Source organism: Fibrisoma montanum (assembly GCF_003583365.1).
Lineage (GTDB): Bacteria > Bacteroidota > Bacteroidia > Cytophagales > Spirosomataceae > Fibrisoma > Fibrisoma montanum.
The window spans coordinates 115,343-173,013 of the sequence record NZ_QXED01000003.1 but is presented as its reverse complement, the minus strand read 5'-3'; the positions used below and the strand labels follow the sequence as shown (position 1 = coordinate 173,013).

Genomic DNA, 57,671 nt, shown 5'->3' with positions numbered 1-57,671 from the left:
CAGGTTGCTGTGTTCGTATTCGTCGAGTTTCTGGGCCATGGAGTTGAACGACCGGGCCAGTTCGCCGAACTCATCGCTGGATTGAAAATGAAGCCGTTCTTCAAAGTTCCGGCTGGCCACCTGCCTGATCCCCCGGGTCAGTTCCCGCAGCGGATTGGCGATGTAGCCCGGGAAGCTGACGATGAACGAAAGTACCACCAGACAGCATAACGTCCCGACGAACGCCAGCCAGACCAGCGCGTCGCGGGCGGTTTGTTCAGCGGTTGTATTCTTGCGCACCATCGCCTGCCGGTTGACATCGTCGAGCTGCAGGAGGTTTGTTCTTAACCGATTTAGGGTCAGCGAATCGCGGGCACCGGCCTTGATCCGGTCGAAATCCCGCCGAAGCGCATCGGTAAGCCCCTGCTCCCCTACTTCGGTTACGTTGCGCTCCTGTTTGCGCAGGTTTTCCTCAAAGACCGCTGCGGCATTGGGATCGCCATTCAGGTTGATCAGCGCCTTCTGCATGTCGCTGGTATATTCCAGCGATATGTAGTTATCCTTCAGAATAACACGGGCGTCGTCGGACAACTGATTGAGGTAATACACGCCAAGGCCCCCCATGACGACAATGATGACGAACATGAAGGTCAGTCCCAGGGATATTTTGGCTTTTATCGTCATAATTGAGGGAGAAGGAGGAAAGGGAGGAAGGAGGAAAGGAATATACGCATGAAGCAGTGGCTCTTCTCTTCCTTTCCTCCCTCCTCCCTTTCCTCCTTTCAAGATAATATAATCAAGTCCGTATCCGATTGCGATAGTTTGTTAAGCATTTCGTTAAACAGGTTTGTCCGCATGATGATCCGGATCAGGTTAATGTGCGGTTTGCCGATGCAGATCGTCGTAATCTTGCGCTCGTCGGCGGTTTCGACAATACAGCGGGGAATGTTCGTCCCTTTGACCTGAATCACCTCCGCGCCCAGTTCCGTCGCTAGTTTGAGGTTGTTGATCAGGTGCCGCTGTACGTCCAGCTTGATCCGGTCGGGCCCTTCGGCGGGTGTCTGCACGTACAGCACGAACCACCGCGACTGATAGAACGACGCTAGCCGGGCCGTTTTGCGGATGATCATCCGGGCGGTCTGGTGGTTACTGCTGATGCACGCTAAGAACCGTTCGGTCCGGCCCTGAACACCGGGCGGCAGCGTCGTTTCGATTTTCCGTTCGACCTGCCCAGCCACTTCCTTCAGGGCCAGTTCGCGAAGCTGGAGAATTTTCTCCGGCTGGAAAAAATTCCGCAGCGCCGTTTCTACCTTCGCTTTATCATAAATCTTGCCTTCTTTTAGCCGGGCAATCAGTTCATCGGCCGGCAGGTCGATGTTGACGACCTCATCGGCCATGTGCAGCACCTTGTCCGGCACCCGTTCCGTTACGTCGATGCCCGTGATGGCGTGGACTTCGTCGTAGAGGCTTTCGATATGCTGGATGTTGACCGCACTGATGACGTTAATGCCCGCGTCCAGTATTTCGATGACATCCTGCCAGCGCTTTTCGTTCTTGGAACCGGGGATGTTGGTATGGGCCAGTTCATCCACAATGACGAGTTCTGGGTGCGTATTTAAAATGGCCTGCACGTCCATCTCTTCGAGTTCGCGCCCCCGGTAGAACAGCTTGCGCCGGGCAATGATCGGCAGTCCATCCACCAGCGCAAGCGTTTCAGCCCGGTTGTGTGTTTCAATAAAGCCAATACGCACATCAATCCCACTTCGGAGCAGGGCGTGTGCTTCCTGCAGCATCCGGTACGACTTCCCAACGCCCGCGCTCATGCCGATGTACACTTTGAATTTTCCCCGGCGTGATTGTTGAATCAGCCGGAGAAACTGTTCAGCGGACTGGTCGCGGTCGTTGGTGGTCATTTCTGCTTAGTGATGGGTCACTTCTGGCTCCTTGGTATCGGGTTGTGTGAATAAATCAGCCGCTAAAAACGAACCGTCAGGCTCGTCGTCAGTGCGGTATTGGTCCGGCCGAAACCGTTATCCGTCTGAAAGATAGGGTCCTTGCTGCTGAACGTCCGGCCTTCAATCCGAAACAGGGCCTGGGGCGTAATAACGTAATCGACGTTTACCGAATACCCCCAGGTCTGGAAGCCGTTGGCACGGTCCGGCGTACCGGTAGCAATGATGACGCCGTTCCGGTCGTCATAATACTCAACCCGTCCGGCCAGCCGTACCTTGTCACTGGGGCTGTAACGCAGCATCGCAACGGGCGTGTACCAGACGTACTGGCCAGGGCCAACCCGGCGACCTTCCACCACCGGCTTACGATCCGCGCCTACGTCGAAGCCGAGTATCAGGCCCAGCTTACCCGGCTGGAAAATAGCGTACAGATTGTGGTACATCCGGCCTTGCCTGAGCGAATCAGGACGATCGGAGCCGAAGAATGTGCTCCAGTTCAACGTCACCTTATCCGACGGCCGGTACTGCACCTGAGTACTGACGGCTGGACCGGAATACCCATCCAGCCGCTTCACGCGCTGCCAGCCGTTTACGACCGACCCCAGCAGCGTCCATTTGCCGTTGGCAGTATTGTAGGTCAGCCTGGCCCCCGCCAGGTAGTACGGCGAGTTCTCGGCTACGAGGCTACGCGTCAGCGTCCAGTTGTCGATACCAATGGCACTTTCAAATCCGAGGTGCGACGAGAAAATACCGGCATCCAGCCACAAATCCCGGCTGGCGCTCAGTTTCACGCCGGCATTCGCTTCAAAGATGTTTTTGATCAGTTCCTGTTCAGCCGCGTAGTTGTACTGCGGGTACGTACCGACCTGAATAGCCAGGTTACCCCGTACCCGGTCGCTGGTGTAAGCCGCTTTTACAAAGGCTAGGTTTACGTTCACTTCGCGGTTGCGCCGGAAGTTATACAGAAAACCCGGCCGCTCCTGCAAGGTTTTGGGGGCCGTAAAATCATGCGAATAATACGCTTCTACGTAGCCGGAGAACGTCAGGCTGCTGGTCGAGGCAGCGATAGCCTGCGGTTGGGCTGCCGCAGCTGCGGAGTCGACCAGCGGCCGGATAGTCGTTTGGGCAAACGGTGATGAAGCGGCAAAGAAAACCGACAAAGCGGTACACGAGACTAAAAACGTTTTCATTTCACAGGCCGCCGAAGCGGTGGTTTTGTTGGATAGTCCGGTTACAGCCGGCCTACAATTACTTCAGCGCATCCAGCGCTACGTTTACCTGCAACACATTCACTTTCGAGGGACCGAACAGGCCCAGCAGCGGACCCTCAGTGTGCTCATCCACCAGTTGGTTCAGCCGGTCGGCGCTGATGCCTCGTATTTTTGCAATGCGGGCGATCTGAATTTTAGCCCCGGCCGGTGATAAATCCGGGTCCAGGCCGCTACCCGAAGCGGTTACCAGTTCAGACGGAATGTCTTCTTTCCGAACACCGGGATTATGAGCCAGGAACGTATCGATACGCGCCTGAACCGTTTTCAGGTAATTCGCATTACTTGGCCCTTTGTTTGACCCGCCCGAACCCGCTGCATTATAATCAACCGCCGACGGGCGACTGTTGAAATACCGGTCCTCGGTGAAAGCCTGCCCAACGCGCTTGTAGCCAACCACCCGGCCGTTGACCGTAATGGTTTCGCCCTTACCCCCGCCGGGGGCGAAGGTAGCGATACCCGCCACTACGAGCGGATAAATAACAGAGAGTAACACCAGCAGGACTACCGTGAGTCGAATAGCTGGTCCGATGTGTGTTTTCATACTTTTGAAAGAGTGAGTGAATGAGCGAAAGATTATTAGGACGTGTTGATGTGCTATTATCTAAATGAAAACAGCGCTTCGTATTGACTTTCCGATTTCGCTCATTCATTAAATAAATACCCCTATTACCAGATCAAGCAGTTTGATGCCGATGAACGGTGCAATCAGGCCACCCAGGCCGTAGATAAACAGGTTCCGGCGTAGCAAGGCAGAGGCTCCGATTGGCTTGTACTCTACGCCACGCAGGGCCAGCGGGATGAGCATCGGGATGATGATCGCGTTGAAGATCACCGCCGACAGGATCGCCGACTCGGGACTGTTCAGCCGCATGATATTCAGGCTTTGCAGGGCCGGAATGGAGCTGATGAACAGGGCCGGGACGATGGCGAAGTACTTCGCTACGTCGTTGGCGATGCTGAAGGTCGTCAGCGTTCCGCGCGTAATCAGCAGTTGCTTGCCAATTTCGACCACCTCAATCAGTTTGGTCGGGTCATTGTCGAGGTCCACCATGTTGCCGGCTTCCTTGGCGGCCTGCGTACCGGAGTTCATCGCCACACCCACGTCGGCCTGCGCCAGGGCGGGCGCGTCGTTCGTACCGTCGCCCATCATCGCCACCAGTTTGCCGCCGGTCTGCTCGTGCCGGATGTAGTTCATCTTGTCCTCCGGCTTAGCTTCGGCGATGAAGTCGTCAACCCCGGCTTTCTCGGCAATAAACTTGGCCGTCAGGGGATTGTCGCCGGTCACCATCACCGTTTTCACGCCCATCCGGCGCAGCCGCTGAAACCGCTCCTGAATGCCGGGTTTGATAATATCCTGCAGCTCAACAACGCCTTTCACAACGTCGTTTTCGGCCACAACCAGCGGAGTCCCCCCGTTGGCGGCAATCTCCTTCGCTTTCTTGTCCGTCTCGGCCGGAAATACATTGCCCGCCCGCTCCACCATAACCCGGATGGAGTCCACGGCCCCTTTACGGATGCGAATCACATCGGTGTTCTGGCCGGCAGTGGCCCGGCCGTTACCGTTTAGACGGGCCGGCAGGTCGATACCACTCGACCGTGTTTCGGCGGTGAACTTTATCAACGTGGCTCCCTCGATGGACAGCGACCGCGTAACGTCCGTACCGAAGTCTCCACTGCGGGCTAACTCTACGATTGACTTACCTTCCGGCGTTTCGTCGGCCAGCGAACTCAGCGCACTGGCCCGCACCATATCGGTCTGGTTAATGCCCGGAGCCGGGTAGAAGTGGGTCGCCTTCCGGTTTCCGATCGTGATGGTACCCGTTTTGTCGAGCAGTAGCGTATCGATGTCGCCCGCCGTTTCGACGGCCCGGCCCGACTTGGCGATGACATTGGCCCGGAGCGCCCGGTCCATACCCGCGATACCGATGGCCGACAGCAGTCCACCGATGGTGGTTGGAATCAGGCAGACAAACAGCGAAATCAGTGCCGCGATGGTGATGGGGGTATTGGCGTACTCGGCGAACGGCTGCAGCGTAACGCAGACGATGACGAAAATCAGCGTAAAGCCCGCCAGCAGAATTGTCAGCGCAATTTCGTTCGGCGTTTTCTGGCGGCTCGCTCCTTCAACCAGCGCGATCATCTTGTCCAGAAACGACTCCCCCGGCTGGGTCGTGACCAGCACTTTGATGCGGTCCGACAGCACCTTCGTACCACCCGTCACCGACGAGCGGTCGCCACCGGCTTCCCGGATGACCGGCGCGGATTCGCCCGTGATGGCCGATTCGTCGATGGTAGCTAATCCTTCGATGATTTCACCGTCCGAAGGGATGATGTCACCGGTTTCGCACAAAAACACATCGCCTTTCTGCAGCTGCGAGGAGGGAATTATCTCCACTTCGTCGAGCTTCATCCGCCCCAGGGTCCGGATTACCTTGGCCGGGGTTTCCTCTCGCGTTTTGCGGAGTGATTCGGCCTGGGCTTTTCCCCGCGCTTCGGCAATGGCCTCGGCGAAGTTGGCGAACAGAATAGTTATGAACAGAATCAGGGTAATGATGATGTTATACCCCAGTGACCCCTGCGACGTATCACCCGACAGGGCAATATAGATCGTTACCAGGAGCATGATCACCGTACCAATTTCGACGGTGAACATGACCGGGTTCCTGATCAGGACCGCCGGGTTAAGTTTCACAAATGACTCCCGGATAGCCGTTCCAACGAGCTCGCGCTGGAACAGCGAAGGAGAAGATTGCTTTGCCATTTTTGTTATATTTGAAAAAAACGAATTCAGTTATGACGGTTGAGCAGTATTCCATCGAAAGTATTTTCCACGAGATGGGCTACAAGTCGAGTACCGATTACGCCATCAAAAAGATGCAGGAAGAGTTATTACGCGAGTTGAAGGTCCATAACACACGCATTGAACTTTTCGAAGAGAAGTATGGCATGACCTATGTTGAATTTGAGAGACAATTCAATCAAGTGACTCAATTCAACCAGTTCGAGCGCGAAAACGATATTATGGACTGGCGCGTGGAAATGATTGAACTTAGAGGGATTGAAAAGCGCCTGGCTCAGTTGGTCAAATGAAGCACGATCTTTCAGCATTTGGTCATCTGATTCTTAGTCACACACCATTTGATCCAATTGTAAACCCCAATACGATTCAGGTACGTGGCACAATAATTCTAGTTGATCAGTCCGTACTCTACGTGCGTGAGAACTACGTCATCCGTTCGGGTTGGATAGACTATTCGTACCACTGGCAAGCCGCCGACAACCAGATCATTCATCGCTGGGACAACGCGCATTCAGTGCCGTTGCCTACCACTCCTTACCATCAGCATCAGGGTTCCGAAGAAAACGTAGTTGCTTCCGAACCCATGACCCTCGACAAAGTGCTCACCTTCATTGCTTCGCAGCTTACCGTAAGCTGAAGTACTCCGCCAGCGGCCCCAGGGCCAGCGCCGGGAAGAACGACAGGGCTGCGATGATGAAGATAACGGCGAACGTCACCAGGCCAAACGTACCCGTATCGGTAGGCAACGTACCCGACGACTCCGGCACGTACTTCTTCTGCGCCAGCAGGCCCGCAATCGCCACCGGTCCGACAATCGGCAGGTAACGTCCCAGAATCAGCACCAGACCACAGGTAAAATTCCAGAAGAAATTGTTGTCACCCAGTCCTTCAAAACCAGAACCGTTGTTGGCCGCCGACGAGGTGTATTCGTACAACATCTCCGAGAACCCGTGAAACGTATCGTTGTTGAGCCAGTTGCCGGGCTTCACCGCCCAGTCCGCATCCGGCATGTTTACCAGCGTGTAGGACGATATGGCCGTGGATACCAGAATCAGGAACGGGTGCAGAATAGCGATCAGCGACGCGATTTTCATCTCCCGCGCTTCAACCTTGCGGCCCAGGAATTCCGGCGTCCGGCCTACCATCAGCCCCGAGATAAACACGGCGACGATCAGGAACACGAAGAAGTTCAGGAAGCCCACACCCACCCCGCCGTAGAAAGCGTTGATCATCATGTCGAGCATCTGCATAGCGCCCGAAATCGGCGTCATGGAATCATGCATGGCGTTGACCGACCCGTTAGAGGTAGCCGTTGTCGTAATGCCCCAGTACGCTGAAGCGGCCGCGCCCAGCCTGATTTCCTTGCCTTCCATACTGCCCAGCGGCTGCGCCACGCCAAGATTCGCAATGGCCGGGTTGCCGCTTATCTCGGCGAAGAGCGACGGGAAAAAGAGGAGCATGAAGCCAACCGTCATGACGCCGTAGATGACCAGCGCCAGCCGACGGCGGTTGATGTAATGCCCCAGCGCAAACACCAGTGCAATCGGAATCAGGATAATCGAAATGTCTTCGACCATATTGGTCAGGTAGTTCGGGTTTTCCAGGGGGTGCGCCGAGTTCACGCCGAACCAGCCCCCGCCGTTGGTACCCAGCTGCTTGATGGCGATCATCCCAGCGGCCGGCCCGCGCGAAACCCCAACCGTATCGACCTGAAGCGTCACGATGGTATCCTTTCCGTCGTAGCTGGCGGGTGTGCCGTTGAAGGCGAGGATAAGCGCTACTACCAGCGACAGCGGCAACAGAATCCGCGTAATCGACTTGACGAAATACACGTAGAAATTGCCCAGCTTATCGGCCACCTCCGTGCGCAGTGCATTGAACACGAGCACCATAGCCGCCATACCGGTAGCCGCCGTCACAAACTGCAGAAACATAATTACCGCCGTCTGGGTCAGGTACGTCAGACCCGACTCGCCGGAATAGTGCTGCAGGTTGCAGTTAACCAGGAAGCTAATCGCCGTATTGAACGCCAGATCCGGCGTTTGCGACGGATTACCATCGGGGTTCAGCGGCAGGCTGCCCTGGAACAACAGCATGAAGAACGCGTAGATGAACCAAAGCAGGTTGATCGTGACCAGGGCCACGAGGTTTTCCTTCCAGTTCATCTGCCGGTTGGGATCAACCCCGCCCAGGCGATAAATCAGACGCTCCAGCGGGGCTATAAAGTCAAGGGCCGATCCGGCGTTCCGGCTGGGGTTGCCCTGATATACTTTGGCAATGTACTTGCCGAGCGGAATCGCCAGCAGCACCGTAAGGGCGTACATGGCGATCACGCCCATTCCATCCGTAAACATAGTGGTAGGTAGGTTAAAACTTTTCGGGTCTGACCAGCACGTAGAACATGTAGCCAAACACCAGAAGCGAGACAATAAAAAGCAGCGTCAGCATGGCGATCAGATGTTCTCAAACCATTCGATTGATTTGTAAAAGAGGACGAAGCACAGCAGCGCCGAAGTAATTAAGATCAGGATAGTCTCCATTCGGTTGATTTCATGAATTGGTTTCTATCCTGATGGTACGAATCAGATGCCAAACCGGCTGATGACGTACGTCGACTCTGTAGAAAACTGATAGTCAACCAATTGTATCAGGCATCTAATCATACAAACGGATCAGGACCATTGCTTTTTTCTCAAAATGATAGCCGCTCATTCTCATTTTGAGAAAGACGGCCATTCAATCCCGGACAGCCAGGTCTGGAAGCTCATCACAGTCGATGCGTTTATGATGAACGCGTACGTCCTGCTTAAACGCCTGACTATTTCCAACGAGAAAGCATACGGACTGGATTATCAGAATGTGAAAACTGAACACGTACCGCTCGTGGTGCGACCCGCTGATGACATACCGCTGGTGCGGATTAGGCAACCGCTCCCTTCACCAATGACCAATAGATCCGCAACGTGATTCTAACCGGACGGGGCTATTTTTTCAGGCCGTATTCGTCCAGCTTGCGGTAGAGGGTAGCCAGCGAAATGCCCAGCAATCGGGCAGCTTCGGCCTTCTGGTTGCCAGTCATGGCTACGATACGTCCGATGTGCTGGCGTTCCAGGGCCGCCAGGGTCAGATCATCGCCAGGGTTCGATTCATCGCCCTCCCGAATGTCGAGCGGCAGGTGGTCGGGCAGCAGATCCGGCCCGTCGGCCAGGATAACGGCCCGCTCAATGATGTTTTTCAGTTCGCGGATATTGCCTTTCCAGCCGTGGTTCTGCAGCATCCGTACAAACTCGGGACTCATGCGTACGTCGCGTTTGCCGATCTTGGCCGCATCCCGTCGGGTAAAAAAGCCGGCCAGCTCCGGGATGTCGTCGCGCCGGTCGCGCAGGGGCGGTAACTGGATCACAAACACCGACAGCCGGTAGTACAGATCCAGCCGAAACCGACCGGCACCCGCTTCTTCTTCCAGGTTCCGGTTCGTGGCCGCTACCACGCGTACGTCGGTCTTTGTCGGTTTCGTATCGCCTACGCGCAGGAACTCGTGCGTTTCGAGCACCCGGAGTAATTTAGCCTGTAAATCGAGCGGCATTTCCCCGATTTCATCCAGAAAAATGGTGCCTTTGTTCGCTTCGGCAAACAGGCCTTTCTGATCGCGGGTAGCCCCCGTGAAGGCCCCCGCCCGGTGCCCGAACAGCTCGCTTTCCAGAATCTCCTTGCTCAGCGCCCCGCAGTTGATGGCCACGAACGGCCCCGCCGACCGGGGACTGGCGTAGTGGATGGCCTGCGCGAATACTTCCTTGCCGGTACCGGTTTCGCCGGTCAGCAGCACGGTCGTGTCCGTTACGGCCACTTTCCGGGCCAGGTCGATGGCCTGTCGGATGGCCGCCGACCGCCCGATGATGCTGTCGAAGCCGTAGCGCTTGCTCACCTGCTGTTCCAGCTGCCGGATGCGGAACTGCAGCTCGGCTTTCTCGACGGCCCGGCTCACCAGCGGAATAATCCGGTCGTTGTCGTCGCCTTTGGTAATGTAGTCGAAGGCCCCGTTTTTAATGGCCGTCACCCCATCGGCAATGGTGCCATAAGCCGTCAGGACGATAACCTCCGTAGCGGGGTATGTCTGTTTGATCAGGGCCGTTAACTCGATCCCATTTTTGTCGGGCAGCTTCACATCGCTGATTACCAGCTGCACCTCCTCGCGTTCGAGCACGCTGAGACCGGAGCGGGCATTGGCCGCTTCCAGTACGGTGTATCCTTCGAGGCTCAGCAGCCGGGCCAGCAGTTGGCGGAGTCGGTCTTCGTCGTCGATCAGAAGTAAGGTAGCGGCCACAGTCGTTTGCTATAAACAACCAAAATTAACCCAAAAACGGCAGTCGGCCCCCTTTTTTCGGAACCAGCCGGTTTGGTAAACCAACCGGGGGGTGTTTTGTGTTTAGGGTAAAATGGTAGCAGGGCCGGTTTTGACGTAGCGCTGGCGGTGCTGCCCCGACGAATCGAGTAAACTGGCCAGCCCATGCGAAACCAACTGAAAGCCCTCTGGATCACGCAGCACCAATACGATGCCGCTTTCGAAAACCTGAAGCGATTCACCACCCTGCTGGACGTTGCCCAGGTTGCCGTTCAGCCCCTGCTTCAGCCGCTGAATACCCTGGCCTCGGAATTGCCGGCGGCTAAACCGCTCAAACTCCGGTTTGGTCGGGAACATACCCATGCGCCCTGGCGGCTCGAAACCCCGGTCGTGATCGTTGATGAGTGGCTGGCACGGGAGATGCAGTAACCGACGTACCGCCTGTCGATACGTAGCCGGGGGCTACTGCCAGTTGTACACCCGGATAAAATACGGCCGGTACAGATCCGCGCTGCCGGGCACGGCGAAGTTATCCCCGAAATTATGGGCGTTCACACAGTACGAAATCATGAGTTCGCCTGTCTTCGACAGTTCCGGGTGAACCAGCGCATTGTAGGTAAACACCTTGCCGGTACCATGTTCTTCCGGTATCGTATACAGCAGACGTTTGTTAGTCCAGGGCCCGACCGGACTGGTTGACTCTGACAGGTACAGCCGCCGGCCAAAGATAATTTCCTGCGTGAACAGGTAGTATTTGCTGCCCGACCGGAATACGCTGAACTGGTCCGACGCATCCTTATAAACTGCGTATCGGTTCGGGCTGCTCCCCCATTTAGACCCGTTCCAGTACGTCCAGGCCGCCGTCAGATCGCCTTTGGGAGCCCGGGCCACCACGACGCTGGTTGTCAACGTCCCGTGTACGACGCCGTAGAGGTACGTGTATCCGTCGGCGGCTTCACATAAAGCACCCCCGTAGCCCCATTCGCCCTGGTATTTATTCGGAATGAGTTTTTCTATAGCACCGGTCGTGGGTGAACAGATGGCCAGATCGATCGACGCATTCTTGAAATCCCACGATCCCGAGCCCGTTTTACGAATGTGGCTCAAGACGACCTGAAGTTTTCCGCCGTAGACGGTCGCATCGAGGGGCCAGTACCAGTCCCTGCCGTTTTTTTCGAGCGAATGCACGAAATATGTTTTTGCGCCGGTATCCGTAGTGGCTCCCTGGTTCAGCGTCCGGAATCCGTCGAACGTCTCGCCCTGCTGCACCAGTACGGCGTTCCGGACAAAGACGTTCTGCGCGGCAATGCGTGACCGATCCGGCTGCACCCGGCCAATGAAACTATCGCCAAATGTCCAGAACACCCGCCCGTCGGGCAGCGGCACTGAATAGACCCCATCGCCCCCGTTCCAGGCTGCGTTGCGGGTAAAGAACTGGTTATACTGCGCATCGACCTGAACGGTCAGAGCTGCCTGCCGAAGCGGGGCGGCTGACTTTCTATCAGAAGTGGTGGGTAATGAATCGACGGGCTGACAGGCAACGAAACAGGGCAATAAGGCGACAACGAGCGCAGAAAGGCTTTTAAGCACGGTACGTATGGTTTGGGAAGGTGAGTACTAGGCGTAGAAGATCGCTCCGGCCGAATTTTACCGATCACCAACGTATTTCGCCTGATTTCACGTTAAACACCGTGTCGTTTCTTGAATTGAAGCGGGTTTTCGCCCGTTACCCGCCGGAAAATCCGGTTGAAGTATGACAAACTCTCGAAGCCACAGGCGAAACAGGCCTCCGAAACGGTATGATCGGTCAGCAGTAGTTTCTGCGCCTGATTGATGCGGTACTGGTTCAGAAACTGGGTGAACGTCAGCCGGGTCATGCGCTTGAAATACCGGCAAAAAGCCGCTTCGGTCAGGCTGGCGAGTTCGGCCACTTCAGGAATGTCAATTTTTCGGGTGTACTGCTCCGCTACGAACTGATGTACCCGTTTGAGCCGTTGCTGCTCTTTCAGGTTGTAGGCACCGGCCACGGGTTTGCCGTACAGCGGAGTGCATTCGTCGCTGGTGGCTAACTGCTGGAAGATACTCAGCAGGGTCATGATACGCTCAAACGGCGGCAAATCCGCCAGTTGGTGCAACTTCGCTCCTACCTCGGCCTTCGTTCGGCCATGAAACGACACGCCGGACCGTGCCCGTTCGAACAACTCCGTAATAGCCGCAAATTCGGGGGCCTGCCAGAACACTTCGCCCAGAAAGTTTTCCTTCAACTGCACCACCACCTTCCGGTGATCAGTCCTGACGCCGTAATCGAAGTTTAAATGTGGAATATTCGGGCCGATAAACACCAGATCGCTGCCGTCGTAGCGCGAGATGTGATCGCCTACGTGCCGGGTTCCGCTGGCGCCTTCGATGTAAACGATCTCGTATTCGGGATGGTAATGCCACAAGAATACGTCGCTCAGGTGGGGCGTCAGCAGCAGGTGAAAGGAACTGCCAGCATCGGGGGCAATCTGTTCTAAAGCAACCTTCATGGGCCTTGTTTTTGCTATAAACTGACGCGGTTAGGAACCATTGGCTTGTACAAGAGCAAAATAGTACAAAAACTGGCTAGTTCTGTAATAACACCGGCGGTTTTCTGCTAACTACCTTTGTTTCAACAAAATCACCAGTAAATACTAAACCGTCATGGAGGCAACAAAAACGATGGCCCCGGTCATGATTCCGGACAATGCCCACAAAGACATTCCCGGCAATCCGTCAACGGCGACCAGCAGCAAAATCAAACTCAATGATCGATCATCTCAGTCCGCCGAAGCGGGAAAACCCCTGCGCGTGCTGTCGGAAGAGGACTGGCAGTTCTGGCAGCACAACGGATACATCGTTATCAAACAGGCCGTGCCCAAAGAAAATGCCGACCGACTGGCCAACCTCCTGTGGGAGTTCGAAGAAAAAGACCCCAACGATCCCAGCACCTGGTACGCTCCCCCCCGGGCCGAGATGAAAATGAAGGAGCTGACCAACAGCGGCATGGTTGAGCTATATAACCACCAGTACGAATGGGACAACCGGCAGTACCCACGGGTGTACGATGCCTTTGTCGACATCTGGGGCACCGAAAAACTCTGGGTGACGATTGACCGCGCCAACCTGAATTTCCCCGTTCGGCCGGGACACGACTTCAAAGGGTTCATCCACTGGGACTACGACCCCGAAACCAAGCCGCAGAACGTACAGGGCGTACTGGCCCTGGCCGACCAGACCGACGAAAACATGGGCGGGTTCCAGTGCATTCCCGAACTGTTCCGAACCTACGACACCTGGAAACTAACCCAGCCCGCCGACCGCGACCATTTCAAGCCCGACATCACGGGTTTTGAGTTAGTTAAAGTAAAAATGGAAGCCGGGGATCTGCTGATTTTCAACAGCACCCAGCCCCACGGCATCCGCCCCAACCTGTCGAAAGACAAAGTCCGGATGGCCCAGTACATTTCGATGATGCCCGCTGAGGAAGACAACGAAGCCCTGCGGCAGTGGCGTATTACGTCATGGCGCGAGCGGCAGGCCCCCGAAGGCTACGCGTTTCCCGGCGACCCGCGCAACTGGGAAAAGACCCGCTACGAACGGGCTCAGTTGACCGAACTGGGCGAAAAGCTGCTGGGACTGCGGAACTGGTAGATCGCCAAAGCCAATAAGGCGTAGCTGAATGCATGGATCTACATGATCTGGCTACGCTTTATTGGACCAGGCTCTGATAACGTTCCGTACAATCAGTAGCTCATTGCTGTTTTCTTCACCGGACCCGTAGCTCAAGCCACGCCGTATCGTCCTCACCGGTTGCCAGGCCATTACCAGGCGTCGAATCCGGATCCAGCGGATCAGCAGCACTCACCTGCGCCTGATTCAGCAATCGCCCGCCAGCCGTCACCCGTGCCAGAAACGTAAGGTATGCCGTTCCGCCAACTGGAATGGCAGTTAGCTGCCCCGTCAAAATAGTACCAGCCTGTGTCCAGCCCGTTCCTGAAACAAAAACCATCTGGTTGGGCAGGGCGTGCTGAACCGTTATCCCTGTTGTTGGAAGCCCACCCCGGTTTGTCACGACAACGGTAATCGAAACCATATCATTGAGGTTTGGCGTTAACGTACTCGCTACCAACTGGATATTCACGTCGGCTTTGGTCGGGTCGGCAGCCGGCTGATTCGACACCGGTACGGGTAACGGCTGCTGGTTTGGATTTGGCGATTCATAGACCGATAACCCCGTCTCTGCGGTACGTAAGGTCAGCAACGCGGTATCATCCTGACCATCGGCGGTTCCGCTACCACCCTGCGAATCAAGGTCTGGCGTTCCGCTACTACGAATCTGGACGGCATTTCGGAATGTACCCGGTTGCTGGGCGATCAGCTGATACACTAGATTAGCGTGCTCACCAGCACCAATCGAAGCCAGCGTCGCGGTAAGCACGCCCCCATCGTTTGAGAGATCCCCCCCGGTGTAGGCCAGGTACGACGGCAGTCGATTTTCTAATTGAACATTCCGGGCTTCCGACGGCCCATCGTTCCGGACGGTTAACGTAACGGATACGGGCCTGTTTACCGCCACTATTCTGTCCGATGATTGAATGCTCAGACTCAGATCAGCCTTTGCCACGGCATCGAAAGGCCGAAACGTTAGTTTCCAGATGCACTGCCGTCCTTCTTCGATCACGTACATGATGTTCCCCACCCACTCCGCATCCGTCGGTGAAATGAACCCATCAGCTACTTTAGTTGTCTGGACCGTAAAATTATCAACAGCCGGATCGTACTGTAGTCGGACATGCAACAGATCTTCGCCGGGCTCTTCGGCAAACAGATAGCCGCCCCTGACACCCCCGCCCGCTGAGTAGCTCAGTACGAACGCATCGCCGGTAAAGTCAGCCAACGCATTGTCCGTATCGAAAAGCAATCCCAACGGCGAGCGGTGTGATGTGAACGTAGCAACTGAATTCACCTGCTGGACCTGTCCGGTTGCAGGATCACGAACCAGGTTGGCATCGGGTCCCAGGTTTCGGATGGGCTGCGTGATTACCAGGTTACCGGGCTTAGGCGGAAACGTCGGATCGTTGTAAAATTTCTGCTGTTGATCAGGCGACAGCGTTGCCGGCAGCAGTTTGTCCTGCCCCGGATTATAGCCAGAAAATTGCTGTGGAGTCTGATTGCCGCCCATTTCCCACGGAAACCCGTAGTGTCGCCCCGGCCGCAGCCAGTTCATCTCTTCAGGATCGTCGCGGTCACCCGAGTTTTCGACGCCGAACAGACGGCCCTGCCGGTCCAGCGCCAGATCAAACGTATTTCGAACGCCCCGGCAGAATACATAACCCGACTGATCGAGGGCTGTCTGGTCGTTGGGCAGCAGGATTGTAGCCGGCGGGTGTAGCGGCAGCTTAAAAATTGTGGCGGTTAAAGGTACTTCACGGGTATTGGGATACAGGCCGCCCGTGTCTTCCACTTCACCGTGATCCGTACGTGACCCACTGTTAACATACACAGAATCTGCGCCCGGAGTTACACATACCCCGTTAAACGCGTGGTCGTAAAGCGTAGCAGACGACGGGTAGGGAACCGTTTGTACAATCCGCTCCCACCGCCACGTACCATCCGCCTGCGGAATTCCTTTAACAACCAGCCCGTAGCCCCGTTGCCCTGTCTCTTTAAAGTTACCCACCAGCACCAGGACACCGTTTGCGAAGACCATGCCCTGCAGGTAGTTGATGCCGTGGTCGGCCGCCGAAGCGATGGGTACTTCATAGGGTTGGCCGTTTGCCGGTTGTTCAATACGATATACATCGCCCGGAAACGAATGGTAATACAGCTTCCGGGTTTGCGCGTCGTAGGCCACCCGAACACCCCTGACCTGAGTCGACATCAGCTTTTCTACGGTGATGTTCGGATGCAACGACCGGGGCAGCTGCGCCTGAACCCGCATAGTATGTACCAGAAAGGAAGAAAGGAGGAAGATGTGTAGCCAACGGTAGACCATATGAATGTATACTAGACGTACTGCCCATACGCACAGGGAGACGGCGTCTCACGGTCGGCATGAGAATCGGCTGACTTGTCGCCTATGCGTGCAGGAAGCTTAGCGAAGGAGTGTATTGCAAAAAATATGCTGAATATGAAATGAAAGCGTATTTTTTGTGGGGAGCATCATTGAGGAGGCTGGGGCGACAACTGAATACATCACCCCCGATTTATTTACAACAAAGCCCGACCTCTCGGCCGGGCTTTGGTTTATTTTATAAACAGCCACTTGGCAAAAAGCGCTCGTTGCTGCTCGGTTGGGCTGGCGACCGGTTCGAGTCGGTAGCTCACCAGCGGGTTTTGCGTCAGCGTGACCGGCATCCGGCGAACGATGCCATTCCGGTTAACTAACAGGTTCAGTGTTTCACCCACGCGCCGACCGGCCAGCAGCCTGAGCAGATCATCACCCACCCGAACGCTGTCGACGGCGACAATTTCATCGCCAACGTTCAGGCCATCGGTATAAGCCGCCGAACCGCGACGGACGCCCGCCACTACGACTTTTCCGTTGGATACGGAAGTAGCAACCCCGAGGTACCCGTCCTGCGTTCGGGCTGCTACGTTGGTCAGCCGCAGCCCCACCGGCTCAAAATACGCGTTGTAGTTGATTGGCTCGGCACTGTTTACCCCGATGTTGAAAAAATCGTCGAGTTTGCGGCCGGCGATTTGCTCGGCGGCCTGCCGAAACTCTTCATCCGTAAAGCCGCGCTGCCGCTTCTTGTAATATTCGTTGTACAAATACCGCATCAGATCGTCCATGGTGCGGGCGCCGTTGCTGCCGGCCAGGATGGCCAGATTCAGCAGCGATCCCAGTACGCTGCCTTTGCTGTAGTACGATACGGTACTGTTGTTTGAGTTTTCGTTCGGGCGGTAGTATTTGATCCACGCGTCGAAGCTCGACTCCGCCACCGACTGCACTCGGTTACCCGGCTGATTTTCGATACCGGTGATGTCGTTGGCCACGATGGCCATGTATTGCTCCGGCGTATGGAAACCCGCCCGGCGCAGGATGTAATCTTCGTAGAACGACGTACAGCCCTCCGACAGCCAGAGCATGCGGGTGTAATTCTCATTCTCATAGTCGAACGGTCCGAGCGCGATGGGCCGGATGCGCTTTACGTTCCAGAGGTGAAAATACTCGTGCGCCACCAGCGTCAGAAAACCTTTGTAGCCGGCTTCCGTCGCATAGGCGTTGCGGGAGGTTTGCAGCGTGGTCGAGTTCAGGTGTTCCAGCCCACCGCCGGCCGCCGGAATGTGGTGTACGATAAACGTATAGTTTTCGCAGGGGTGTTCACCCACGACCGATGCCGCCGTTTCGCACACCCGTTTGTAGTCGGCCGCGAGCCGCTGCTCGTTGTAATCGACCTCACCAAACTGCGCTACGGTATGCGGAATATTGGACGCCGTGAACGTAAACGTGCGGTGGTTTCCGATTTCCATCGGTGAGTCTACTAGTAGGTCGTAGTTCGGCGCTTCAAAAGTGTAGGCGGATGCGCCCCCGTTTTCGTCGCCCACGGATTTGAGGGCCGTCGTTACGGTCTTCCAGTCCTTGTACGGCTGCACAATCACCCGCAGGGGCTGGTTTTTCAGCGCGTCCGTAAACATGAAGATGCTGGCCCCGTTCAGGTATCCGTGGTTCGCATCGATGAAGCTGGTCCGTACGGTCAGTTCGTTGGCGTATACCCGGTAGCGGATCGTCAGGTTATCCTCATTGGAAAATACCCGCCAGGCGTTCTTCCGGATCTTCTCGGACCGCACCGGCCGGTTGCCCGCGAGGGCCATAAACCCTTCCACGTTTTTGGCGTATTCCCGGATCAGGTACGACCCCGGCGTCCAGACCGGCATTTTAATATCCACATAGCCATTCTTACGGGCGTTGGTCGCGGCTGCGCTGTTGGTAAGCCGCATTTCGACCTCGAAATAGTGGGTCTGCGGCTCAGGCATCGACAACACATACGTAATGGCAGGTGCGGGCGCCGGGGCCGTCGGATTCACGGCGGTCGTATCAGCGGCCCGCGTCAGCGGACCGTACCCTAGGAGCAACCAGGCTGTCAATAAAAACAGGAGCCGGGATTTTTTTTTCATACGGAAAAGATAATACTTTCGTTTTTTGACCAGGACTTCGTCGTTTTTCAGAAAAGAAACAGCGAAACTACGACGCAATTCAAGTATTCACAACCGTTGATCCAATTTATGCCCCTACCCGACCCCCAACCGATTCAGCAACGACCACCCATGAGCCCCCCGGCCGGTCTGCTTTGCCTGCTGATCTTTGGGCTTTTCCTTCCGCTGTCGGTTTCGGCCCAGCGAACCCTGAGTTACTCAGAACCTGATTATCATTACCGCAACGGCCTCGAACTGTTCGAAAAATCTAATTTCGCGGCCGCCCGCAACGAGTTTCAGCAGTACCTCGCCCCGCGCCGGAGCGACGGCTCCCGGAAGCTGCTCAACACCAGCGATCAGAACGCGGTCGAAGCCGAGTATTATGTTGCGCTCACCAGTCTGTACATCGACGAACCCGGCGCTGAGGTTCTCGTGGACCGATTCGTTAAAAACCACAGCGAGCACCCTAAAGCCGGGCAGTTGTACGGCGACCTGGGTACGTATTACTACAACCAGGGGAATTTTGCGAAGTCAATCGACTTCCTCGAAAAAGCCGTGGCGCAGGGAGGCAGCAACGCCCGCCAGCTCGACTACAAATACAAACTGGCTACTGCGTATTATAACACCCAGGATCTGCGCCGGGCCCTGCCGCTCTACAATGACATAAAAGCAAGTTCGTCAACGGACGCACCGGCTGCCTCCTACTACGCGGGGGTGATCAATTTCCGGCAGAATAACCTCAACGAAGCCGTTAAGGATTTCCGGCGGATCGAAGCCAACCCAACGTATCAGAACGAGGTTCCGAACTGGATTGCGCAGGCCCTGTACCGCCAGCGCCGGTTCGACGAACTACTGGCTTATACCGAACCCCTGCTCAAACGCGGTTCCAACCGCGACCTGAGCGAGGTCGCGCTGTTCACGGCGGAGGTTTATTACCAGCAGAATCAGTTTGCCAAAGCCATTCCGTACTACCGGCAGTACATTTCGTCGGTTGGCGCGAAAGTGCCGAACGCGATTCGGTTCCGCTACGGACAGTCGCTGTTCCGTACGGGTGCCTACAACGATGCCATTGCGCAGCTCAAACCCGTTGCCGGCGGTAAGGACACTACAGCCCAGTATGCCGCTTATACACTGGGAGTCAGTTACCTGCAGACCCAGAATCCAACCTACGCCCTGACGGCCTTCGATCAGGCGGGTCGGCTGGCGTTCAACAAGGACATTCAGGAGGAAGCCGTATTTAACCACGCCAAGCTGCAGCTCGACCAGAACAATGGGGCCGACGCCGTGAAGGAACTGACGGCCTTTCTGAAACGCTACCCCAGCAGCCGGTTTGAAAACGAAGCCAACGAGCTGCTGGGCGAAAGTTATTTTGCGTCCAACAATTACCCGGCTGCCATCGCCTACATTGAGAGCCTGAAACGCCGGACGCCCAAAATCAACGCTACGTATCAGCGGCTGACCTTCAACCAGGCCGTGAACGATTTCAACGCGGAGCGGTATCGCCAGTCGGTCGAAAACCTCGACAAGTCGCTGAAGTACCCGGTTGATGCCGAACTGCAGCAGGCCGCCCAGTTCTGGAAAGCCGAAGCGTATTCAGCCGGCCGGCAGTACGACACGGCCATTCCGCTCTACACGGCCGTAGCTCGGTCGGGAGCCGGCCCCTACGCCGTTAAAAGCCTGTACGGACTGGGCTATGCGTATTACAACAAGAAGGATTACGCCCGCGCCCTGACCTATTTCCGCGATTTTGTCAGCCGTGGGGGCGATAAAACCGACCGGAGCACCCTCGACGATGCGGTAGTCCGGCTGGCCGATTCATACTTTGCCAACAAGCAGTATAACGAAGCCATTCGGTACTACGACCAGGCCATTGCCCAGAACCAGGGCGATAAGGACTACGCTGTGTACCAGAAAGGGGTAATTCTCAGCTACGTCGGTCGCGACACGGAGGCCAAGGCCCAGTTCGATCAGCTTCAGAAGCAGTATCCGTCGTCCCGCTTTGCCGACAACGCCCTGCTTCAGGCCGCCAACGTCGATTTTGAGAAAGGAAACTACCAGGCCGCCATTCGGGGTTTCAGCCGGCTGCTACAGGAAAAACCCCAGAGCTACCTCGTTCCTTCGGCGTTGCTCCGGCGGGCGGTTGCATACGGCAACATTCAGCAATACGAACCGGCCATTGCCGACTACCGCCGGATTCTGGACGAATTTGGCAATACCGAACAGGCGCAGAGTGCCCTGCTGGGTCTGCAAAATGCCCTGACCGACGCGGGTCGGCCGGAAGAATTTTCGCAGGTGCTCAGCAAATACAAGCGCACCAACCCCGGCAGCACGGACGTGGAGCGGGCCGAGTTTGAAAACGCCAAAAATATTTACTTCAGCGAAAAGTACGCGCAGGCCATTCAATCGCTGCTGGCGTTCATTCAGGAATACCCCGCTAGCCCGAGTCTCAATGAAGCCCGGTATTACATCGCTGAGTCCTACCGGCAAACCAACGACGTAGCCAACGCACTCCGGTACTACAACCAGGTGCTGACCGACAATAAGTCGGAGTTCGTCGTGCGGGCCGCAACCCGGGCCGCCGAACTGGAAACGCAGCAGAAAAACTACCCCCGCGCCGTACGGAACTACCGCTTTATCCTGAACCAGGCCGACAGCAAAAATGAGCAGGTAACCGCGCAGCTTGGCCTCATGGATACGTATTACGCAGCCAGCAAAACCGACTCAGCCGCATTCTTCGCCCGGGAGGTTATTACGGCCGGGAGTGTCGTGCCGGGAGCGCAGAACCGGGCGCAGCTCATGCTTGGTAAAATTGCTCTTGACAAAGGCGACTATAAAACAGCTCAGACCGAGTTTGAAAAGACCGTGGCCCTGGCTAAGGACGCCAACGGTGCCGAAGCAAACTACCTTCTCGGCGACATCCTGTATCGCCAGAAAAAATTCAAGGAGTCGATTGCGCTGCTCCTCAAATTCAACGAACAGTTCAGCGAATTTGAGTACTGGAAAGGCAAAGCGTTCATCCTGGTTGCCGACAACAACGTCGGGCTGAACGAACTGGCCCAGGCCCGCGCCGTCCTGAACTCCATCATCGAAAACTCAACGAACGAAACCATCGTGGCCGAAGCCAAACAGAAGCTGGCCGCGCTGGAGAGTAAGAATTAAACTCAGTTGGTGGTTGGTGGTTTGTGGTTTGTCGTTCGTGGTGTAGCCCCATAACGACAAACCATAAACCACCAACCACCAACGACAAACCACAAACCAACGAATGCCCCGCATCCCCGCCCTATACCTCACCCTGTCGGCAAGCGTTTTTTCACTGACGTTGTACGCGCAGGAACAGCCCCGTCCCACGCGATCACCCGTCCGCGAAGGCGAAATTGAAAACCAGGAGATTACGGTCGAGAAAAGTCGTAAAATCGAACTCCCCCCGGCCACCCGCATCATTAACAAGATTCCGTCGATCAAACCCTCGGCCGAGCAGCGTAAGCTGACGTATGAGTTTGAAGATCGCAAGCTGACGGTCGGCGATCCCCGGATTACGCCCGGCGTTCTGCCCCCCACCACTACGCAGGCTGAGCAGGCCCCGTCGTATAACAACTACGTCAAAGTGGGGGCTGGCAACTACGGCTCGTTTCTGGGCGAAGGCTTCGTTGGGGTCAACAACCTGTCGAATCTCGCGCTGGAAGGTTCGTTCCGGCACCTGTCGTCGAGCATTGGCCCGGTGGATGGTAGAAACTCCGGGCAAAGCGATACCCGCCTGAACGTAACGGGAAAGTACATGACCGAATCCTTCAAGTTTCAGGGCGATGTCGGCTATGAACGGAACGGCTATTTCTTTTACGGCTACGGCCCGCTGCCCGAGAACACCACCATTAGCCGCGACGCCATCCGGCAGCGACTCAATACGGTTAATTTTAAACTGGGCATTGAAAACACGAACCAGGAAAGCGCTATCGACTACTCGCTGCGAACCGGCATCAGCTCACTGAAGGATCTGTACAGCGCATCCGAAACCGACTGGGGTACCAACTTCAACGGCTCCATCGGCATCACCAATCAGGTGTTTGCGCTGGTCGCGGCTGATGCCTACGTAACACAACGCTCCGACGGCCCGGTGGATAACCGAAATCTGTTCCGGGTCAAACCGACATTCAAATACACGACGCCACGCTTTACCATCGTAGCCGGTCTGACGGCCGCCAACGAAACGGACAAACGGCAGAACATCAACCGCACGCAGGCTTTCCCGGTGGTGGACATCGACGTGGTACCGGTTGGCAACATTCACTTCTTCGGGGGAGTCGACGGCGATATCGTTCGGAATACCCTCCGCTCGTTTCTCACTGAAAATAAGTGGCTTGCCCCACAGGTACTTTTATCTAACACTGTTAAGTCGCTGGATTTCTACGGTGGTTCAAAGGGCGAGCTTGGTGGCGGGTTTGCTTACGAGGGGAAAGTATCGTATGCCCGGTACCGCAATTTCTACGTCTTCAACAATTCGCTGACCGACACCACGAAATTCTTCGCGCTGTACGACGGCGGCACCGCCGAGGTGCTGACCATCTCGGGGCAGCTGGGTTACGCGCTGAAGGATAAATTCCGGTCGACGCTCAAAGCCGACTTTTACCGCTACGGTCTCGACCGGCTGGAAGAAGCATGGGGTCGTCCGCAGGTGGCCGCATCCTGGACGAATTCGTACATCCTCAACAAAAAATTATTCGTCACGGCCGACTTGTACTTTTACGAGGGAATCAAAGGCAAGAATTTCGTAACAAATACGGTCTACACCCTGAAACCCATCTACGACCTCAACGTAAAAATTGACTATTTCCTAGGCAAGCAGTTTTCGGCCTTCGTGTCATTAAATAATATCATCGGGCAGAATTATCAGCGGTATTTGTATTACCCGGTTCAAGGCCTTAACTTTCTCGGAGGAATCAGTTATTCCTTTTAACACAACGCGTGCAAACAATCGCACTATGGCAACCGTGAACGAGTACCTGAAAAAACTCCTTTACCAGTACGACTGCATTGTAGTACCCGAACTGGGGGCTTTTCTGACCCATTACCAATCGGCTTCGTTCACGGAGTCCCATGGCGTATACCTGCCGCCCCGCAAACGGCTGGCGTTTAACGAAGCCCTGCGGCTGGACGACGGCATTCTGATGAATTACCTCATGCTTCACGAACAGCTCAACCGTGAGGAAGCTCAGCGCCGGATCAGTACGTTTGTGGCCGACCTGCGTCGGCAAGTGCAGCAGACAGGCCGGTTTGATATCGACGGCGTCGGTACGTTCACCCGCAATGATGAAGACCGGCTGCAGTTCGACCCGAACCTCCGCCATAACTTTCACGGCGAATCCTACGGCCTGATGCCCGTACCGGCACAGCTGATCGGACAGCAACTGGAACCGGCCGCTATCGAAGCCGTACCCGTAACCGCACTCGGACCCGTTTTGCGCGAGGACGTTGTGGAGGAAACCGCGCTGGTTACCCAATCACGGTCCCGGTCCAACTGGCGTGTAGCAGCGGCCGTTCTGTTAGTCGGTTCGCTGGGTGCCGTGAGTTATTTCTCGGTATTGAAGCCTGGCCAGCCACTGCAAAGTAGCCTGAACCCGGCCAACCTGCTGACTTCCGTATCGGCGGTTTTCCAGTCTGCGGAGGAACCCGCCAAACCAGTTCCCACAACCGCCCGCTACGTAGCGAAACCGGTTGTTGCCGAGCCGGTTGTTAAGGCCGAAACCCCAGCCGCTCCGGTGGCCGAACCGGTAGCCACCCCGGCACCCACTGCACCGGCAGAGCCAAAGGTTGTGGAAACACCGGCTGCCACGGCAGAACCCGTTGCCGCTCCGGTTGCCAGGCCAAAACGCACCGGTCCTCACTTCACCGTTATTGCGGGCAGCTTCTCCAGCAAGCGCAATGCCCAGCGGTTCCAGCGGTGGCTGCGCAGAAAAGGATACGAAGACGCGTATATCATTCTCCCGGCGCAAAAAGGCCAGTTATATAAAGTAGCGGCCGCCGGTTCCGAAATCCGGACAGAGGCCGTAGCGAACCTTGGCGTAATCAGCGAACTGACGGGGGCACAAGCCTGGATTCTGAAAAACTAACGCTTACGAAATCATGCAAAAAGGCAACCCGATCGGGTTGCCTTTTTGCATGTTAAGCCCAATAGCTTCTAATTTCAATTCGCTTATGAGCGTTTGAATTGTATTACAGTCACTTTACTTCACAACTATCTAGTTACCGATATACTATTTTTATAAATATCTATTTACTTTACGCAAAAAGACTTCTTTTATGCGTACAGTCCGTCTGTTCTTTCTGCTGTGCCTGATCAATACGTCCTTGTACGCTCAGTCTACGCCTGGGTTTGAACCGCGTCCGGCTTCTCAATACCAGGTTGGTATTCAGGCCGGCACCACGGGGATTGGCTTGTATGGAGAGCGACTCCTGGACCAGGCCCACCGTCTGGCTCTGCGCGTGGGCGTCAATTACCTGGCTTATCGGCAACCTGTGCGGCTTAAAACAGCCGACGATTCGTACGTAGTGATTGACCCTGATTTTATGATTAGTCTGGCCCACGCGGGTCTGCGGTGGAATCCATTCAAGCGGAGTTCGTTTTTTGTGACCGCCGGAGCTGGTTACACCTGGAATCCGGCCCTGCGGTTTGTGCTGACAGCCGAAAATACGGTTAACTTTGGCGGTCTGGTCATGACGGCCGAGGATGTAGGCACCATCCGGGCGGGGCTACGCTGGAACCCGGTTGTGGCGTATCTAGGCACAGGATTCGGTCGGGTTATACCCCGCAGGCGGCTGACGGTCGGCGTCGAACTGGGCGGTTATTACCTCGGGAAACCGACCGTCGAGCTTGATTACGAAGGATTTCTGGAAACCACGACCATCGACGAACAGGTACCCATTGTTGAACGAAATCTGGCGGGTTATCGCTACCTGCCGGTGCTGAACCTCAACGTAGCCTACGCGATAGGTCGCTTGCGGTAAACCCACGTTTATGATCTCACCAGTCACTGAAGCTCCTGCCGATGGCTCTCCCGCTCAACAGCCGTTGCTTCTCCGCTGGCGGTATGGCGGATGGGTGCTGATTGGCCTGACCCTCATCGCCCTGTTTTCACACCTCGGGGCGCTGCCGATGGATACCCACTCCGACGAAGCCCGGCGGGCACTCGTATCGCTGGAAATGATCCTGTCCGGCGACTATCTGACCCCTACCGTCAACGGCATTCGTTATTTTAATAAACCCCCGCTCTACAACTGGCTTATCATTGCCTCGTACTGGCTTTTTGGGGAGTATTCGGCCCTGGCCCTACGGTTTCCCATGGCACTGTCGCTGGTGCTGTTCGCCGTTACCATCTTCGTGTTTGTTCGCCGGTACGTGCCCGTTCAGTCGAGCGTCCCGGTTACCAAATCCGCAGACCACTGGCCAGCTGTCACGCCTTCGATCATAGCCTTCGCCGTTGCGATGATGCTGGTGACCAACGCCCGGATGTGGCTTTATGATTCCCTACTGGGCCTGATCGACGTGACGTTTAGTTGGATTACATACACGATGTTTCTGCTGGTTTATCATTTCGAGCGACGCCGGAACTACTGGGCTTTGTACCTGTCGACCTACGCGCTGACCGCCGTTGGCTTTATGCTAAAAGGCCTGCCAGCGCTTGTTTTTGAGGGGTTAACAGTGTTAACCTGGCTAAGCTATACCCGTCAGTTCAGGCGGCTGCTGCATCCGGCCCACGGCGCAGGAATCGTTCTTTTCAGTTTACTCGTCGGCCTGTACTACGTCGCTTATTTCACCCGCAATCAAATTCCGTTGCGGGACCTGGTGTCGGTACTGGTTGACCAGAGTGCCCGCCGGACGGTCATCAACTATGGGCTTGGACAGACGCTGTGGCACATGCTCACCTATCCGTTCAAGATGATGCACCTGTTCGCTCCCTACACCGCGCTGGTGGTCTTACTGGTCCGAGCAGGACTGTGGCGGGTGCTGCGGGCGGAGCCGTTTATTGCCTTCAACGCACTGACGTTCCTAGTCAACTTTATCGTGTACTGGGCGTCGCCGGAAGTATTCGCGCGGTACCTGTTTCCGATGCTTCCCCTCCTCTTCACGGTGCTGGCCTACCTGTACTACGTGCAGACAGCGCCGGGCGCCCCCCGTCGAATCTGGCCGGAACGGATCTGGCTGGCTATAGGCATCATTCTGACGGTGGGCTGCTGGACGGCCGTGTGGTACCCTGAAACGCGTACGATTCCGGGCGTCGTCTGGAAAACCGCCCTTATCTGCGGCCTGCTGGGGCTTGTGACGCAGTCGATGCTGCGACCATCGGCCAACCGGCTTGGTCTTATGCTGGCCCTGATGGTGGTGGTCCGGATCGGCTACAACTGGCTGGTACTGCCACCCCGTTACCAACAAAGGGACTTTCACCGGAAAACAGCGGAGCGGATAGCCAGTCGAACGAAGGGAGAGCCCCTGTTCGGCTATCGACAGACGATTGGTCCCGACCGCCCCAACGACGTGTCGGCGTATCAGGCCACGGATATCAACTCGTTTTACCTCGCTGCGTACCGCCGGAACGTATTGCGGGTCACGGACCAGAAGAAATATGGCGCATACTACATCGCCGACTCCGTTAGTTTAGCGGGTGAACAGTTCACGGTTGTCGATACATTGACCCTGTTTGATCGCCACCCGGCCTACCTGATCCGGTTTAGACCCAACTAAACGGTCTCTTTCAGTAACGATTGATTCAGCAACGGCTGCTTTTGAAGAAGCTGATAATCAGCCGAAGCGAACAACGTAGCCAGGGCCGTAAGGCTGGAGGGCCGGTGCAAATCACTGCCGATAAAGTCAACCCAGCCGCGTTTGAGAAGCCAGCGGGCCTGCGTCAGGACACGGTCGCCGTAGCGCCCCGTCAGCGAAGGCCAGTTCAGTTGAAACAAACACCCCGTTTCGTGCAGGTGAGTCAGTGCATCCTGATGCTCAAAGAAATACGCGTACCGTTCGGGATGAGCCAGTACGGGCGTATAGCCGCGGGTTTTCATGCGAAACAGCAGGTCATCGAGTTGCTGAGGAGCACTGGCCCAGCCGGTTTCAATCAATACGTAGCGCTCGGGGCCAAACGTGAGCAAATCGTCGGTTTCCAGCAGATCCGGGAAGAACTCGTCGAGCATGTACTCAGCCGCAACCTCAATGGTCAACGGCAGTTGGTGTTCATCAACCAGCGCCTGGAGTGTATGCAGTCCTTGGCGGAGCGTTGCCGACGAATTGGGAAACCAGTCGCGGCTGACGTGGGGGGTAGTAATAACTTTCCGGATGCCCCACGCGGCAAACTGCTGCAGGCATTCCAGCGACTGCTCGGGACTGGATACGCCATCGTCGATGCCCGGCACCAGGTGCGAGTGCATATCCACCTGCCAGAAACAGGGCTCAGCCAGTTCGGTGGGTACCCCCTCGGCAGTTGACGTAAAGGTTTGCCGGAGCTTTTCCCAAAAATTCATGAGTAATTCTGTTAAGCCTCCTTACTCGCCGGCCTGTTAGTTAACCGGTGGTAAGGTTGCAACGCTAATAAAGATAGAACATTTACTCAAATGCGCTACCTTCTAGTATAGAAACTTATTTCTAAGCAAAGTTAAAACTAGAATTCTATTACAGTAATAGTCATGTAGACTCATTACCAGTAAACTCGTTTTCAAAAATTTACCCTACTGTTCATTCATACGATAACCCCCTGATCCATAAGCAGAGTCGCTCTACCAGTAAAAACGCCCACTTTGACTAAAGTGGGCGTTTTTACTGCAAAATCAGTTACTGAATCCGGCCTGTCCTCATCGCTTGGTGGTTCGTTTCACTACCAGGGGTGCACAGACGGTAGTACAGGTACACGCTTCTGGTGCCGGGCCAGCAATGGTTGTCTCCAGCGAACAGCCCGTCTGGCTGTCGGTAAGCACAACCGCCACGCTACCTCCCGACGACACCGCGAAGTTACCCAGGGGTTGCGTTTCTACCCCGTAGGTAAACGTACCCGAAACCGGCTGCCCGTTCAGTGTAACGGTATAGGTTTGTCCAGTTCCCCCACTTGGATTAAGTGTGATCGCGTAGAAACCATCGCTGGTGCATCGGGCGACTCCACCAGCCGTAGCAGGTCCTCTGTTGACATTGACGACTACCGTATCGACGGTAAAACATACGGCATTTCCTACTACGGCCGTCACGGTAAACGTTGTCGTTATATTTGGATTTACCTGAATGGAAGCCGTTACATCGCCGGTGCTCCAGCGGTAGCTCACCCCATTCGACAAGGTAGTGCTCGCCGTCAGCGTCGTTTGTGTACCGGAACAAATGGTCACATCCTGACCCGCAGTAACGGTCGGGATTGGGGTCAGTTCTAAAATTACCGGACAACAGTTTCCCGCCGGACAATTAAGTGTGCCCGTAGGCGATCCGCTGGCAATGGCCGTGTACGAATAACTACCGGATGTACTGGCTTCGTAGGTCTGTCCGGTTGCGCCGGTAATAGGCACGTTGTTGCGAAACCATTGGTAGCCGGTATAACCATCCGGCGCACTGATTTCCGTAACGTCGCCTTCGCAACCGGTTATCGGCACACTAACGCAGGCACTGCCGCCCGTGATCGACGATGCATTCGACTGGTCTATCCTGGTGATCTTTGCCGTGTTCGACAATACCCCAACGCTATCTACCTGCGCACTGATGACCAGCGAGAGCGCCTGTACGGCTGTTCCGCTCAGCGCACTGCCAATGGTCCAGGAACCCGTACCGGGGTCATAAAGCGTTCCAGTCGGCGCGGTAAACGACACCGACGACAAGCCCGTTGTGAGCGTATTGGATATAACCAGCCCCGTTGGTGAGGCATATAACTCGTTAATGTTCCCATTTTTTGTAGCTGTAATCGTGAACGATACAACGGAGCCAACGCTGGCCGTTGTGGTCGATCCGGCTGTAACCGTTACTCGGACATCGGCAATGTTCTGATCACACCCATCGGGTATCCCATCGCTGTCCGTATCGAGCGTACCATCCCCCCCCGTGCACTTGTCCAGACAGTCTGGTACGCCATCGTTATCCGTATCAGAGCGGGTGAAGGCGTAGTACACCCGGGTATCCGCACCAATTGCCACGGTGCTATTGATGGTAAGCCGAACGCGGTTAAATGGCTGCGTAGCCTTAAAGCTTACCAGGGTCGCTTCTGTGCCGCCGATCAGATCTCCCCGCAGGAGGTTGTTTCCACTTATCGACTGGAGCAGCGTGTTGTCGGAATACGTCGAAATCGTTAGGCGGCTGAGCAGATCGACATCCAGCAAACCAGCTCCGCTCCCAATGGCAAAACCAACGTCTTCAGGGCTTGACACACTGGCTGGAATAGTCGTGCTGGAACGTACCTCAGCATATACCCCGCAGGTTCCCCCTATTGATACACCAGTAATGGCCAATGTGGCAAACGTCGTCAAGCTCGCATCGGTGAGGTTATCCAGGTTGTTTACACCGACCGCACAAACCCCGATCCCTCCGGACGACACATTGCCGCTATCCGACGTGACGCCGGTCGTTAAAGGCTGCACACAATCGGTCGGGCAACTGCTGGGACCTTCATAGGCGTAGTACACACGCAATGTTGAAATAAGGCCGAGTGCCTGCAAAACCTCTAACTGAATCTCGTCAAACGGCTGGGTAGTCGCAAAGCTGATCAATTGCCGGCCGCTGCTGCCCGCCAACAGGGAAGCTGATAAGGCGCCCGCTCCGCTCGTTGTGCTTTGTTCAACCAATTGGCCGTTGCGATAAGTTGACAAACGGATACCGCCATTTAGGAGCGAAGCCGATAATAAGCCCCCAACGGGCTCTACAACAAACCCGGCAACGTTTCCGCCCGGATAGTACTGAGCCTGATCCCTCAATGAGATTCTCGAGCCCAGTATTGTGACCAGGCTACCGCCGAGTGTAGCAAAATTACTTAAGTCTGCATCGGTGACGTTCGCGCCATTCGATACAGCCTGTGAGCGTGCAGCATTCACTGTAACCGCAGTTCCTGAAATCGGATCGCGGCAAATTCCGTTGTTTTCGAGCGTCTGTTGTTGAGCCAGCAGCGAACCGGCAGCAAATAACAGACATACCACCAGGTACATACGTTGGTAGATCGTTTTCATAAAAAGAGTGAATTGGTAGGCAGAAAAGATTGAACGTGTGGTAGCTTGTAGCTTAGCCTTTTAAGTTCCAGAGTAACTTGTTATTAACCACACAATCATCGTAAAACAAATTGTATGCCGTTGCCGCCCGCCTAACGATATGCCCGTATCAGGCAATTATATACATAATAGGGATAAGATACTTAAGTACATTTCCAGATTTTAGCCATATCGAACATACAGACTAGTTAACAGTATAAATAATTGATGTTCAATTACATAAAAATTATTATGATATAATAAATTTATGTTTAATATTAGATTAGTACTTTGTGAAAGTTTGAAATAATATTTTGATTTTTTAATTGCCCTATACCCTATTTATATCAAATATATCAAACCAGTTACTTGAAAATAATGAAATAGTACATTGGAATATCATTTGCTCTTTAAGCGTATCTTATATGCTGATTAGGATTGCGTAATACCATGCCTTCGCCAGCCAGGAATACGAAATAAGCTCTTACCCCAGGGGTAACTGGGCTACAGCCTGTTTATACCAGCTTACAAATCGGGGAATACCCTCTTCAATACGTACCGAGGGGGCGTAACCGGCATACGCATAGGCATGGTTCAGGTCAGCGGAGGTCTGCCGGACATCCCCCGGCTGCATGGGCTGCCAGTCGATCAGGGCCTGCTCGCCGGTTGCCTGCTCGATCAACTGGACCAGTTTCAGCAGGCTCACGGTTTCAAAACCACCAATGTTCAGTATGTCGAAGCCGTGAAGGGTGTTCAGGACGTTACTGATTCCGGTAACCGTATCATCGATGTAGGTGTATTCCCGTACCGTACTACCGTCGCCATAGAGCGTAATGGGTAAGCGGTTCAGAATGCGTTCGGTAAACTGGCTGATCGCCATGTTCGGGCGCAGCCGGGGACCATACACTGTAAAGAAGCGCAGGCAGGCTACATCGAAGCCATAGAGGTGATGATACGTATGAGTCAGCAGCTCGGCCGATCGCTTCGACGCTGCGTAGGGCGACAACGGACGGTCGGCCCGGTCGTCTTCCCGAAACGGCACCCGCTCCGAATCACCATACACCGAGGAGGAAGAAGCCATAACCAATCGCCGAACGCCCGTTTTCCGCATCGCTTCCAGCAACGACAACGTACCGGTTACGTTCACGTCGAAATACAGCGCCGGATTCTGCACCGACGGCCGAACACCCGTCTGAGCCGCCAGGTGAATGACCGTATCGCAATCGTACTGCTGCAGAATAGCCTCCACAACCGACTGATCGCGGATATCCCCCCGCAAAAACTGGTACGTCGGCTGATCCTGAAACAACCGCACATTCCGGCGTTTGAGCGCCGGGTCGTACTGATCATCCAGGTTATCGAGCCCGATCACGGTGTATCCTCGCTGAAGCAGGCCTTCAGTTACGTGTGAGCCGATGAACCCGGCGGCTCCCGTCAGAAGTATCGTCATGATGTTACGCTGTTTTTGTGAGCCTCCGCCCCAACAAACCAATCCTCACTAGTTATCTACGCCTGGTATTCTTTACGAATCAAATGCAAATAAGGTATTAATAAATAATTCACGACTAACTTTTGTTAAAATATTTGCTTAATTCGATTCATTAAATTTATTTTGACTGCATATCGGTAACTTAAGTTTTTATAACTCAATTACGACGATACGTCACTCGCTTATGAAAACGGTTCTGATTCGTTCGTCCATTGCTTATCCGGTTTTTGGCCAACGCAGACGTTTGAAGTCATGATGTTTCGTGGTTAACCTGATTCAATTGCCCCGTACACCCACTCCGTGCTCAATGCGACAGACTCTACTATTTTCTCTTTGCTTGCTGACGGTTCATACGCTGAACGCCCAGACTGACTCGGTGTCGGCTGGTCGGTATCAGGCGCAGTATCGGCTTGAAATTGGTGGTTTGGCAGCATCGGCCAGTCGTACGCCTTTTTGGCTACGGGCCAATCAGTACGGTATTGTGCCGACAACCAGTCCGGCTGGCCTGGTTCGTCTGGGCACCAGCGGCCGACTGGGTAAATCGGCGCTCCCGCAGAAAGTGCAGTTGACCTATGGACTCGAAGCGGTCGGGAGTGTCAGCACCGCCAGCAAAGTGCTGCTTCCCGAAGCCTACGTATCGGCACAACTGGGCAAATTTTACGTATATGGAGGGCGTCGGAAAGAAATCATCGGTCTTGGCGATTCAACCTTATCATCGGGTTTTTACTCGTGGTCGCAGAACGCATTGCCAATGACCAAAGTACAGATAGGTACGAATGGCTTTGTACCGCTTGGCTTCACAAAGGGACTCATTGCCATAAACGCATTCTATTCGCACGGCTGGTTTCCGAGGACGGATACCATGCAAAATTCATTTCTGCATCAGAAAGTTTTCTTTGGCCGCCTTGGAAGACCTGGCTGGAAGGTTAAGCTATACGGGGGCATGGTGTATAATGCTCAATGGGGAGGCAGATCAGACTATTTGAACAGTGGAAATTCAAAGAATGGTAAACTTCCTTCATCATTCCGTGACTATATAGATGTCGTGCTCGCTCGGCAACCTTCTCAGACAGCCGAAAATGATCTTCCAAGTCACGACGCCCTTAACCGCATTGGAAATCACATTGGCTCAATTGATATAGGTGCTGAAATTGCTTTAACAAACTGGACATTATTGATATATGACCAGCACCCATTCGAAGATAAATCCGGAATAACTCTCTACAATGCTACGGATGGCCTATACGGAGTAAGAGTTAAGCGAATCCACACCCAGCCAGAAGTTTTTTTTCAACTGAATCAATTGTTGATTGAGTATTTAACCACAATGAATCAGAGTGGTTTTGCTTTACCCATCGGACAGGACGACTACTTCAACAACTTTCAGTATCTCGACGGCTGGACACGATCAAAACAAGTCATTGGCACCCCATTCATATCATCGAGAGCCGACGTTCGGCCAGAAGTAATCAACCCTAAGAGTCGGTATAAACTTGCAATAGCCAACAACCGAGTGCAACTGATGCATGTCGGCTTAGCCGGTACCTTTTCTAATGGTGTCCGTACACAACTCAAGCTCTCGTATAGTCGCAATTATGGTATACATCGGGCACCGTTCAGTCAGGCCGTTGGTCAGTTTTCGGGACTGATTGCTGCTATCTGGCCGCTCAAATGGTTGGGCGGTACTGAATTGCAGTCTGCTATCGCCGTCGATCAGGGCGACCTATACATCAACTCTTCAGGAGCGTGGCTTAGCCTTCGAAAAACCTGGTACAGTAAGCAATCCAGATATAACTACTAAACGCAAAACTGCCTCAATCGGCATGATTACAACCTGATAAACACTTAGTAACAACCACTTGAACTGTAACTATTTCGTAATGAAAAACTCACAATTTACAAAAGCTCCTTTATTTGGTATTCCTTATGCGGCAGTCGATTATAAATCAGCGACTGAAATCATCGTTCATAACGCTGTAAATCGAAATAGTTTTGGCGTTTCAGCCTTGGCCGTTCATGGCTTAATGGAATCGATTCATAATGAAAAAGTGGCTCAGCACGTACCACACATTGATATGATTGTTCCAGATGGCAAACCTGTACAATGGGCTCTCAATCTCCTCAATAATACTGCTTTACCTGACCGTGTGTCTGGCCCGGATTTGACGCAACATGTGTTGCAAGCAGCCAGCATAAACCATCTTAGAGTGTATCTATATGGAAGTACTGCGACTACACTGGAGAAGCTTAATCAACACATCAGCAAACAGTATCCAGGCGTAACAGTATGCGGTATTCATGTTGATCGCTTTCGCGATGCAACTCCTGAAGAAGACGCAGAGGACATTCGAAAAATCAACGAAAGCGGTGCTCATATCGTACTAGTCGGCCGTGGATGCCCGCGTCAGGAAATTTGGGTTGCTCAACACATGGGTAAAGTCAACGCAGTTATGATGGCGGTTGGAGCCGCCTTCGATTATCTGGTTGGCAACATCCAGCGAGCTCCAATCTGGATGCAGCGGTCAGGGTTGGAATGGAGCTACCGTCTTGCCCAGGAACCACGGCGACTATTCAAACGCTACGCCATTACCAACTCGCTTTATGTGTATTACGTTCTTCAGCAACTTTTAACAAAACGACTACCGCATGCAGTCTCTCGCCCCCGCATCTGATAAGCTGGCCCCAATCGTCTTATTCGCCTACAAGCGGCCGGCGGAACTGGAGCAGACGATTGCGGCATTGAAGGACAACCATTTGGCCAAAGAAAGTGAATTGTACGTTTTTGTTGATGGTCCGAAACGCCCTGAAGACTTACCAAAAGTTACGGCTGTGAGGCAGTTGGTAAGTAACCTATCAGGTTTTAAGGCTGTTAATGTTACTATCTCTGACAAAAATCGGGGGCTTGCCCGATCAGTTATTGAAGGGGTTACTCATGTACTCAACAAGCACAGACAAGTCATTGTGCTTGAGGATGATCTGATTACCAGTCCTAACTTTCTTAACTACATGAATCAGTGCTTACAGCACTATATCCATAATAAAACGATTTTTTCCATAACGGGCTATTCATTCCCCTTTCGTAAACCAGTTGATTATACGTACGATGCCTATTTCTTTCCCCGTACTGGGTCCTGGGGGTGGGCAACTTGGGCCGATCGCTGGCAATTAGTTGACTGGAACGTCTCGGATTTCGACCAGTTTATGCGTGACCCTGTTCAACGACGAGCTTTTAACCAAGGCGGAGATGACCGTGTACGTATGCTACAAAGACAGCAAAATGGCGAAATGGACTCGTGGGCGATTCGTTTCTGCTACAGTCAATTCAAAAACAAAGCACTCACAGTTTACCCGACAATTTCTAAGGTAAACAATATTGGTTTTTATACCAATGATGCTACAAACACAAATGTCTTTAATCGGTATACAACGGTTGTTGACAAGGGTGAGCAGCACATGTTTGCCCTTCCAGATGCCATAAGCTTGCATCCACAACTTGTCGCGCAATTCAGAAATCGATTTAGCCTTAGTGTTCGTATCTGGAACCGCCTGAAAACATACGCTGGTATGCGGTAAAGTATTCCTTGATTCTTTTTTCAGCCTTTTGTACAGAATAATCTATTCACAAATAGGAAGAAAACTCTCAATTCTTAAAAAAGCATGAAAATTCTATATATTCATAACCGCTATCAGTATCGGGGTGGAGAAGATATTATATTAGAGCAGGAGGTTGCAATGCTACGCCGACACGGGCATACAGTCAACGTATTACTATTTGACAACGAAGATTTTACTTCTGGGTCTCTTCCCACCAAAATTTTGTCTGGGTTTAAAACTTTCTATAATGCAGATTCTGCAAGGCGCGTTGAAAAGGCGATTGATACGTTTACTCCCGACATCATTCACATACATAATTTATTCTATACGGCCTCGCCGGCAGTAATTCACGTTGCAAAGCAACGACGCATACCTGTAGTTATGACCATGCATAACTACCGGCTTGTATGCGCCAGCGGCTCACTGATGCGAGTGAACGAAATTCCATGCGAGCGTTGCTTGACCCAAACATTTCCCTTAGACGGTATTCGTTTTGGTTGTTTCCGTAATTCACATTTGCAAACAGCTCAGTTGACGGCCATCACCGGCCTTCATAAACAGATAGGTACCTGGCGCAGCCTTGACCGATTGATCGTATTAACTGATTTTATACGCCAGAAAATTGTAAACTCATCGCTACGTCTTAGTCCAGAGCAGGTTATTGTCAAACCTAACGCTATTGCTGACTTAGGTTATGATGTTTCTTACACAAGGGAACATACACTCCTGTATGTTGGGCGCCTTACTATCGAAAAAGGCATCCGGGTACTTCTCGAAGCGGCTCGATTATACTCTTTTCCGCTCGAAATTATTGGTGATGGTCCCCTTAGAAATGAAGTACAAGCCGCTGCTGACACAATGTCAAACGTTCGTTATAGTGGTCTTCTAGACAGAGAAGTGGTTATCGAACGAATCCGGCAATGCCAAGCCCTTATTGTACCCTCTATTTGGTACGAAGGACTTCCAACTGTAATTATTGAAGCATTTTCAACGGGGACACCAGTCATCTGCTCGGATCAGCCAAACTTTCGGACTATTGTGGAAGAGAATAAAAATGGAATATTCTTTACAATGGGTGACGCCGATGCATTAGCTAATGTTATACGTCAATTGAAAACCAACGACCTAATGGCAATTGGTAAAGCAGGTCGTGTTAGTTATCAAGATCAATATACCGAGCAGATCGTCTACAAACAACATGTGGCAATTTACGAATCTCTCTTGGCTCAACTGCCGCTGATTAAAGTTGGCAGCTAAACGAACAATCCACAATTTGAGTATAGTTAGGGATTGTAGGAATCTATGAACGCTTTGATAGAACCATTCTTCTTATTTTTTCTAAACTAAATAGTATTCCTACTCGTATAATACACACACTTAAGTTAAAACCCCGCTTACTCAAAAATTTTAGAACTATTATCCGAAGGCACAAATAAAACTTATTATAAATAATAAAAATAATACTGAAATATTTATATAATTCAGAACCAATAAAAACTGGATATCTACTTTAAACTCATTTATTAAATAGTCAAATTTGCGATTTTATAAATATAAAAATTACTATTTATACATATAATGCACTAAATAAGCAAACACACTTACTTATTTATACCTTTCACAAATTAGTTTTATCATTACTAGATCCTGTCCAATAACAATTGTACGTAGCCTAGTCACTGTAGTTTTTACACTTTTAAAAAATAAAATACACAGTATTAATCAACCTTTAAGAGCTTTAATCATCTAAAAACTGAAAGAACACAAAACTTTATTTGCATATTTTATCTGTACAATCAAAAAAAAGCAAATATAATTTTGTTTTAAATAAACGAAATAAAGTTTTATATAACTCAATGTATATACATTTAATATATCGACAACTAATTTTTAAATTTTATACAATGAAAAAAATTAAAGAGTATTTAATGCGATGTTTTGCTTTAATTTTTGTTTAATCTGCTCTTAATAAGTTTATAATTTATGGCTAACTACATGTTAATCAAGCTTTAAAGTGAATTTTATGTAGGTACATCAATTTTGTCTCAACAAAAACAGACAAAATTGATCTCCTTCGTGAAACACATTTTTACTCCCACACAGAACCAACTGATTTTATTCGCTGCCTTGTTAATTACTAATTTGACTACTTCCTGCACACAGCAGATTGAATCAATAGCCCCTCAGGAAACACCAACATCAATTGTCATTGAAGAGCCCAAAGTTGTCAATGTTACAATTACAGTAGATGCCATTGACGTTAAAGCATTCGGGGCTAAAGGAGATGGGCAAGCCGATGATACTGAGGCAATTACTAAAGCTTTAAAAAGTGGTGCTGGCAAGCAGGTTTTGTTCCCAGAAGGCACATATAAAGTTACAAAGGTTATCAAACTGGAGGTTTCAAACATAGAGATTGCTGGTCTTGGCAAATCTAAAATTTTATCGACTGAGCGCACTATAATTGACCTCGGAAACGTATCTAACGTTTCGTTCAAGAACCTTTCCTTCGAGAGTACAAACACCAATGCTGCCACCTACTACTTTGGTTTGATGGCTTCGAACAGAAAAACCATATCTGGACTATCGGTCTCTGGCTGTACATTTTCAGCCCCTAATTGTTCAACAGCTGGTATTAAACTGGTAACTGACGCAGTCGGGTCTTCAGTTAAAAACATAAGTATAAACAACTGTACATTCAATAATATAGGAAATATGGCTATCGAGATACAAAATCATTTGTATGATGGTATTGATCGTTTCAGCCAGATCGAAGTTAGCTCCTGCACATTCAGCAATTTGGGCCTGAACGAAAACGCTGCTTATCATTATGGCATGGCTGTAAGCTTCTCGGGCAAGGGCAGCAATCTTATCGTGGCAGATAACAGAATCTCTAATCCGTATGACATTGGGATTGAGCTTGCTGGCTCAATCAAGAATGCTCAGATTGTACGAAATCAGTTGAGCGAATTAACACGCATGAACAAAGAAGCAAATCGGCCGTTGTCAGTAATCTCTATTTCATCATCAAAAGGTGATATGCACGAAAACATACAAATCATTGCCAATCAAAATCTTAACAAAGACGACAAGGCATACATATTTTTTGGAAACGTCACCTCGGCCACCGTTGAGAACAATAAATTTAACACAATGTGGTTCATGCAACTACGCAACGTGTCAAATAGCACATTCAAAAACAACCAGATCAGTAGCCGCGGTGGTAATGCTTTGCTAATTGAGTCGACAAACTTATCATCCCAAAACAATCAATTCTTAAATAGCACGTTCAGTTGCGATGGTAACTCGTCAGCAGAGGCAGTAGTTAAATTTAAAGGGTCACAAACCAATAAAAATACGATCGTTAAGAGCCAGCTAATACGGTCTACCAACAAGACAGTGTACCTGAAAGAAACTGATTCGGCCAGCAAAAACGAATTGCAAAACTGTACCTTCAATAGCTAAATTATTAAAAAAGGTCAGCGCCCGGTTCTCAATAACCGGTATGCTGATGAGTAACCTGTAAAAAAACACAGAGACCGGCGGTATCGCCGGTCTCTGTGTTAGTAAACAAGGTCTAACAGACTATACTAGCTCAGCATTATTTCTTATCAATTTAAACTTGTAAAGGGAATGTATTGCCGCTGCGTCAAACAACATACTACCCAAAGGCTTAGAGGTAGATACCATGTCCTATAGAAAGTGTGCAAGGAAGCAAATTGGCTACCTAATTCTTATTCAGAGCAATATACCTTGACCGTTCCAAATTGGCTGTGATCAAAGTATAGTATTCGAGCAATAATATATAAAGTAATGTGTAGCTATTAACTAAAATCAAAACGTTGTTATCATCCACTCATCCAGAAATTAACCTACGTAACATCTTAAAATGAAATGAAGCAATGATCCGTAAACTATCAATTAAGAAGTAAACAATTTTAAGCTCAGTATTTTTCATTGCCCAGTGAAATCTTACTTTTAAATTTGTTGGTGATTTTATTGATGTCATAGCTTGCCACAATACCTTATACGTTGGTTTTTGTGCTGACAAATGTAAGCCCGTTGCTTTACAATGACTCAACACCACAGATTTTGTTGAAAGTATAAGTTTATAACCAGCTTGTTTTGCTCTATATGAAAAATCATCATCTGCTGCATACTGCGGAAAACGAACTGTATCATATAAGCCAATCTGTTTAAAAAGAACAAGTGGTATTAAAGTACCTCGTCCTGATAACAGGTCCGAAGGCAGAATTTCGGTCGATGTGAGTAACTGTGAATACGATTTTTTATTAGAAGCTTGTGCTACACGATGTAATTTTGCAGTAAGTCTATTCCAACGTACGCCCAGGTACTCCACTTTTTCGGGATTTTCAATATCAACAGATACAGATCCAACCAAGCAGGGTTTGTTGTTATTGAAACAATTAATCAAAGACTCAATATAATCTTCTTTTACAATAAGATCGTTATTCAGTGTAAGAATAAAGTCTCGCTCTAAATTAGAAGAATTGGATAAAGCATATTCAACACCTTTATTTGTAGCACCAGCCCACCAGAGAGTACCATCACCCTTGAGTATAATTACATCTGGAAAACTTTGCTTTATTATTTCGTATGTGTTGTCAGTTGACCCATCATCAACTACAATAACTTTTATATTATCGAAACTTTGGTTTAGCAAAGATTCTAAACAATTTATGGTAAAGCCAATTCTGTTGAAAACAGGAATTACGATGTAAATCATGTTATTAATAAAATTAAACAGTGTGAGCTTTATTCTGCAGATTAATTATTGTCGGATTTATTTTTCCATTGCGGGAAAAACGCTTATAAAATGAATAAGCAAAATAAACATACATGAGGATGCATAGTTGTCCAACTGTAGCAGTACTTTGTCCCATCACAGATAGCAATAAAAGGGAATACACTATACATAATAAAACTAGTTGAAGTTCACTTATTGCTTTATGAATTTTAAATGAAACATAATTTACTAATAATCCAAAAAGCAAGATACAAGCACCTCCACCAATCAAATCATACGCAAAATATAGCTCAGAAATTAACCCAGTTCTTATTCCGAGTGAAGAATTAAAAATTGTCATCCATGTATATGCGCTTCCTTGTAAAGTAAGTTCTTTTTTATCATAACCGAAAAAATTCAATATATCAACATTTAAAAAAGCCCCAATTAAACTTCTTTCAAAATTATAATGGGGAATTTTCCCTGGCTCAAAATCATTAAAAGTTCTGATGAAATCTCGGTATTCAACTCCAATAGCTAAATTTTCAAAATATTGATTATAATCATTAGCGTCTAAATTACCTTGCCTTAGCCCTAACAATGCAATGTACAATATGGCCCCAACTAATGCATATACAAGTATGAAAAAATCAAATCTAAATGATCTTTTCCAAACTTTGTTAAATACAAACATTGAAAGAAGTGATATCAACAAAACATATCTCTTGCTATCAACTGATGAAATAGCCATTATCATTACTATATAGAGAATGCATAAAATTTTTATATACATTTTATCCGATCGAATCAGCATGCTGTAAACCAATACAATAGAGATTGAATTGATAATACTATATCCGTAAAGTGGCCCATAGCTCATTCCATACATATCATCAGTTATATCTACTCCAGCTAGCACTGGCAAGAAACCTAAGCTTTTAACAAAACTAATTAACCATAATACAGGAAAAATTAGTAAGATAAATATAAAAGGCCTGTCAATTTTTAGTGTTGGTGAAAGACTTTTATGAATTTCGAGCTTACTCAATGTGTAATATTCTCCTATGAAAAAACCAATTGCAAGAAGTGCAGTAAAAAAAGCATAAATAATACTGCCATCTTCAACTTCCATATAATAGTTGGGGTTATTTTTATATGAACTTAATATATTCAGTACACCTATGAATAACCAGAATGTCCAAAATCCTAAAAACAATTTATTCAAAAAGTTTTTCAAATTAAATAATATTATTATCGGTACTAACATAATTATAGAAGATGTATATGAGGTATAAATCTTGTTTGTATCAAAAACATACAAACTCCTATAAATTAATGGGCTAATTAAAACAAAAAAACAAACGATGTACATTCCAAGTTTCTTACCCATAATTGTTAATATTTTTCGATCATTCCAGATTTTTCTCCAAACTCAATAAACTTTACAAATTGGGCGGGATTACCAGCCCATATCTGGTTATGCGGGACGCTTTTAGTAAGTACTGAGCCAGCACCAATGATTGAGTTTTCACCAATTGTTACCCCTTTCAAAATAATACAATGAGCTCCAATAAAAACATTGTCTTTAATTTCTACCTCCTTCTTCTTAACCGTTGTGATATCTTCTTTTATAGAAGTTCTTCTACATACGTCAAGGTTATGAAAATCAGTATCATAAATAACAGTTCCTCCCCCTATTTTTACATTACTTCCTATCCTCACACGCTTGTGGCAGACTATGGCTGTAGAACTCATTCCAACATCGTCTCCAATAACTATCTCTCCCCCATAATTAGCAATAAAAAAACATGGTTGCTGCCGCCCTATTCGATTGTACCGTAATCCATTATTAATCTTCAAATTTTTTCCAATGATTAATTTTGAACCTTTATTAATATCTATAATGGGTACACCATTACTAATAAATCCTGTCTTGTAATCAACGTTATTTAAAAAAAACAAAATTTTCGAATACAAGGTTGACGATTTCTTATTTAACCAACGGAATAAGAACCTGATTACGCGGCAGAATAAAATTATCAAATTTTTCATACAGAAATTATGTCTAGCAGTTATTTGTTCCAAAGACCTGATGCAGTATCATTTATAATTTTTTTATACTGCGTACGGCAAAGGAGAATTAGAATTAAATTCCATAACGTACTTACCCAGACAACACCTGAAATACCAAGATTAAGGTATTTAATAAATATATAATTTAAGGGTATATATAATATCAATCCAAAAATTGATGCGAGAAGAAGTACACGTATTTTACCTATACCATTTATAAAATAATTATAATTACCTAAAGCTGTATAACTTACCACATAACAAGCAAACGATATAGACAGTAAAAATGGAATATAAATCTTTTCTCCAACCCAATAACCGTAAGCTTTATTAGCAAAAAATAATAAACTTACTACTGATACCAAAACAAGTAATGTGAATTGATTCAATTTGCGCATTGTATTTATAATCCACACTTTATCTTGTTTCGCATACGCATCTGTAAACGCTGACCAATATGGAGTAATAATAATCCCATACAATAATGGTATTACTCCGAAATACCGATTAGCAACCGTATAAACGGTTACTTGATCTGAACCAAGAAAATATGACACGACTATATTCCCTGAAGAAAACATTAATACACTTGATATTTGCAAGAATAAAAATTGCCCCCCTGTCCCAAACAAGCTTTTACTATTCCTTAGTCTTACTGCGCTTAAAGAAGGAGCAATATGTTTATATTTTGTAGAAAACAGCCATACATTCGCTATAACCAAGGATATCACCGGTGTACAACTTTGAATATAAGCTAACGTAAGTAGTGATCCCGATGTAAATCGGACTGCTACAAACACACAAAAAAGAGCTAACAAATTTCCGCTCAACAAAATCCAAGAAGTCATTGAAGATCGCTGATCTGCTAATAGAACTGAATTAATTGGCTTAAGTGCGATTTGGATACTAAAGCTAGTTAATACAATCAAGATAACATGTTGAATAATTGGCTGTTCTGATTTATCAATATGGAACAGTTCAACCCAATTAATAAAATTTGTAAGTATGCCACATAGGCATGATAGAAAAATTGCACTTAAAATCAGTATAAAATAAAGTGTACTTAACGATCGTTTGGCTACATCAAAATCATTTTGAGCAAAATTGACGACGAGTTGATTGCGCAGTCCATTACCAAATCCCACGTCTATAATTCCGAACCAAAGTGTTATAGAACTTATCGTCATCCATATACCAAAGTTTTGTACATTGACATATGAAATTGTCAGGGGAACCATTATAAAACTGATTAAGACTCCAGCTCCTTTCAGAAATACAGAAGCTATGATGTTACGGTAGACAATAAGCGTACGCTTATTGTCTACCCGTCCAATCCTAAGAAATAGATTCCCAACTTGAAGCATTTTTGCAAGCATAAAAACTTCTCTTCGTTTATGAAGATCGTTTATTGCTAAACTATAAGTAATTAATTTTCAAACACAGCCAGCCGGGCGGCCATGCTGTCATGGATCTGTACCATCGTTTCTTTCAGGTCGAACGTCCAGTGCCAGCCCGGATAGTGTGTCTTGAACTTACTTAGGTCACTCACGTACCAGATGTGGTCGCCAATCCGGTTCGTTTCTGAATACGTGTAGTTCATTTTGTTGCCTGAAATCTCCTCACACAAGGCAATAGCCTCCAGCATCGAGCAGTTGGCGTAGCGACCTCCACCGGCGTTGTACACCTCGCCTGGACGTGGGTTCTGGTAGAAGTGCCAGAACATGTTCACCAGATCCCAGCTGTGGATGTTGTCACGTACCTGCTTGCCCTTGTAGCCGAAGATCGTGTACTGGTTGCCGGTGATGGCGCACTTCATCAGGTACGACAGAAAGCCGTGCAGCTGAGCCCCCGAGTGGTTTGGTCCCGTCAGGCAGCCCCCCCGGAACACGCCCGTCTTCATGCCAAAGTAGCGGCCATACTCCTGCACCATGATGTCGGCGGCCACCTTCGAGGCTCCAAAGATGGAGTGCTTGGTGTGGTCCAGGCTCATGTGCTCATCGATCCCGTTGGCGAAGTAGGGATGGGTCTGGTCGATCTCCCAGCGAGTTTCGGTCTCGATCAGGGGCAGGAAGTTGGGGTTGTCGCCATAGACCTTGTTGGTAGAGGTGAAGATGAAAACAGCCTCGGGACAGTGCAGCCGGGTCATCTCCAGCAGGTTCAGCGTACCAACGGCATTGACCCCAAAGTCGGTGAAGGGCTCGCGGGCGGCCCAGTCGTGGCTGGGTTGGGCGGCCGTGTGCAGCACGAGCTTGATGTCGGCGCCATACTCGCGGAAGATGGGCTCCAGTTGAGGGACCTCACGGATGTCGGCCGTGTAGTGTTTGTAAGTGGCGTAGGAATCGGCCAGGCGGTTGCGGTTCCACTCGGTGGAGCCGTCGGGGCCAAAGAAGTACTGGCGCATATTATTGTCGATGCCAATGATAGCGTCGAACTTATCGGCGAAAAAAGCAACGGCTTCGCTGCCAATTAACCCGGCAGAACCAGTGATTAGAGCAATGTTCATGATTTATGGATAAGCTTTTGATTGAGGAACTTCTAGATTAGCTTTTATTAATGCGCCTTTTCATCACCCTTGATCATCTTCTCAACTGTCCACCAGCAGATTTTCAAATCCAGGATAAGCGTTTGCTTCCGGATGTAAAAGTGATCAAACTGCACGCGATGCTTCATTTTCTGAACCGTGTCTGTTTCTCCCCGGCAACCACGAACCTGCGCTAAACCTGTGATACCAGGCTTTACAATATAGCGGTCTGGGTAACCAGGCAATGTGCTCCAGAACTGGGCGTCATGCTGAATGGCATGCGGACGAGGTCCTACAACGCTCATCTGACCAAGCAGCACATTAAACACCTGCGGCAATTCGTCAAGGTTTGTTTTTCGTAAAATGCGACCAATTGAGGTTACTCGTGAATCATTCTTAGTTGCCTGCTTAAAGGAAGCCTTAGGATCATGCGTCATTGTCCTGAACTTGAAGCATCGGAACGGACGCCCGTTGCGGCCAGTACGTAACTGAACAAACAGAATAGGTCCCGGCGATGAAAGCCTGATTGCTAAGGCGAGCAACGGTACGAGCCAGGACATGACAACCAGAATGACCAGACTTGACGCAACGATATCAAACAGTCGTTTTCCCCAGACTACTTTGTGAGTTAATGCAGAATCCTGGTTAACGTTGGTCTCGAGCGGTGGATAAAGTAAGGTGGGAGAACTGAGCATACGTGCACTATGGTTAGCAGGTTAGTACATTTTAGTTATGCCAGATGGTAATGATTATTTGCGGATAGTTTTTGCAGGCTTGTTTGTATCAGCCTCGTAATACCCATAACTGTAGTAGTACGATTCGCCCTCCCCTACCGCGTTCAGGATGATGTTCAGGCGCTGGAACCGTTGCTCTTTATACAACATGTCGATCATCTTCAGGTAATGCTTCGGCGTGTGGTCATTACGTACCATGAACATTGTTGCATCGGCAAACGGGGCAATCAACTGAGCATCCGTTACCAGGCCAATTGGGGGTGAGTCGACGATAACGTAGTCAAACCGGTCGCGCAGTTCGTTAAGCAGCTGCTCTAACCGCGGACTGCTCAACAGCTCCGACGGATTGGGCGGAATCGGGCCACTGGTGATGATGTAGTAGTTAGGAAAACCAGGAATCTCCTGCAGTACGTCGTCAAGGCTGGCTTCCTGAATCAGGTAGTTACTGATGCCCACGGCATTGCCCATCTGAAGCACGGAGTGCAGCTTGGGCTTCCGGAGGTCCATCTCCAGAATCACCGTGGGCCGGTCGACCAGCGCCAGACTGGCTCCCAGGTTCAACGAGAGGAACGACTTACCTTCGCCACTGATACTGGACGTAAACAGCACCACCTGACTACGATTCGGATCACTCCGCAGAAATTGCAGGTTGGTACGCAGGGTTCGGATCTGCTCGGCAATAACGGAACGCTTTCCCGACACCATAACCAGCGGATCAACGTTGCGGGTGGCCGCAATCTCACCCAGGATCGGTACCTGTGAAGCCTCTTCTACGTCTGACCGTCTGTTTACCCGGTCGTTCAGCGCATCGCGTCCCGCAATCACGCCTACCGGCAACAGCAGCCCCAACAAAGCAAACAGCAGATACGTAGTTTTACCAACGGGTTTAACGGGTTTTTTATCGGTACGGGGGGGATCGATGGTACGTGTATCGGCCACTGTCGACGCATACGAGAGCGCCGTTTCTTCCCGCTTCTGAAGCAGGTACGTATACAGGTTGTTCTTAATCGCCTGCTGGCGGGTAATGTTCAGCAACGCGCGTTCTTTGCTGGGCACGGTCCGAATCTGCCCCTCCAGTCGCCGGTTGGTCGACAGCAAACGCTGGCGTGTAGACGTCAGCATGCGCTTTGTACCAGCTATGTTATCGCTCAGGCTGTTCTTCGTCGCCTTGATCTGGCTATCCAGCGATTGCAGCATCGGGTTATTCTCCGTGGTTGTCCGGGCCAGCTGATCGCGCTGCAGCTCCAGTTCGGTCAGTTTGCTGACCAGCCCAACCAGTACCGGATCGCTCACGCTCAGCACGGATGGGGCCGCTCCCCGATCCGATGCCTTACTGCGAACGTAGTCCTCAATGTCTTCGATGGCACTCAGCTGGATAGTAGCCTGGTTCAACTGGGTGTCGTTTTCCTTAACGGTCTCCAGAAACACCTGCGCCTGTGAACTTAGGTCGGTAATCCCCTGGGCCGATTTGTAGGATTCAACGTCTTTTTCAACCGTGCTCAGTTCTCCTGAAATCAACTGAAGCCGCTCTTCGATGAAATGGAGCGTATTAGCCGCTACCAGGTTTTTGTCGGCAACGGCGGCCTGGTTATACTCATCGATCAGACGAGTCAACACGGCTTCACCTTTCCGGGGTACAGCCTCTTCCAGCGTAATGGCCAGTACGGTCGATGCTTTGCTGGTTGGTTCCACATCCAGGCGCTCCATGTAGTCCACAACGGCTTCGGCATGAGGCAGTACGGTTAGGGTAAGCGGTTCCTCGTGCGTAGTCAGCGTCCGGCGGGCGAATACGCGGAGCCGTCCGTAAGGCGTTTCAATGCTTTGATTGACCGGGTAAGCGGTATCGTTGATCCGGACAACGCGGGCATTGACAACCGATACGTTCAACTCGTTTTCGTAGAGAGTTGACTTTGGCTTTTCAATAATTAGGCGAATGGGCGATTCGTCGTAAATTTCCCGTTTGCCCATCTGCGTGGTTTTGAAGTAGCGAACGTCCAGTCCTAAATTACTCACGACTTTATCCATGAGCGAAAAGGATTTGACGACCTCAACTTCGTTTTCGACTACTTTTTTAGGCTTGAGGATATCCATTTCCTTCAGGATATTCTCCCCATCGAGGCCTTTTTTGTCGTCTTTGATCAACAGGCTGGTCGATACCTTGTAGATCGGCTGCTGGTACTGCAGGTACAGATAAGCCCCACCCAGTGCTACCCCCAGCGACAACACAAACCATTTCCAGTGACGCAGATAACGCATGAGCACCACCCGCAGATTCGGCGCTTTGTCCGATTCATAGACCTGGTACGGCGTGTAGGTGTAGTTGTTCGACGTTGTCATAAACCTTTTGAAGTTGAGTTGGACGAGAAGATTTCTAGAAGCGAGATGCGATGATGGCCAGAAAGGAAAGAGCACTCAGGACGATCGGCAGCAGCTGATTCGTACGGTCGGCAGTGGCGGCCTTTGCTTTACCTGGCTCTACGTATACTACATCGTTGGGATGCAGGTAGTAATAAGGCGATTTGAATACATCCCGCTTCGTCAGGTCAAGGCGGGCAAAGGTGCGCTGGCCGTTTTCTTCGCGGATGACCAGTACGTTGTCCCGACGACCGTAGATTGAAATATCCCCCGACAGACTCAGTGCTTCCAGCAGTGTAATCTGCTCGTTCGGGATCGTAAACAGCGCAGGGCGCATCACCTCGCCCATTACCGAGATGCGGAAGTTCAGATTCCGGACGTTTACGGTCGGCTCCTTCAGGTAATCCTTCACTTTATCGCGGATAACATCTTTTACCTGGCTGGTGGTCTGATCTTTTACGTGGAGCTTGCCAATAACCGGCAGTTCAATGTCACCGGCCCCATCGACCAGGTAGCCCGTCGAGGGTGGCAGCGGAGTAGTACTGCCTGGCGTATTCATCTGGTTGCCCCGTTCGGCCGCCAGGGCGACTGTCGAATACGGATTAAAGAACGAAGACGCTTCGGGATTTAGACTGCTGATCTGGATCGACAGCACATCACCGGCCTGAACGGTCGGTATATACTTACTGGCCACGGCTGACTTTTCGCCTTCGCCCGGCGTATCCTGAAAATAAACCAGCTCACGTGTCGACACACAACTGGTGAGTGATTGACAGCCTAGGATCAGCAAACCCAGCATAGCCGTCAGAAAAAACATTCTTTTACTGATTGTTGGTCTTACTTGCATGTCAATGTCCTGTAATGCTCAAAAAATTGTAGGGTCCTCGCAGCGCTATTGCACCCGTCGGCTTAAGTTTGTCAGTTTGTCTACGCTTTACATTCTTCTACTTCTATCATCTAAACAAAGAACAGAAGTTTCCTCAAAAGCATATATCGTAAACAACAGGTCAAACATACTAAATTTTTCAAAACCGACAATCATGAATTTTTAGTTTACTTTTTTATCTTTTCGTAAATAAAATAATAACCTATTGATTTTCAGTGAGTAGTCCATTCTAATAACCACATTAAAATGATAGAGCTATATACACATCTTATATGAACATACTGCGCAATTGTATAATTCTAATATAATTCTTATTTTTTACCAGACGTCAAGTTAATCTAGCGACGCCATAATTGACTTAAAATTATTTGTAATTATACTCTTTTTTCAATAAAAAGGAACTCTTTGTTGATTTTACTAACTTTTAATGGAATTCAATAACAATTATGTCTTCCTTTCTGGTATTACAGATAAATTGCACTCCCTGAAGATTTAAATCCATAGTGAAGAAAGGGAGTTGATTGTTCAATCTCTGGAGTAACGTCCCTGGTTATGACCTATCGCTGTACTGGCATTCTGCTTCTCTGCTACCTGCTTTCCTTACCCCTCATGGCCCAGACCAATCGGCTTGTTACCGGCTATGTACTTGAAAAAGGAACTGGACAGGCCCTGGCAGGAGCCGGGTTGGTCGTGTCATCCACCGGTCAGGGTACCAGAACGGACGCGAGGGGCTATTTTTCACTCCGGGTGCCTCCATCCGACAGCCTGACGATAACCGTCACACACGTCGGCTACCCAACTACCCTGGTCCCGCTCGCAGCCTACTCCCTGACCGAACCCATAACCATCCTGCTTCAACCGGGCCGTACGTTGACCGAAGTAACAGTCAGGCCGATTCTGACCAGTAAACAGGTCGGCGAAGCGCTGTCCCTGGGCAAAATATCCCTTTCCCTCGATCAGGTCAGGAAAGTCCCCGCGCTGCTGGGTGAAAAAGACGTGCTGAAAGTAATTCAGTTGCTGCCCGGCGTTCAGAAAGGAACCGAAGGGAGCACGGGGGTATATGTACGCGGGGGCGGTCCGGACCAGAACCTGATTTTGCTGGACGACGCCATCGTCTATAACCCGAATCACCTCTTCGGTTTTTTTTCAGCCTTCAACGGCGATATTCTCCAGAGCGTTGAGTTGACTAAAGGGGGTTTTCCTGCCCAGTACGGCGGGCGTCTTTCGTCCGTCATTGATATGAAGCTGAAAACCGGTGATATGCATCACCTGCATGGCGAGGGAAGCGTTGGTCTGATTGCCTCCCGCTTTGCGCTGGAAGGCCCTTTGGTTAAACGCCGGGTTTCGTTCCTGCTTGCCGGACGACGCAGTTACTACGGGCTGCTGACGCAGTGGTTGACGCCGGGGGAACAGAGTGATCAGATTCCGAACCGGACGTGGTTCCACGATTTCAATGCAAAAGTCGATGCCGATCTGAGCGCAAAAGACCACCTGTCGATCAGCGGGTACGCCGGCTACGATATGTTCAGGGGGCAACGTACCGACGCGTCGCAGTCGTATCTAAAATCGGGGCTGGACTGGGGGAACACAACGGCCACGCTCCGGTGGCAGCATCGGTCTTCGAGCCGCCTGAGCAGTCAGACGGCGCTGGTCTATACACGCTATCAACTGAAAGTCAGTTCGCAGGAAGCAGCCGTTTCCTCCGACAGCGCCGTTCAGGTATACCAGCTCAAATACCAGTCGGGCATCCGGGATCTGACCGTCAAGCACGACTGGCAGCTTCGATTGAGCAGCAACCATGCCCTGCGTGTAGGCCTGCGTGGTACGTACCACCGGTTTACGCCCAGTGCCATTGTTGAAACAAACCTGAACGCCCCGCCCACCTCCGATGCCAATCAGCCCATCGATGTGCTTGAGTCGGGGGTATACGCGGAACACGATTGGTACCTGGGTCGACGCCTACACCTGAACAGCGGCCTCCGCACCAGCTACTATCTGCATAAAGCGGTGCAGTACGTACGGCCAGAACCCAGGTTCTCGGTCGATTACCAGTTCGGGAAGGGCTATTTGGTGAAGGGTTCGTTCACGATGATGAATCAGTACGTCCACATGCTTTCAAACACGGGCACGGGCCTACCCACCGATTTATGGGTCCCGACGACCGACCGGGTTAAACCGGAGCAGGCCTGGCAGATTGCCTCGGGCGTAGGGAAAACCCTGGGCCGGTCGGCAAAGCCCGCGCGTCACGTGACCGTAACGCTCGAAGGGTACTACAAAACAATGAACCACCTCATCAGCTATCGGGAAGGCGCCAGTTTTCTGCTGCCGGGCAACGCCACCAAAAACCAGAAAGCCCGCTGGGAAGACAACGTAACGGCGGGCCGGGGCTGGTCGTCGGGCCTTGAACTGCTGCTCCAGAAAAAAGAAGGCACCTTCTCGGGCTGGATTGGCTATACCGTATCGCTTACGCGCTGGCAGTTTCCGCAGTTGAATGGGGGCCGTCCTTTCTTTCCGCGCTACGACCGCCGACACGATCTGGCGCTCGTTGGTATCTATGAACTCAGCAACCGGATTCGGCTGTCGGGCACCTGGGTGTACGGCACCGGGCAGGCACTCACCATTCCCGTAGCCCGGTACACCCTCCACGTCAACAATCCGGAACGGGGCCTGAATCCAGCGCAATCCGTATTCGGCGATAGCCAGCCGGTGAAAGAATACAGTGGTAAGAATCGCTTTCGGGCCGAGCCCTATCATCGGCTGGACCTCGGGGTTCAGGTTGGCAGTCGAAAGAACGACCAGCGTAGCACCTGGGAGTTTACGGTCTATAATGCCTATAACCGACGGAACCCGTTTTTTTATTCCATGGAAGGGAAAGTGGATGCTGATAACAAACCCTCGCGAACGGTCCTCTACCGCTATTCCCTTTTTCCAATTATCCCCACCATCAATTACTCATTTAAATTCTAAGGCCTTATGTAACGTCTGGACCCAGTTTTTATGAATACGACCTTGTGGTGTAGTATTGGTTTCCTTACGCTGACCGGCTGCCAGAACCTCCGTCAGGAGGTGGATCTGGATGGACTCACCCAACAGCCAAACAAACTGATTGTAGCAGCCTTCATCTCTCCGCAGGATACGGTGCTGACCGTAAAAGTGAACCGGACCCGACCCATTCAGGACCCGTATAATGCAACCAGTGGCCTGGTCACCAACGCCCGGGTGACCCTGACCAATGCCGGCCGCTCACTCACGCTGGTTTATAACACCACCCATCAGCAGTACCAGGCCGATCCGGCTCGTCTGCCGATCCGCAGTGGTCAGACGTATACCTTAACGGTGCAGACGCCCGACGGTCTGCGGGTTAGCGGGAGCTGCACAGTTCCCCCGGCCGTACCGGTGCAAACCGTATCATTAGATTCCCTGGAGGAAGTCAACGGCAATAAACAGTATCTGGTACGGCTCGCCTGGCAGGACCCTCCCCGCACGAAAAATTTTTACCAGCCCATCGGAGCGTTCGTCTATCTGCGCAGTTGCGGTACGTGTTCTTCGGCCGAAAAAGCCCGGCAACGGCCGGTCAGAGCCCCGATTCCGTTTGGTACATCAACCAATCTGAGTGGCCTAGTCAGCGACGACCTCCGGGACGGCTCGGTACTAACCTCCGAATGGGGAGCCCTCCGCGCAGATTCGACCGACAAAGCCAGGAGTACGCCCAACACCGTTTTCCGCGATTACTACGCTAGAGCCACGGTAACGGCTGTACTTCTGCACGTTGATGAAGCGTATTACCGCTATCATACCGCTGCCGAACTAGCCGCCCGCTACGACGGGAACCCCTTTGCCGAACCCGTTATTATTCCCAGCAACATCAAGGATGGACTCGGCTGCTTTGCGGCCTACAACAAATCCATTCGGAACGTCGTACTGAAACGATAGCCGGTCCAGACAGCAAAAAAAGAAACCCGCTGATTCAGCGGGTTTCTGGTGCAATGGGTTTCGGTTTCTTAACCGAGATATGTTTTCAACGCTTTAGAGCGTGATGTATGGCGGAGCCGACGAATGGCTTTCTCTTTAATCTGCCGGACGCGTTCGCGGGTCAGGTTAAACTTCTCACCGATTTCTTCGAGTGTCATCGCATGTTCGCCGTTCAGACCGAAGTACAGTGTAATCACATCGGCTTCGCGCTGGGTCAGCGTCGAGAGCGCCCGTTGTACTTCTTTGCGCAGCGAATCGTTGATCAGACCCGAGTCCGGCTTATCTTCCCCGTCGTTTTCAAGCACGTCGAGCAGGCTGTTTTCTTCACCCTGCACAAACGGTGCATCCATCGATACGTGACGACCCGAAATTTTCAGGGTATCCACTACTTCGGCGGCCGAAATCTCCAGCACCGCGGCCAGTTCTTCCGGCGACGGCTCCCGTTCGAACTTCTGCTCCAGATCAGAGAACGTCTTCGAAATCTTGTTCAGTGAACCGACACGGTTGAGCGGCAGACGGACAATTCGGGACTGCTCGGCCAGAGCCTGCAGAATCGACTGGCGAATCCACCACACAGCGTAGGAGATAAACTTAAAACCGCGGGTTTCGTCGAACCGCTGAGCGGCTTTAATCAGACCCAGGTTGCCTTCGTTGATCAAATCACCTAACGACAACCCCTGGTTTTGATACTGCTTAGCCACCGACACCACGAAGCGCAGGTTGGCTTTGGTCAATCGCTCCAGCGACAGTTGGTCGCCTTCACGAATCTTCTGGGCCAGCGTCACTTCCTCATCGGGCGTGAGCAGGTCCACCTTACCAATTTCCTGCAAGTACTTGTCTAACGACTGACTCTCGCGGTTGGTAATCTGTTTGGAAATTTTTAGCTGTCTCATATTACTTTGTCCCCGTGCGGGTGGCTATATAACGCTTTGTTATGACGTTGCATTACACAAAAAAGTAACAAATCACTCCGCTTTTTTGTTCTCTGGCTTCGGCAGCAATACTTTACGCGACAGACGGTATTTTCCAGTCTTTTTATCGATGTCAATCAGTTTTACCCGTACTTCTTCGCCAACTTCCAGCACCCCATCCATGGTCTCGAGCCGCTCCCACTTGATCTCGGAAATGTGCAATAATCCATCCTTACCAGGCATGAACTCGATGAAGGCCCCGAACGGCTGAATGGTCTTCACAACCCCGTCGTATACCTCGCCTACTTCCGGTACGGCAACGATGCCTTTCACCCGACGTACGGCCTTGTCCATGCTGTCTTTGTTGGTCGCGAAGATGCTCACCCAACCGGCATTGTCGTGCTCGTCGATGACCACCGTAGCGCCTGAGTCCTTCTGGATATCCTGCACCACTTTACCACCCGGTCCGATAACGGCACCGATCTGGCTCTGGTCGATCTTGATCACCACGGCCCGTGGAGCGTGCGGCTTCAGATCGGCGCGAACGTCCGACATAGCCTTCTTCATTTCGCCCAGGATATGCAGACGACCGGCCCGGGCCTGCTCCAACGCCTGGGTCAGTACCTCGAACGATAAGCCGTTGACTTTCATATCCATCTGGCAGGCCGTGATACCGTTTTCGGTACCCGTTACCTTAAAGTCCATGTCGCCCAGGTGATCTTCGTCCCCGAGGATATCCGACAGCACCGCGTACTTATCCGAACCGGGTTCAGTGTCGGTGATCAGACCCATGGCAATACCGGCAACCGGAGCTTTGATCTTCACGCCGGCATCCATCAGGGCCAGCGTACCGGCACAGACGGTCGCCATTGACGACGATCCGTTGGATTCCAGGATGTCGGATACCACCCGAATTGTATACGGATTTTCCGAATCGGGCGGCATAACTTTCTTCAGTGCCCGGTGGGCCAGATTACCGTGCCCGATTTCCCGGCGACCAGGTCCGCGGTTAGGCTTCACCTCGCCGGTTGAAAACGCCGGAAAGTTATAATGCAGCAGAAACTTGTTGTATCCCTGCAACAAGGGCTGGTCAACAATCTGCTCGTCCATTTTCGTACCGAGCGTTACGGTCGTCAGCGACTGGGTTTCCCCCCGCGTGAACAAAGCCGATCCGTGTGCCATCGGCAGGAAATCGGCTTCGCACGAGATCTGACGAATCTGGTCGAGCTCGCGGCCATCCAGACGATACCGCTCGTCGAGTACCAACCGGCGCGACGCTTCCCACTCCAGATCGTGGAAGTAGCGCTTTACCAGATCCAGGTTAACCACCGAGCCCTCGGGGAACGTAGCTACGTATTCATCCCGCACCGCCCGGAAAGCCTCCGCCCGCCCTTTTTTGCTGGCGTTCTTCCGGCGGGCTACTTCGTAAATTTTATCGTAACAGTAGGCCCGAACAGCCGCCCGGAGTTCTTCGTCGTGCGTTTCGTGGCTATACTGGCGTTTTTCAGTTTTTCCAACCTTGGCTTCCAGTTCCTTTTGGGCCTGGCAGTGCTGTTTGATAGCATCGTGCGCGGCTTTGAGCGCTTCAACCACCTCAGCTTCCGAGCACTCGCTCATTTCGCCCTCCACCATACAGATGTCGCGCTCTGTGGCACCAACAATCAGGTCCAGCGTCGCCCGTTCCAGTTCTGAGGTTTTGGGATTAATTACGTATTGACCGTCAATTTTAGCCACCCGAACTTCAGAAATCGGGCCGTTGAACGGAATATCAGATACGGCCAGCGCCGACGAAGCCGCCAGAGCCGCCAGTTGGTCAGGCAGCACTTCGGAATCGGCTGAGATCATCGTGATCATAACCTGGGTATCCGCGTGATAATCTTCGGGGAAGATAGGCCGCAGCGCCCGGTCTACCAGGCGGCTGATCAGCACTTCGTGGTCGGACAGTTTGCCCTCCCGCCGTTGGAAGCTGCCCGGGATTCGACCGGCAGCGGCAAATTTTTCCTGGTAATCAACCGAGAGAGGCAGGAAATCAACGCCCTCTTTGGCTTCTTTGGCCGACACGACGGTGGCCAGCAACATGGTGTTCCCCAGTCTGACAACTACCGCACCGTCGGCCTGGCGGGCCATTTTGCCGGTTTCGATAGTAATCTCACGACCATCAGGAAGTGCAACTACTTGCGTGGTGATTTGAAACATACAACAGTTTGAAAACGCCCTCAACAGCTTTAGCCTCGTTTACTTTCTTTCTCCGACCGCTTACACCGCTTCAGTATGAAAAGATAAAAATGAGGGAATCTACTGATAAGCAGATTCCCTTTTGCTTAGATGGTCCGTTTATTTCCGGAGGCCCAGTTCGGCCAGCACGGCCCGGTAGCGACTGATGTCTTTTTTCATCAGGTAATTCAACAGACGTCTGCGCTTACCAACCAGTTTCAGCAGTCCCAGGCGGGTGCTGTAATCGTGCTTGTGGACCTTGAGGTGCTCCGTCAAGTGATTAATCCGGTACGTGAACAGCGCAATCTGGGATTCGGCCGAGCCGGTATCACCGGCAGTTTTGGCGTGACCTTGGGTGGAGAAAATCTCCTGCTTTTTTTCGGTCGTTAGATACATCTTCAGACAGCGTTAATAATCGGAATTTTATTTCGGGTGCAAAGATACGAAAAATCCAATAATTTGGGGCCGGAACAACTATATTTTACAACATTTCGGCGGGTTGCCCCGTCTGAACGGTTGGTTTGCTGCGGGCGCTCTGCCACTTTTTCTTCAGCCGCTCCCAGGCAATAATGTATACATCCTTATCGAAGAGCCGCGAATCGTGCCGGGCCTGCCGCATCAGATACAACCCGACCGGAAACAGCACCAGATTGGCCATCCAGGCCCCTGCCGGCACCCAGAGCAGTCCATCTTTCGCGTATTTATCACCGGTCAGCGTCAGGACGTACAGGAAAATGAAAAAGACAATCGACACCAGCACCGGCAGTCCAAACCCGCCTTTTTTGATGATGGCTCCCATCGACGCACCGATCAGGAACATAACAAAGACGGAAATCGCCTGGGTGAACTTATGATGAGTCTCCAGTTGATACCGCCATACGGTCTTCTGCTTTTCAGCGAGGTACGTAATGTTCGACGACGTATACGACAGAATATTCTGGGCCTGACTCAGGGCCGTCTGGGCCAGCTCCGGGGTACGTACCTTTTGCTTTCTGAGCAATGAATCGACCCATTTACCTTCCCTGACCGGTTTTGCACTGCCAACCGGGTCGTTCTTGAACTGATAGTTATAATACTGCCGGGAGGTACTGGCAATGCTCAGACTGGTGTTTTTGAAATCTTTACGCAGCGAATCGGTCAGCGTTTTAAGCTCGCTGAGGTCCTTCATGTATTCGTGGTATTGAAACTGGTTTTCGTCGGTTCGTTTGATGCCAAACGATTCCAGACTGATCACCAGCCGATAATCCCGAAAGCCATTTCGGACAAACGGGCCACCTTTGGCGGAGGGATTGCTGGCGTAGTTCACTGAACTGTTGTCGTTATACTCCTGATAATCATTACCGTTGAACAGTTCGAAAACCAGGTAGCTACGATCCTTATCGGTATACATCCGGCCGGAATCGGCCAGAATAATCTCACGGTTGCCGGTTTCAATACCGCTGGTCGAGTGCTTGTAGATTACTAGGCCCCGCAGCGTTCTGC

General features: G+C 51.2%; 44 protein-coding genes (2 of these 44 running past the window's edge). 17 read left to right on the top strand and 27 right to left on the bottom strand.

Going from position 1 to position 57,671, the window contains the following annotated elements:
• The 5 genes from DYU11_RS10635 to kdpB all read right to left on the bottom strand — a co-directional run.
• On the bottom strand, positions 1-663 hold the start of the coding sequence (locus DYU11_RS10635; protein ID WP_119667667.1) for a sensor histidine kinase. It extends 1,086 nt beyond the left edge of the window; the window shows 663 of its 1,749 coding nt (coding positions 1-663); it begins with the start codon at positions 661-663; its stop codon lies beyond the left edge, outside the window.
• A gap of 98 nt (positions 664-761) precedes the next feature.
• Positions 762-1,892, bottom strand: coding sequence for a sensor protein KdpD (locus DYU11_RS10630; RefSeq protein WP_119667666.1), 1,131 nt, complete (start codon positions 1,890-1,892; stop codon positions 762-764).
• Between the two features lie 62 nt (positions 1,893-1,954).
• Positions 1,955-3,121, bottom strand: a complete 1,167-nt coding sequence (locus tag DYU11_RS10625; protein WP_119667665.1) for a porin — start codon at positions 3,119-3,121, stop codon at positions 1,955-1,957.
• Between the two features lie 58 nt (positions 3,122-3,179).
• On the bottom strand, positions 3,180-3,743 hold the full coding sequence (locus tag DYU11_RS10620; RefSeq protein WP_119667664.1) for a K(+)-transporting ATPase subunit C: 564 nt from the start codon (positions 3,741-3,743) through the stop codon (positions 3,180-3,182).
• A gap of 108 nt (positions 3,744-3,851) precedes the next feature.
• On the bottom strand, positions 3,852-5,963 hold the full coding sequence (gene kdpB, locus DYU11_RS10615; protein ID WP_119667663.1) for a potassium-transporting ATPase subunit KdpB: 2,112 nt from the start codon (positions 5,961-5,963) through the stop codon (positions 3,852-3,854).
• Positions 5,964-5,995: 32 nt separating this feature from the next.
• Here kdpB and DYU11_RS10610 point away from each other — a divergent pair, with 32 nt between their 5' ends.
• Positions 5,996-6,292 carry a hypothetical protein gene (locus DYU11_RS10610; RefSeq protein WP_119667662.1) on the top strand — a complete coding sequence of 99 codons (297 nt, stop codon included), beginning with the start codon at positions 5,996-5,998 and terminating at the stop codon, positions 6,290-6,292.
• Positions 6,289-6,639: a toxin-antitoxin system TumE family protein gene (locus DYU11_RS10605; RefSeq protein ID WP_119667661.1), complete on the top strand. Its 351-nt coding sequence runs from the start codon at positions 6,289-6,291 to the stop codon at positions 6,637-6,639. Before DYU11_RS10610 ends, DYU11_RS10605 begins: the two co-directional genes overlap by 4 nt.
• Here the strand turns inward: DYU11_RS10605 and kdpA are convergent.
• Together kdpA and DYU11_RS10595 are read right to left on the bottom strand one after the other, a co-directional pair.
• Positions 6,626-8,356, bottom strand: a complete 1,731-nt coding sequence (gene kdpA / locus DYU11_RS10600; protein ID WP_119667660.1) for a potassium-transporting ATPase subunit KdpA — start codon at positions 8,354-8,356, stop codon at positions 6,626-6,628. The genes DYU11_RS10605 and kdpA overlap by 14 nt on opposite strands.
• Positions 8,357-8,369: 13 nt before the next feature.
• A complete protein-coding gene (locus DYU11_RS10595; RefSeq protein WP_119667659.1) occupies positions 8,370-8,450 on the bottom strand; it encodes a potassium-transporting ATPase subunit F in 81 nt (26 codons plus the stop codon).
• 249 nt (positions 8,451-8,699) lie between these two features.
• On the opposite strand from DYU11_RS10595, the gene DYU11_RS10590 reads away from it, so the two are divergent.
• Entirely contained in the window at positions 8,700-8,969 is a 270-nt protein-coding gene (locus tag DYU11_RS10590) for a hypothetical protein (RefSeq protein WP_119667658.1), read from the top strand.
• A 16-nt stretch (positions 8,970-8,985) separates the two neighbouring features.
• Here DYU11_RS10590 and DYU11_RS10585 read toward each other — a convergent pair whose 3' ends face one another.
• A complete protein-coding gene (locus DYU11_RS10585; RefSeq protein WP_119667657.1) occupies positions 8,986-10,326 on the bottom strand; it encodes a sigma-54-dependent transcriptional regulator in 1,341 nt (446 codons plus the stop codon).
• 183 nt (positions 10,327-10,509) lie between these two features.
• Here DYU11_RS10585 and DYU11_RS10580 point away from each other — a divergent pair, with 183 nt between their 5' ends.
• Positions 10,510-10,773: a hypothetical protein gene (locus DYU11_RS10580; RefSeq protein WP_119667656.1), complete on the top strand. Its 264-nt coding sequence runs from the start codon at positions 10,510-10,512 to the stop codon at positions 10,771-10,773.
• Between the two features lie 33 nt (positions 10,774-10,806).
• Here the strand turns inward: DYU11_RS10580 and DYU11_RS10575 are convergent, their stop codons facing one another.
• Both DYU11_RS10575 and DYU11_RS10570 read right to left on the bottom strand, forming a co-directional pair.
• On the bottom strand, positions 10,807-11,934 hold the full coding sequence (locus tag DYU11_RS10575; RefSeq protein ID WP_158600267.1) for a DUF5005 domain-containing protein: 1,128 nt from the start codon (positions 11,932-11,934) through the stop codon (positions 10,807-10,809).
• A 92-nt stretch (positions 11,935-12,026) separates the two neighbouring features.
• Positions 12,027-12,872: an AraC family transcriptional regulator gene (locus DYU11_RS10570; RefSeq protein WP_119667654.1), complete on the bottom strand. Its 846-nt coding sequence runs from the start codon at positions 12,870-12,872 to the stop codon at positions 12,027-12,029.
• Between the two features lie 154 nt (positions 12,873-13,026).
• Here DYU11_RS10570 and DYU11_RS10565 point away from each other — a divergent pair, with 154 nt between their 5' ends.
• Positions 13,027-14,016 carry a phytanoyl-CoA dioxygenase family protein gene (locus DYU11_RS10565; RefSeq protein ID WP_119667653.1) on the top strand — a complete coding sequence of 330 codons (990 nt, stop codon included), beginning with the start codon at positions 13,027-13,029 and terminating at the stop codon, positions 14,014-14,016.
• 115 nt (positions 14,017-14,131) lie between these two features.
• On the opposite strand, the gene DYU11_RS10560 is transcribed toward DYU11_RS10565, so the two are convergent.
• Positions 14,132-16,306: a DUF11 domain-containing protein gene (locus DYU11_RS10560; protein ID WP_158600266.1), complete on the bottom strand. Its 2,175-nt coding sequence runs from the start codon at positions 16,304-16,306 to the stop codon at positions 14,132-14,134.
• Between the two features lie 305 nt (positions 16,307-16,611).
• On the bottom strand, positions 16,612-18,486 hold the full coding sequence (locus tag DYU11_RS10555; protein WP_119668288.1) for a M61 family metallopeptidase: 1,875 nt from the start codon (positions 18,484-18,486) through the stop codon (positions 16,612-16,614).
• Between the two features lie 108 nt (positions 18,487-18,594).
• Here DYU11_RS10555 and DYU11_RS10550 point away from each other — a divergent pair, with 108 nt between their 5' ends.
• From DYU11_RS10550 to DYU11_RS10530, 5 genes are all read left to right on the top strand, one after another.
• Complete coding sequence (locus DYU11_RS10550) at positions 18,595-21,663, top strand: tetratricopeptide repeat protein (protein WP_119667651.1); 3,069 nt, start codon at positions 18,595-18,597, stop codon at positions 21,661-21,663.
• A gap of 103 nt (positions 21,664-21,766) precedes the next feature.
• Complete coding sequence (locus DYU11_RS10545) at positions 21,767-23,455, top strand: TonB-dependent receptor (protein WP_119667650.1); 1,689 nt, start codon at positions 21,767-21,769, stop codon at positions 23,453-23,455.
• A gap of 25 nt (positions 23,456-23,480) precedes the next feature.
• The gene (locus DYU11_RS10540; protein ID WP_119667649.1) at positions 23,481-24,608 is read left to right on the top strand and encodes an HU domain-containing protein; all 1,128 of its coding nucleotides are present in this window, start codon (positions 23,481-23,483) and stop codon (positions 24,606-24,608) included.
• 190 nt (positions 24,609-24,798) lie between these two features.
• Positions 24,799-25,503, top strand: coding sequence for a hypothetical protein (locus DYU11_RS10535; RefSeq protein ID WP_119667648.1), 705 nt, complete (start codon positions 24,799-24,801; stop codon positions 25,501-25,503).
• A 10-nt stretch (positions 25,504-25,513) separates the two neighbouring features.
• Complete coding sequence (locus DYU11_RS10530) at positions 25,514-27,238, top strand: ArnT family glycosyltransferase (protein WP_229365761.1); 1,725 nt, start codon at positions 25,514-25,516, stop codon at positions 27,236-27,238.
• Here the strand turns inward: DYU11_RS10530 and DYU11_RS10525 are convergent.
• From DYU11_RS10525 to DYU11_RS10515, 3 genes are all read right to left on the bottom strand, one after another.
• Complete coding sequence (locus tag DYU11_RS10525) at positions 27,235-28,014, bottom strand: tyrosine-protein phosphatase (RefSeq protein ID WP_119667647.1); 780 nt, start codon at positions 28,012-28,014, stop codon at positions 27,235-27,237. The genes DYU11_RS10530 and DYU11_RS10525 overlap by 4 nt on opposite strands.
• A 327-nt stretch (positions 28,015-28,341) precedes the next feature.
• Entirely contained in the window at positions 28,342-30,678 is a 2,337-nt protein-coding gene (locus tag DYU11_RS10520; RefSeq protein ID WP_119667646.1) for a DUF11 domain-containing protein, read from the bottom strand.
• 502 nt (positions 30,679-31,180) lie between these two features.
• The gene (locus DYU11_RS10515) at positions 31,181-32,146 is read right to left on the bottom strand and encodes a GDP-mannose 4,6-dehydratase (RefSeq protein WP_119667645.1); all 966 of its coding nucleotides are present in this window, start codon (positions 32,144-32,146) and stop codon (positions 31,181-31,183) included.
• 301 nt (positions 32,147-32,447) lie between these two features.
• Here DYU11_RS10515 and DYU11_RS10510 point away from each other — a divergent pair, with 301 nt between their 5' ends.
• From DYU11_RS10510 to DYU11_RS10490, 5 genes are all read left to right on the top strand, one after another.
• Complete coding sequence (locus DYU11_RS10510; RefSeq protein WP_147367915.1) at positions 32,448-33,986, top strand: capsule assembly Wzi family protein; 1,539 nt, start codon at positions 32,448-32,450, stop codon at positions 33,984-33,986.
• A 79-nt stretch (positions 33,987-34,065) separates the two neighbouring features.
• Positions 34,066-34,857, top strand: a complete 792-nt coding sequence (locus DYU11_RS10505) for a WecB/TagA/CpsF family glycosyltransferase (RefSeq protein ID WP_119667643.1) — start codon at positions 34,066-34,068, stop codon at positions 34,855-34,857.
• Positions 34,832-35,758, top strand: coding sequence for a glycosyltransferase (locus tag DYU11_RS10500; protein ID WP_119667642.1), 927 nt, complete (start codon positions 34,832-34,834; stop codon positions 35,756-35,758). Before DYU11_RS10505 ends, DYU11_RS10500 begins: the two co-directional genes overlap by 26 nt.
• An 84-nt stretch (positions 35,759-35,842) precedes the next feature.
• Positions 35,843-37,036, top strand: a complete 1,194-nt coding sequence (locus DYU11_RS10495) for a glycosyltransferase family 4 protein (protein WP_119667641.1) — start codon at positions 35,843-35,845, stop codon at positions 37,034-37,036.
• Between the two features lie 819 nt (positions 37,037-37,855).
• The gene (locus DYU11_RS10490) at positions 37,856-39,241 is read left to right on the top strand and encodes a glycosyl hydrolase family 28-related protein (protein WP_158600265.1); all 1,386 of its coding nucleotides are present in this window, start codon (positions 37,856-37,858) and stop codon (positions 39,239-39,241) included.
• Positions 39,242-39,632: 391 nt separating this feature from the next.
• Here DYU11_RS10490 and DYU11_RS10485 read toward each other — a convergent pair whose 3' ends face one another.
• The 8 genes from DYU11_RS10485 to DYU11_RS10450 all read right to left on the bottom strand — a co-directional run bounded on the left by DYU11_RS10485 (position 39,633) and on the right by DYU11_RS10450 (position 49,023).
• Positions 39,633-40,523: a glycosyltransferase family 2 protein gene (locus DYU11_RS10485; protein WP_119667639.1), complete on the bottom strand. Its 891-nt coding sequence runs from the start codon at positions 40,521-40,523 to the stop codon at positions 39,633-39,635.
• Positions 40,524-40,536: 13 nt separating this feature from the next.
• A complete protein-coding gene (locus tag DYU11_RS10480; protein ID WP_147367914.1) occupies positions 40,537-41,655 on the bottom strand; it encodes a hypothetical protein in 1,119 nt (372 codons plus the stop codon).
• 263 nt (positions 41,656-41,918) lie between these two features.
• On the bottom strand, positions 41,919-42,500 hold the full coding sequence (locus DYU11_RS10475; protein ID WP_229365760.1) for an acyltransferase: 582 nt from the start codon (positions 42,498-42,500) through the stop codon (positions 41,919-41,921).
• A gap of 95 nt (positions 42,501-42,595) precedes the next feature.
• Positions 42,596-43,972 (bottom strand): oligosaccharide flippase family protein, encoded by a 1,377-nt coding sequence (locus DYU11_RS10470; protein ID WP_119667636.1) that lies wholly within the window; start codon positions 43,970-43,972, stop codon positions 42,596-42,598.
• Positions 43,973-44,022: 50 nt separating this feature from the next.
• Entirely contained in the window at positions 44,023-45,099 is a 1,077-nt protein-coding gene (locus tag DYU11_RS10465) for an NAD-dependent epimerase/dehydratase family protein (protein WP_119667635.1), read from the bottom strand.
• A 47-nt stretch (positions 45,100-45,146) separates the two neighbouring features.
• A complete protein-coding gene (locus DYU11_RS10460) occupies positions 45,147-45,812 on the bottom strand; it encodes a sugar transferase (RefSeq protein ID WP_119667634.1) in 666 nt (221 codons plus the stop codon).
• Positions 45,813-45,866: 54 nt separating this feature from the next.
• Positions 45,867-48,188, bottom strand: a complete 2,322-nt coding sequence (locus tag DYU11_RS10455; protein ID WP_119667633.1) for a GumC family protein — start codon at positions 48,186-48,188, stop codon at positions 45,867-45,869.
• 34 nt (positions 48,189-48,222) lie between these two features.
• A complete protein-coding gene (locus DYU11_RS10450) occupies positions 48,223-49,023 on the bottom strand; it encodes a polysaccharide biosynthesis/export family protein (protein WP_229365759.1) in 801 nt (266 codons plus the stop codon).
• Positions 49,024-49,644: 621 nt separating this feature from the next.
• Here DYU11_RS10450 and DYU11_RS10445 point away from each other — a divergent pair.
• Positions 49,645-52,059, top strand: coding sequence for a TonB-dependent receptor (locus DYU11_RS10445; RefSeq protein WP_119667631.1), 2,415 nt, complete (start codon positions 49,645-49,647; stop codon positions 52,057-52,059).
• Positions 52,060-52,089: 30 nt separating this feature from the next.
• Positions 52,090-53,025, top strand: a complete 936-nt coding sequence (locus DYU11_RS10440; protein WP_119667630.1) for a DUF4249 domain-containing protein — start codon at positions 52,090-52,092, stop codon at positions 53,023-53,025.
• A gap of 68 nt (positions 53,026-53,093) precedes the next feature.
• Here DYU11_RS10440 and DYU11_RS10435 read toward each other — a convergent pair whose 3' ends face one another.
• From DYU11_RS10435 to DYU11_RS10420, 4 genes are all read right to left on the bottom strand, one after another.
• Positions 53,094-53,957, bottom strand: a complete 864-nt coding sequence (locus tag DYU11_RS10435; protein ID WP_009282104.1) for a sigma-70 family RNA polymerase sigma factor — start codon at positions 53,955-53,957, stop codon at positions 53,094-53,096.
• A 72-nt stretch (positions 53,958-54,029) separates the two neighbouring features.
• On the bottom strand, positions 54,030-56,171 hold the full coding sequence (locus DYU11_RS10430; RefSeq protein WP_119667629.1) for a polyribonucleotide nucleotidyltransferase: 2,142 nt from the start codon (positions 56,169-56,171) through the stop codon (positions 54,030-54,032).
• A gap of 138 nt (positions 56,172-56,309) precedes the next feature.
• Positions 56,310-56,585, bottom strand: a complete 276-nt coding sequence (rpsO, locus tag DYU11_RS10425) for a 30S ribosomal protein S15 (RefSeq protein ID WP_119667628.1) — start codon at positions 56,583-56,585, stop codon at positions 56,310-56,312.
• Positions 56,586-56,670: 85 nt separating this feature from the next.
• Positions 56,671-57,671, bottom strand: the 3' portion of a protein-coding gene (locus DYU11_RS10420) for an LptF/LptG family permease (RefSeq protein WP_119667627.1). It continues 502 nt past the right edge of the window; 1,001 of the gene's 1,503 nt are visible here — the last part of the coding sequence; its start codon lies off the right edge, out of view; it ends in the stop codon at positions 56,671-56,673.

Bases quoted from the DNA above. Each gene is read 5' to 3' on its own strand.
- DYU11_RS10605 (WP_119667661.1), top strand. From the start codon at position 6,289: ATGAAGCACGATCTTTCAGCATTTGGTCATCTGATTCTTAGTCACACA.
- kdpB (WP_119667663.1), bottom strand. From the start codon at position 5,963: ATGGCAAAGCAATCTTCTCCTTCGCTGTTCCAGCGCGAGCTCGTTGGA.
- DYU11_RS10495 (WP_119667641.1), top strand. From the start codon at position 35,843: ATGAAAATTCTATATATTCATAACCGCTATCAGTATCGGGGTGGAGAA.
- DYU11_RS10485 (WP_119667639.1), bottom strand. From the start codon at position 40,523: ATGATTTACATCGTAATTCCTGTTTTCAACAGAATTGGCTTTACCATA.
- DYU11_RS10470 (WP_119667636.1), bottom strand. From the start codon at position 43,972: ATGCTTGCAAAAATGCTTCAAGTTGGGAATCTATTTCTTAGGATTGGA.
- DYU11_RS10540 (WP_119667649.1), top strand. From the start codon at position 23,481: ATGGCAACCGTGAACGAGTACCTGAAAAAACTCCTTTACCAGTACGAC.
- DYU11_RS10430 (WP_119667629.1), bottom strand. From the start codon at position 56,171: ATGTTTCAAATCACCACGCAAGTAGTTGCACTTCCTGATGGTCGTGAG.
- DYU11_RS10520 (WP_119667646.1), bottom strand. From the start codon at position 30,678: ATGAAAACGATCTACCAACGTATGTACCTGGTGGTATGTCTGTTATTT.
- DYU11_RS10460 (WP_119667634.1), bottom strand. From the start codon at position 45,812: ATGCTCAGTTCTCCCACCTTACTTTATCCACCGCTCGAGACCAACGTT.
- kdpA (WP_119667660.1), bottom strand. From the start codon at position 8,356: ATGTTTACGGATGGAATGGGCGTGATCGCCATGTACGCCCTTACGGTG.
- DYU11_RS10440 (WP_119667630.1), top strand. From the start codon at position 52,090: ATGAATACGACCTTGTGGTGTAGTATTGGTTTCCTTACGCTGACCGGC.
- DYU11_RS10560 (WP_158600266.1), bottom strand. From the start codon at position 16,306: ATGCGGGTTCAGGCGCAGCTGCCCCGGTCGTTGCATCCGAACATCACC.
- DYU11_RS10445 (WP_119667631.1), top strand. From the start codon at position 49,645: ATGACCTATCGCTGTACTGGCATTCTGCTTCTCTGCTACCTGCTTTCC.
- DYU11_RS10555 (WP_119668288.1), bottom strand. From the start codon at position 18,486: ATGAAAAAAAAATCCCGGCTCCTGTTTTTATTGACAGCCTGGTTGCTC.
- DYU11_RS10450 (WP_229365759.1), bottom strand. From the start codon at position 49,023: ATGTTTTTTCTGACGGCTATGCTGGGTTTGCTGATCCTAGGCTGTCAA.
- DYU11_RS10455 (WP_119667633.1), bottom strand. From the start codon at position 48,188: ATGACAACGTCGAACAACTACACCTACACGCCGTACCAGGTCTATGAA.
- DYU11_RS10525 (WP_119667647.1), bottom strand. From the start codon at position 28,014: ATGAATTTTTGGGAAAAGCTCCGGCAAACCTTTACGTCAACTGCCGAG.
- DYU11_RS10580 (WP_119667656.1), top strand. From the start codon at position 10,510: ATGCGAAACCAACTGAAAGCCCTCTGGATCACGCAGCACCAATACGAT.
- rpsO (WP_119667628.1), bottom strand. From the start codon at position 56,585: ATGTATCTAACGACCGAAAAAAAGCAGGAGATTTTCTCCACCCAAGGT.
- DYU11_RS10610 (WP_119667662.1), top strand. From the start codon at position 5,996: ATGACGGTTGAGCAGTATTCCATCGAAAGTATTTTCCACGAGATGGGC.
- DYU11_RS10620 (WP_119667664.1), bottom strand. From the start codon at position 3,743: ATGAAAACACACATCGGACCAGCTATTCGACTCACGGTAGTCCTGCTG.
- DYU11_RS10465 (WP_119667635.1), bottom strand. From the start codon at position 45,099: ATGAACATTGCTCTAATCACTGGTTCTGCCGGGTTAATTGGCAGCGAA.
- DYU11_RS10545 (WP_119667650.1), top strand. From the start codon at position 21,767: ATGCCCCGCATCCCCGCCCTATACCTCACCCTGTCGGCAAGCGTTTTT.
- DYU11_RS10530 (WP_229365761.1), top strand. From the start codon at position 25,514: ATGATCTCACCAGTCACTGAAGCTCCTGCCGATGGCTCTCCCGCTCAA.
- DYU11_RS10590 (WP_119667658.1), top strand. From the start codon at position 8,700: ATGATAGCCGCTCATTCTCATTTTGAGAAAGACGGCCATTCAATCCCG.
- DYU11_RS10505 (WP_119667643.1), top strand. From the start codon at position 34,066: ATGAAAAACTCACAATTTACAAAAGCTCCTTTATTTGGTATTCCTTAT.
- DYU11_RS10480 (WP_147367914.1), bottom strand. From the start codon at position 41,655: ATGGAAGTTGAAGATGGCAGTATTATTTATGCTTTTTTTACTGCACTT.
- DYU11_RS10515 (WP_119667645.1), bottom strand. From the start codon at position 32,146: ATGACGATACTTCTGACGGGAGCCGCCGGGTTCATCGGCTCACACGTA.
- DYU11_RS10550 (WP_119667651.1), top strand. From the start codon at position 18,595: ATGCCCCTACCCGACCCCCAACCGATTCAGCAACGACCACCCATGAGC.
- DYU11_RS10570 (WP_119667654.1), bottom strand. From the start codon at position 12,872: ATGAAGGTTGCTTTAGAACAGATTGCCCCCGATGCTGGCAGTTCCTTT.
- DYU11_RS10500 (WP_119667642.1), top strand. From the start codon at position 34,832: ATGCAGTCTCTCGCCCCCGCATCTGATAAGCTGGCCCCAATCGTCTTA.
- DYU11_RS10625 (WP_119667665.1), bottom strand. From the start codon at position 3,121: ATGAAAACGTTTTTAGTCTCGTGTACCGCTTTGTCGGTTTTCTTTGCC.
- DYU11_RS10435 (WP_009282104.1), bottom strand. From the start codon at position 53,957: ATGAGACAGCTAAAAATTTCCAAACAGATTACCAACCGCGAGAGTCAG.
- DYU11_RS10630 (WP_119667666.1), bottom strand. From the start codon at position 1,892: ATGACCACCAACGACCGCGACCAGTCCGCTGAACAGTTTCTCCGGCTG.
- DYU11_RS10595 (WP_119667659.1), bottom strand. From the start codon at position 8,450: ATGCTGACGCTGCTTTTTATTGTCTCGCTTCTGGTGTTTGGCTACATG.
- DYU11_RS10535 (WP_119667648.1), top strand. From the start codon at position 24,799: ATGCGTACAGTCCGTCTGTTCTTTCTGCTGTGCCTGATCAATACGTCC.
- DYU11_RS10565 (WP_119667653.1), top strand. From the start codon at position 13,027: ATGGAGGCAACAAAAACGATGGCCCCGGTCATGATTCCGGACAATGCC.